Source organism: Trueperaceae bacterium, from assembly GCA_036381595.1.
Lineage (GTDB): Bacteria > Deinococcota > Deinococci > Deinococcales > Trueperaceae > DASVCN01.
The window spans coordinates 57672-112890 of sequence record DASVCN010000012.1; the positions used below are offsets into that span (position 1 = coordinate 57672).

Consider the following 55219-nt stretch of genomic DNA (forward strand, 5'->3'; position numbering starts at 1 on the left):
CGTCGATAGCCTGGTTCGGGTCGGGCAACCCGCGTTCGACCCATACGACTCGCGAGTGAGGGGTCGTCTCAGGAGGGGCCCGCAGACTTGTGCGCCCACTTCGGGCGCGCTCGCGTTTTGAGCGCCTTCAGGCGCCTATCCTCCGGCAGCAGCGGTAGTGTCGCCGCTCGCCCCGGAAGCCCTCCACCTCGTCACCTGACCGCTCGGAACATCCCGGCCAGGGCTTGCGCTACCTCGCGACAAACGAGTTCGCTCCCTTTACCTCCCTTCCCAAGGCTGCCCCACGACCAGGTAGGAGTGGAGGAGCCTTACCACCTGGCTGCGCCGGGGGCCAATGTCGCCCTGGCGCTCCAGGAGAGGATAGAGCAAGATATCACGCCCCTCACGCAGCACCCGTGAACCGGCCACCGCGTCTCCGACCGCTCCCGGGAGTTGCTGCGGGGGGTAGATGATCTGGCCGAGGGAGTTGCGTTCGATGGGCATCGAAACCGCGGTGCTGAGGACCAGCACGGCGCCCAGCAGCGCGCCGCCGATCCCTCCCAGCAGGGCGTAACGACCCGATTGCAGCCGCCGGCGCCGCCCCAGTCTCCGGGCCAGCAGCGAGATCACCAGGCCGGCGAGTAGCGCTACGGCCACCGACAACACGGGGCTCACCTCCCCGATCAACAGGAGCGGCCGCAGCAGCAGGACACCGCCTACACCGAGGAGGAGGCCGCTGAGGCGCCGTTCGGCGCCCAGGGCGACGAACACCGCGAACAGCAGGGCCAGTAGGAGATCCAACCAGGTCATCGGTCGCGGATATCGTAGCCGCGCTGCCTCAGCGTCTGGATGACATTCTGCATATAGTCGTCTACCTCTTCGTCACGCAGCGCCCGCTCCTCGTGCCTGAAACGTAGCCTCAGTGCGACGCTGCGCTGGCCCTCCGGTATCGAAGCCCCGCGGTAGACGTCGAACGGTTCGACCGATTCGAGCAGCTTACCGGCGGCGGCGCCCACGGCGGCCGCCAGATCTCCGTAGCTCACCTCCAGCGGAGCGACGACGGCTATATCGCGTTCGGCGTGCTGCTGACGCGGGATCTCCGCCACCTGCACAGGCCGCCTCTCGAGCGGGAGGTCGAGTTCAGCCAGGTAGGTGTCCCTCAACTCGAAACGGGCTGCCACTTCCGGATGGAGGCGACCGGAGTAGCCCACGGGCCTGCCGTTCCAGAGGACCTCGGCCGAGATGCCGGGGTGCAGGGGCGGAAAGAGGCAGGCCCGCATCTCGAGCCTCGAGTTGCGCCGTTCGGCCAACCTTTCCAGAAGCCCCTTGAAGAGGAAGAAGTCGAGCTCCCTGCCCTCCTCCCAGCCCGGTTCGATCCAGGGGCCGGTGGCCAGCAGCGCGACCCGCTCGATCTCTTCCTCCAGGAACACCCGGCCGATCTCGAAGAGGGCGAGCGAGGTGAGTGACCGGTTCAGGTTGGCTGCTGCCAGCAGGCCGGGGTAGAGAGCCGTGCGCAGCACGCTCCTCTCGACCCCCTGGGGATCGCTGAGCCTGACCTGGGCGGCGGGCGCCTGGGCCTTGGAGAGCTCGGCATCCGAAGTGAATACGTAGCCGATCGCCTCCTGGAACCCGAGTCCCGCGATCTCGTGACGCAACTCTCGGTGGGTGGGATCGGTCCGCGGGGGCACGAAGTGCATGGGCGGTACGGTCTCGCCTATGTGCTCGTAACCGTGGAGTCTCGCCACCTCCTCCACCAGGTCCTCTTCGATGGAGAGGTCGAAACGCCAGCTGGGCGGCACCACCCGCCAGGCGTCGTCCGCGTCCTGGCTCACCTCGCAGCCGAGCGCCTCCAGGTACCGGCGCTGCATCGGGCGCGGCACCTCGAAGTCCATCAGGAAGTGGACTCGCGACGGACGGTAGTGGATCGGGGCGGGTTCGAACGTCTTCCCCACCCAGCTGACACCGGGGTGGAGTTCGCCGTGGGCGAGTCGTGCGATCAGCGTGGCGGCTCGCGCCGAGGCGAGACGGGACAGGTTCGGGTCGACGCCACGCTCGAACCGGTAGTGGGCGTCGGTAGAGATGCCGTGGCGCTTGGCCGTGCGCCTGATACCCACCGGGTCGAAGAACGCGGCTTCGAGCGCGACAGAAGTGGTTGCTGCCTCGACACTCTCCGCCAGGCCGCCGATGACTCCCGCCAGGCCGATCGCCTTCGAGCCGTCCCCTGACGGCGTTGCGATGACCAGGTCGTGAGCCGAGAGCTCGAGCTCGTCGCCCGTGAGCGTGACGAGCTTCTCCCCTTCCCGCGCACGCCTCACCTGGATGGTGCCGTTCGAGAGTTCGGCTGCGTCGTAGGCGTGCGAAGGCTGGCCGAGCTCGAACGTGACGTAGTTGGTGACGTCGACTATGTTATTGCGGGGCCGCAGCCCGACGCTGGCGAGCCGGCGCTGCAGCCAGAGAGGGCTCGGCGCCACGGTGACCCCTTCGATGCGTCGCAGGCTGAAGGCAGGGCAGCCGTGAGCGTCGGCGACCTCGATCTCGAGCCCGTCGTCGAGCCGGGGATCGCCCGGGTCCAACCCTGCAGCCGGGTGCCGGTAGCCAACGCCCAGCTTGGCGGCGAGGTCGCGGGCGACCCCCAGGAGGCTGAAGGCGTCGGCGCGGTTGGCCGTGAGCTCGAGCTCCAGCACCTGGTCGGCGGGCCAGGCGCGAGCGAGGTCGGTGCCCGGTTCGAGATCGGCAGGCAGTTCGATGAGGCCACCGGCGTGGTCGAAGACGCCCAGCTCGCGGGGCGAGAGGAGAACGCCGTCGCTGTCGACGCCGGCCATCCGGCGCTTCTCGACGGTGCCGCCCAAGGCCGGGAGGAAGGTCCCCGGCGGGGCGTAGGCGGTCATCATCCCTTCGGAAGCGTTGGGCGCTCCGGTCACGACGGTGCGCCGGGCTATCCCGTCGAAGATCGTAGCGACCAGCAGGTGGTCGGATCCTTCGACCGGCGCCAGCGAATCGACCCGCACGGCCAGGGTTCCATTAGCCGCGCCCGCGTACGGGTGCACCGATTCCACCGCCAGGCCCAGCCCATCGAGCAGCCCGACGACCTCGTCGACCGGCGGCAGCTCCTCGATGAACTCCTGCAGCCAGCTGTAAGGCACCTTCATCGGTAGCTCCTCACACTTCCCCCTGGAACTGACGCAGCAACCTCATGTCACTCCCGTAGAAGGAGCGGATGTCGGGGATGCCGTAAGGGATCAGCGCCAGCCTCTCGATGCCGAAACCGAAGGCGAAGCCGGTAACGCCTTCGTACCCGACCGCCTCGAATACGTTCGGATGCACCATGCCGCACCCGCCCAGTTCCAGCCACTCCTCTCGGCCCGTACGGGGGTGACGCCACCAGATGGCGAACTCGCCGCCGGGCTCGACGAACGGGAAGAAGGCGGGCTGGAGCCGAGTCCTCGTTCCCGGCCCGAAGAGGGCGGTGGCCATCTCACGGATGGCGCCCTTGAGGTCGGCCATGGTGATCCGCTCCCCGACGACCAGTGCTTCGAGTTGGTGGAACTGCGCCTCGTGGGTCGCGTCGACCGCCTCGTTCCGGAAGACCTTCCCCGGTACCACGACCTTGAACGGCGGTTCGTGGCTCTCCATGTAACGCACCTGCATCGGGCTCGTGTGGGTTCTAAGGAGCCTGCCGTCCGTCGTCCAGAACGTGTCCTGGGCGTCGCGAGCCGGGTGCTCCTCGGGGAAGTTGAGGGCGCCGAAGTTGTAGTGGTCGGTCTCCAGCTCGGGACCGGTGACGACCTCGTAGCCCAGTGACGTGAAGACGTCGAGAAGCCGGTTCGTCACCTTGGTCATCAGGTGAAGACCACCGGGCTTGAAGCGGAGGCCGGGGAGTGTGACGTCCACGCTCTCTTCGGCGAGGCGGGCCTCGAGCTCCTCGCGCTCGAGCTCGGCGCGACGCGCCATGATCGCTGCCTCGAGCTCCCCCTTCAGGACGTTGAGCTCGCGGCCCGCTTCGCGCCGCTCCTCTGGCGGCAGCTCGCCCAACGCCTTGAGGCGCTCGGTGATCTCGCCCTTCTTGCCCAGGAGACGTACCCGCAACGCCTGCAGCTCGCGCTGGTCCAGGGCTGCGCGTATCTCCGTGAGTGCTTCTTCTCGCATGCTTCTCCTCCACGGACGGCTCGCTGGGCCCAAAAAAAACACTACCCGTCAAGGGCAGCGTCATGCGGGCGCGGATCGGCTCCGCGCTAGCCGATAAAGGGCGAAGCCGTCTCGCTTGCCATGGGATGGAGTGTAGCCCCGGTCACGAGGGGTGTCAACAGCGCTTCGACGCCGACGACCGGGCCGGCCAGCGCGGATGGCGGCGCGCCATCCGCGCTGCGAGTTCGTACCAGCCGCCTACCGGGCGACTTGTTCGAGAGACACAGACCAACTGCGGCCCAACCGATACGGTTGGTCACACAGACCCACGAGGACCCGGTCAGGAGTCGCCGGTACCTTCCACAAGGAGGAGCAGATGCAACGCTGGGCGATAGCGCTCGACGGAGATACTCGCCGACGGCTTACGGAGGAGCAGCTGGAACTCGGTACGGAGCTGCACGATCTCGACGGCAGGAAACTGCTCGTCTTCCGTGACAGGTTCGTGTGCCTGCGGGTCGCGCGCGCCGCCGGTACCGAAGTGATGCAGTATCAGGAGCCGGAAACGGCCCCTGCCGCCTAGCCGCTGCTGTCACTCGCGAACGCCGGGCTCCCGCCCGGCGTTCTTCCGGGTTCGGACGCCGTCTCGGGTCATACCTCGGCATCGGCCGCGCTGAACACGTCGCAGAACCAACCACCGGCATAGGGCACGGTGTCGTAGGTGGTTCCCGACACCGGCACCACTCGCTCCTGGCCCCACCGGCGGGCCGCGGCCTCGTCTTCGAACGGCCCCACCATCGTCGATGTCCCCTGCCACCCGTCGGGGGCAGTAGGCAGGCTAAGCTCCCTCGTGGTTCCGCGGCGATCTCGAACCACCCGGTAGTAGGCGTAGTCGGCCACGGCCGCTTCCACCGCCTGCCCCATGAGTTCGTCGAGCCGCTCGAGTTGATCGCGCCGTGGGCCGGGGAAGGCCAGCATCAGCAACTCCTCTCCCACCTCCGCCTCGAAAAGCCGCTGATCGTCGAGCACCGCCCCGAGAGGCTCGGCCGCAAGCGTCTTCAGGCGGCGGTCGACCCGCATGACCGGCAACGAGCAGAGCATCATGTAGCTCAACGGCTCTTCTCGCTTCAGGATGTCGAGGTCGAGTCCTGCCGCCTCGGCCCGGCTGCGGGCACCGGCATCCGGTTGGTGACTGTCCAGATCGATCATCGGCCCCTACCGTAACGGAGGCGAAGGCGGCGGTCAGGCAGCTGGCGCCAGCTTTTCCTCGAAACGTCCGGGGAGCGCAGGTTCACTCAGCAACTCGGCCAGGGCGCGCATCAGCCTGAGGTAGTGCTCGACACGGGCGTTCTCTCCCATCAGCCCCAGGCGCCAGATGCGACCGGCGAACTCGCCCAGCCCTCCCGCCACCGTTATCCGGAACCGATCACGCAGCTGGGCCCGCAGAGAGGCGTCATCGAGGCCCTGGGGGAGACGCAGGGTGAGCACCGTGGGTAGCCGCACCTCGGCCTCGACCAGCGGCTCGAACCCGTACTCCTCGAGGGCCGCCAGGAGGACTCTTCCGAGGTGCTCGGCGCGCGCACGACGGGCCGGCATCCCCTCCTCGAGAGCGGCTTCGATCGCTTCCCCGGTCGCCCAGTGAAGCTGCACCGGGATGGTGTGATGGTAACGGCGTCCCCCCGAAGGCTCCCAGTACTCCCTCATCCCCAGAGCGTCGCTGTACCAGCTCGCTACCGGCGTTTCGCGCGAGCCTATGCGCTCCATGGCCCTGCTGCTGAAGACCACGGGAGCGAGTCCCGGTGGAGCCGAGAGGCACTTCTGTGAGCCGGTGAAGGCGTAATCGATAGCCCACTCGGCCATCCGGAAGGGCAGCATGCCGACGGTGGTGACGGCGTCGACGGCGAACAGGGCTCCGACCTCGGCGGCTACCTGGCCAAGCTCGGGAACCGGGTTGAGTACGCCGCTGCTGGTCTCTCCGTGCACGACCGCCATCAGACGCGGCTCACAGGCCCGGGCCGCGCTGCGGACCACGTCCAGGTCGATGGCGGAACCTAGCGGGAATCTGACGGGGTGAACGCGGGCTCCGACCCGTCCGGCCATCTCCACCATCCGCTCGCCGAACACACCGTTGGAGACGACCAGGACGGGCTCGCCAGGCTCGACGAGGTTCATGAAACCGGCTTCCATCGCCAGCGAGCCCGTTCCCGAGAGCAGCGCCGCGAAGGAGTCGGGACCGCTTCCGTAGAGCTCCTTCGTAGCGGCGGCGATCTCGTCGTTGTAGGCGAGTACCTCGTCGTCGAGGTGACTCCTCATCGGCCAGGCCAGGGCTGCGAGGGCACGCGGATGGATAGGGGTCGGCCCGGGGGTGAGGAGCAGGACCTCCTCTTCGACCGCCTGTCGGTTGAAGCTCATCTGTCACCCGTCTCTCGAGCCCGCGGCTCGGCAGCTTCGGGGCCTTGCTCCCTGGGACTGGGTCGGCTTGCAGCCCAACGAAAAACGACCGCCCGGCTGGCGGTCATCCAAGGTGGCGGGCTGCCGCATCGCTGCGGACTCCGCCGCTCAGGTAGCTCGGCCCATCTTCATGCCCCGGAGTCTACAGGAGTCGTCCTGCTAGCGGAAGTCTAGCTGTTCACACCGGCTTGAGGCCGTGGTGATGGCGTTGCTATAATTCCTGTCGGTAATTTCCCGACCGACACCCTGTTGCGTCGCATCAGGAAGAGTCTCTTTTCGGGTGGGTGCCTGGGACCCATCTTTTTTTATTGGGCTTTCTCGCAGTCGGGATGAGGAGAAGATGCAGGAGGTAGCATGGATCTGGGGCGAGCGGCCGAAGAAGTCCTCACACCGCTGGGTTTCGAGGTGCTCGAGCTGACGATCAGTTCGAAGGGCAGCGAGAAGCGGTTGCTGTTACGCATCGACCGCCTCGATGAGGAGACCGTTTCCATAGACGACGTGGCGGTCGCCTCCGAAGCCTTCGGACTCGAGCTAGACAGGCTCGACCCGTTCGACCGCCCCTACGCCCTCGAGGTGGAGTCCCCGGGCCCCCAGAGACCGCTGACCCGGGCGCGACACTTCGAGCGCTTCCACGACCTCCTCGTCAAGGTGCGGGCCGGCGACCAGGCGTTCACCGGAAGGGTGGTCGGGGTCGGCGAAGAAGCCGTCACCTTCGAAGTGGGCAAGGAGGAGAAGGTGGTGAGGTTCAGCGACCTCGACAGCGCCAGGCTCGCCGAATGGCCCAAGGAGCCTCGCTAGGGGGAGGCAGGATCGCGGGTTCCTGGTGAAGCGCCGCCGCACGGAACCTGCACGGAGTTGCTCGAGAGTAAGTCTGAGCGGCGCCACAACCGAATAGGAGTTAGGTATGAACAAAGATTTCATGGATGCACTCAATCAACTCGCCGCAGAGCGGAACTTGGACCGCGACCAGCTGCTCACCTCGTTCGAGGAGTCGCTGGAGCAGGCCTTCGAGCGCAACGTCGAACCGGGCAAGCAGATCGAGGTGACCCTCGATCCCGAGACCGGTGAGATGGAGGTGCTCGTCGTCCGCCGGGTGGTCGAGGAGGTCGAGGACCCCGACAAGGAGATAAGCCTGGAGGAGGCCCTCGAACTCGACGAGTCGGTGGAAGTGGGGATGGAGATGGAGTTCCCCGTCGACCCCGACAAGTTCACTCGGATCGCCGTGCAGACTACCAAGCAGGTGATCACCCAGAAGATCCGCGAAGCCGAGCGGGCGATCGTCTTCGAGGAGTACAAGGACCGTGCCGGCGACGTGCTCACCGCGGTGGTCTCGCGCACCGACAACAAGCGCAACGTGTTCGTCGACCTTGGCCGAGGCGAGGCGATAATGCCGCCCAAGGAGCAGATCCAGGGCGAGCGCTACATGGTGGGCATGAGGGTGAAGGTCTACGTGGCCAAGGTGGAGCTGTCCAGCCGCGGGCCGTCGATCCTGGTCTCGCGCGCCGCGCCGCAACTGCTCGAGTACCTGATGCGCCAGGAGATCCCCGAGGTAGCGGACGGCACCGTCGAGATCAAGGCCGTAGCCCGCGAGGCGGGACAGCGCTCGAAGGTGGCCGTCACCAGCACCAACCCGAACGTCGACCCGATCGGCGCCTGCATCGGCCATCGCGGTTCCCGGATCCAGGCGGTTACCGCCGAGTTGCAGCGCGAGCGAGTCGACATCATCATGTGGGACTCGGTTCCCCGCGAGTTCATCCGTAATGCTCTTTCTCCCGCGAAGGTGGGTACCATCGAACTGGACGCCGACGCCGGAGAGGCGAAGGTCCTGGTAGGCAGCGACCAGCTCTCGCTGGCGATCGGCAAGGGCGGCCAGAACGTCCGGCTGGCCGCGAAGCTCACCGGTTTCAAGATCGACCTGGTGCCGTCCGAGACCGTCAGCGACCTCGACGCGGCTCTGCAGGCGGTAGCGTCGCGCGGCACCGAAACGGTAGCCACCAGCGACACCAAGCGGGCCGCCTTCGATGCGCTCTTCAGCGCCAGCCCCGACGCCGATTCTGGCGAGTCCGACGAGTCGGAAGAAGCGGTCGATGCCGCTGCCGAAAAGGTGAGCGCCGAGGGCGAGGAGGCGACCGCCGAGGGCGCCAGGGAGGAAGTGGCCAGCGATCCCGAGAAGACCCCGGAGGGCAAGTCCTGATCGTGCCCGCTACCCCGACCCGCCACGTTCCTATGCGCCGCTGCGTCGTCTGCCGCAGCTCCAGGCCGCAATCGGAACTCATCCGCTTCGCACGAGATGAGGCGGGCGACTGGCGTCTCGACCCGCGGAAGCGGGCCGGCGGCAGAGGCGCCTGGGTGTGTCACCGGGCGGAGTGCCACGAGCGCAAGGCACTCGGTCGGGCCTTCCGGGCGCAAGCACCGGAGGTAGCCGCACAACTGGCTGCACTCGATTCGGCGGCAGATCTGGAGAGCAAGAAAACGAGAACGTCCCAGAACGGAGGGAACGGTGGCTGAGAAGATACGCATCTACCAACTGGCCAAGGATTTGGGCCTGGAATCGAAGGCGTTGCTGGATATCCTCGACGAGATGGGGGTCGAGTACAAATCGCACTCGAGCACCCTGGAGGCCGACACGGCCGACACGATCCGCCAGCTCGTCGCCGACGAGGGTGGGGCTCCCGAGGCCGATGCTGCGTTGGAGAAGGCCAAGGACGCGCAAGCGCGGGCCGATACCGAGACCGAGAGTGGCGAGGCTGAGAAGACCGCCCCGCAACAGGGCGGAAAGCAGCCGGCGGCCAAGCCTTCGGCTGGCGGTACCGCCGCCGTTGCCGAGAAACCGGAGACCGCAGCCAAGGCCGAGCCGAAGGAACAGGCGCCAACCCGGGCGCCGGTCGTGACGGTGATGGGTCACGTCGACCACGGTAAGACCACCCTCCTCGATCACATCCGCAAGACCAAGGTCGCAGAGCGTGAAGCGGGCGGCATAACGCAGCACATCGGCGCCTACCAGGCCGAGACGGCGCAGGGGGTGATCACGTTCCTCGATACCCCGGGGCACGAGGCGTTCACCTCGATCCGTCAGCGCGGAGCGAGCGCCACCGATATCGTCGTGATCGTGGTGGCGGCAGACGACAGCATCATGCCGCAGACCCGCGAGGCGATCGCCCACGCGAAGGCTGCTGGAGTGCCCATCATCGTTGCGGTCAACAAGATCGACCTGCCGCAGGCGAACCCCGACAAGGTCAAACAGGACCTGATGCAGGTCGAGCTCGTGCCCGAGGAGTACGGTGGCGATACCATCGTGGTCCCGATCAGCGCCGTGCAAGGCACCGGGGTCGACGACCTGCTCGAGATGATCAGTCTCGTCGCAGAGGTCGAGGACCTGCGGGCCTCGGCCGAAGGACCCGCCAAGGGGGTAGTGATCGAGTCGATCCTCGACAAGAGGGCGGGCGTGCTGGCGACCGTGCTGATCCAGGAGGGCACCCTGCGGGTAGCGGACTACATAGTGTGCGGGGAGGCGTGGGCGAAGGTGCGCCGCCTCACCGATCACGCCGGAAAGACGGTCGAGTCGGCCGGACCCTCGGTACCGGTCCAGATCCTCGGTTTCTCCGAGCAGCCTCAGGCGGGCCAGAAGGTGGAAGCGGTTGCCGACGAGCAGACCGCCAAGCAACTCGCCACCGAGCGCAAGGGGCGACGCGAGGAGGAGGAACGTGACCTCATCGGCAAGAAGAACGTCACGCTGGCCGACCTCTTCGGCAAGAGCAAGGTCACGACGATCAACCTGATCCTCCGCGCCGATACCCAGGGTTCGCTGGAGGCGATCAAGGGAGTGCTGGCCAAGGAAGCCGAAGTCACCGACGAGGTCGACCTCGACGTCATGCTCGCCGACGTGGGCGCCCCCACCGAGTCCGACCTGCTGCTCGCCTCCACCGCCGACGCCACCGTCATCAGCTTCGGCGTCAACCCGCCCGGCTCGGTCATCAAGTCGGCCGAGCGCAAGGGGATCCCGCTCAAGAGCTACAAGATCATCTACGAGCTGATCGAGGACGTGCAGCGGATGATCCGGGGCCAGATCGAACCCGAGTACGAGGAGCGCGTCATCGGCCACGCCGAGGTGCGTCAGGTGATCCGCGTACCCCGGAGCGGCAACATCGCCGGCTCCTACGTTACCGACGGAGTGATCCGCCGTAATGCCAAGGCCAGGGTGAGCCGCGGGGGCCGCGAGGTCTACAAGGGCTCGATCTCTCAGCTGCGGCGCTTCAAGGACGACGTCCGCGAGGTCGCTCAGGGGTTCGAGTGCGGCATCAACCTGCAGAACTACGAGAACGTCCAGGAAGGCGACATCATCGAGGCGTACGAGATGGTCGAGGTTCCCGTCTGACGATGAGCACACCTGCCGTCAGGAACCTTCTGCCGGTCCTCTGCCTGCTCGCCGGCTCGCTGTGCCAGTGGGTCAGCTGGACGCTGACGAGCGAGCCGGCGAGGCTCGGCATGGGCGCTCCAGTTCCGCTGAGCTGGGAAGCCGGACAGTCGGGCGGGATCGCCGGCCTATCCGGCTATGGCGGGATCGATACGGAGAGGCCGCGGCTCTGGCAGAAGGCGCCGCGCCCCGTGTCATGGGTACTCCGAGCGACGCGTTGGGTGGTACCGGTGGGCGGGCAGGAGCGTCTCCTCATGTGGGGCCGGCTGCTGCTCGAAGGTGGTTGAGCGCCGGCGACGGCTCCCACTTCGCCGCTCCGCTGGCGGCGCTCCACCCCGCAGCACTCGGAAGCTGACTTAGGAGAATCGATGAACCGAAGAAACGTGACAGCTGTCGTCGTCCTGGCGGCGATCCTGCTGTCGATCCTCTACATCTGGCAACCGTGGGTCCCCGGCCAGTCGAGCCTGAAGCTGGGCCTCGACCTGCAGGGCGGACTGCGCGTGGTCCTGCAGTCCGACCAGCCGAATCCGGCGGCAGAAGACATGCAGACGGCTCGCAGCGTCATCGAGAACCGCGTGAACGAGTTCGGCGTCTCCGAACCGCTCATCCAGACCGCCGGCGGTGACCGCATCGTCGTCGAACTTCCCGGCCTCTCGGCCGACGAGCAGGATCGCGCTCTCGACCTGATAGGTCAGCAAGCGGTCCTCGAGTTCAGGCTGGTGGAACAGCAGGCGAACGACGTGCCGGTTCAGATGCTGACCCTCGAGGACCTCGAGGAAACGCGCTTCACCGGCGAGATCATCCGTTCCGCCCGGGCCGACTTCAGTCCTCCCGGAAGTGGAGTGATCGGGCCGATCGTCCTGTTCGAGATCAAACGTGAGTACGCGGCCGAGTTCGGGGAGTTCACCGCCGGCAATATCGGCCGGCGCATGGCGGTCGTCCTCGACGACAACATAATCACCGCGCCCGCTCTGCAGAGCCGCATCTCGGACTCGGGTCAGATCACCGGCATCGAGTCGCTCGATGAGGCGACAGATATCTCGCTGGTCCTGAGGAGCGGCGCTCTTCCGATCGATCTGCACGTCGAGGAGATACGACAGATCGGGCCTACCCTGGGCCAGGATTCGATAAACGCAGGTGTCACGGCCGGGATCGTTGGCGCCGCGGCCGTCGTCGTCCTCATCCTCCTCTACTACGGGCCGCTATTCGGCGGCGTCCTGACGGTAGGCATCATCCTCGCCATGCTCTTCGTTTTCGGCATCCTCGCCGGACTGGGCGCGGCCCTCACCCTCCCCGGCATCGCCGGCCTGGTGCTCACCCTGGGTGCGGCCGTCGACGGTAACGTGATCTCATTCGAGCGGATCAAGGAGGAGTTGGCGGCCGGCAAGAGCCTGCGACTCTCGATGAAGGCCGGCTTCAACAACTCGCTTTCGGCCATCATCGACGCCAATGTCACCACTCTGCTGGCGGCCGCCGCGCTCTACCAGTACACCACCGGTCCGGTACGCGGCTTCGCCACCACCCTCGCGATCGGTATCGTCGCATCGGTCTTCGTCAACGTCGTCGTCGTGCCTTTCCTGCTCGACGTCCTTACCTTACGAGTGAAACGGCCGATGCTGCCCAAAGGCTTCTACGCTCACGGCATCCGTTTCGTCCGTCAGGCGCCGGTTGTGGTGACCGTGAGCGGCCTGCTGGTACTCGCATCCCTGGGCGGACTCTTCCTCAAGGGTCTTCCGCTCTCCACCGACTTCACGGGTGGAACCAGCATCCTCCTGCGGGTGCCCGACGGCACGACAGTAGGTGACGTGCGAGCGGTGCTCGACGGGCCCGAACTGGAGCAGGTCTCGGCCGAGGGCGCCAACATCGTCGAGGTAACCGACCCGACCATCGAGGGCAACCTCATCTCGGTCCGAGTAGGTGTTTCGGGATCGGCCGAGGCGAGTGAAGAAGTCGCCGACACCCTGGCAACGGCGCTGCAGGCCGACGTACTGTCCGCGGACTTCGTGGGCCCGGCGGTGGGAGCCGATCTGCGCCAGGGAGCGCTCTACGCTGTCGGGGTAGCGTTGGCGCTGATACTGGTCTACGTCGCCTGGCGCTTCTGGCCCAACTGGATCGTGGCCGTCGCCTCCGTCCTCGCGGTCATGCACGACGCAGCCCTGGTGCTGGGCGGGCTCCAGCTGGCCGGGGCCGAGTTCAGCATCCCGGTGCTGGCCGCGCTCCTCTTCGTGGTCGGCTACTCGCTCAACGACTCGATAATCATCGCCGACCGGATCAGGGAGAACCTGCGGAAGGTGAAGGGCAAGGACCACGAGGAGATCGTCGACCTGTCCGTCAACCAGACCCTCTCCCGCACGGTCATGACCTCGGGTACGACTCTGCTTCCGATCCTGGCCCTGTTCTTCCTGGGCGGTTCGGTGTTGCGCGACTTCAGCCTGGCGCTCCTCATCGGCCTCTTCGTGGGAACCTACTCGAGCATCTACATCGTCGGCTGGATCGTCGCCGCCTACCGCAGCCGGAGGACCAGGACGAGGACGGTACGAGGCGCAGCCTGAGAGACAGCTCGTAAGTCCGTTCGAACGATCCGGAGATCCGCCCGACACCTCGAGTGTTGGGCGGATCTCCTTTCGCTGGCCGGTCGACCTTCCTCGGAAGGCGCCTGGAATCCTCCTCGGCGCCTTGGCGGATCTCCTCTTCCCTGCCGGGGAGGAGTTCCCTCGTCAGGGCCGCCATGTGTCTTCGTTCAGGGCACCTCGATGCTCACCTGGCGCAAGACCCTGCCCGAGGCCGAGAGCACCGCCCGCCAGCGCCCCGGCACGACCTCGACGTCGGCGGGCAGCAGCAGAGTGAGTACCGTTCCCTCGTCGGCTTGGGTCACCCAAACGCTCTCCGAGGCGACCTCATCGTTGGCCGGCGAGAACCATTGCACCGCCAACCAGACCGGCTCGACCACGTTGACGAGTTCGACCTCCAGTCGAGGTGTACCTGCATCGACGACCCCGCCAGCGTCCACCTCGAGCCTTTCCGGCAACTCCAGCGGTGCGGGTACCGGCGGGATGTAGAGGGGCCGGCAGGCGCAGAGCAGGAACAGCAGGGACGTTGCCAGGCAGAGGGGAGCGGACCGCGCGACCATCAGAGCGCCTTGGGCACGAGCAGCGCAGCGACGAGAGCCACCGGCGCGGTTTCGGCGCGGAGCACCCTGGCGCCGAGCCCGATGACGGAAGCTCCGCGTGCTTCGAGGGAAGCCACCTCTTCGTCGCTGAAGCCTCCCTCTGGACCGGTGATCACGGTCGCTTCGCCGGTCAGCTCGAGATCGGCGAGCCGCCGCTGCGAACCAGGGTGGGCGACGACGGCCGTTCCGCTCCAGTGGAGCGAGCCGAGGGGAACAGGTTCGTGCACCTGCGGAACGAACGCCCTGCCGCTCTGCTTCGCCGCCTCCTGGGCAACTCGCCTCAGTCGGGCGAGCTTGTTGGCGGAGAGTTCCGGTACGTCCCTGCGGGAGGCGAGTAGCGGTCGGAAACCGCGTGCCCCCAGCTCGGTGCACTGCCGCACCACGTCGGAGAGCTTATCGCCCTTGAGGAGGGAGACGGCTACGCCGATCTCGAGCTCGGGTTCGACGTCGGTGGGGTGCGGTTGACCTAGTTCGACGACCACGCGGCCGGTTTCGACCACTCGCACTACTCCGGGCGCCTCCATACCCCTGCCATCGAACGCTCTGATCTCGCTGCCGGGCGAGACGCGCAGTACCTGGCTGAGGTGAGCGGCCTCTCTGCCGGTGACGGTGCTGATCCCCGACTCGAGCCGGGGCAGGTGGATCCTGTGCCGACGCACCTAGCGCCCCTCGGCCCCACTCCTGCGCGCATGGAGCAGCCGCCACTCGCCCGCTTCGGACCAGCCGTGCAGTTCGAAACTGTCCCGCAGCGCCTCCTCTACCATCGCGGTACGATCGCCGAGGATCCCGGTGAGGAGCAGATGGCCGTTCGGAAGGGTCGCTCTCGCATAGGCCGCCGCCAGTTCGACGTGGAGTTCGGCGTGCAGATTGGCGACGACGACATCGGCAGAGTGCGCCTCATCCAGCGTTCCCGGCTCGAACTGCGCGCGAGAACGATTCAGAGCGGCGTTCGCCCTGGCGATCGGCACGGTCTCCGGATCGATGTCGATGCCCCGGCTCTCGCGCGCCCCCAGGAGGTCGGCGGCGATGGCGAGGATCCCCGACCCGGCGCCGACGTCGAGAACCGCCCGCCGCTCGAGGTCGAGCTCGCAGAGTGCCTCGAGTGCAAGCCTGGTGGTCTCGTGATGGCCCGTTCCGAACGCCATCCCCGGATCGATCCAGAGCGGCTTCTGACCTGCCGAGAGGGTGGCCTGCCGGTGGGTGGGGGCGACTACGAGCGTGCCTGCCAGTACCGGCTCGAGCTCGCGGTAGTAGCGTTCGAGGTAGTCCTCGTCGGCGAGTTCGAGCCAGCGCCCACGCAGAGGGAGTTCGATGGGGTGGTCGAAGTAGCCGATCACCTCTCGCCCCTCCTCCGCCACTCCCCGGCATCCGTACTCCCACAGCGTCGCCGCTTCGGGGCCCTCGAGGCCGAGCTCGGCGTGGGTGCGGAAGGCGAACCTTCCTCCCTGACTCACGCGGTCACCTGAGGTTCGCTCACCCGCTCGTCGCGCGTGATCACCTCGAACCCCAGGCGTTCCCCCTCCCTCAGATAGAAGTCGATGTCGGCGCTGCGGGTGGTCGGTCCCAACGAGGCCCGGTCGAACGCCCTCGTCGCCGTCATGATCATCGTCTCCGCCATGCAGGCGGGGACTAGCCCGTCTCCGAACTGTATGTCTATCTTGCTGCGCATCTCTCCCGGCGGTCGCACCACTCCGCCTGGGATGACGTGGACGCCGGGAACCTCACGAACGTTCTCGTCTACGTCGACCGGCCGGCCGAGGTCGTAGATCCAGGCACCCGGCTTGACGAACTCCTTGCTGATCACCGGGTTGGGGTCGGAGGTGGCGGTGAACACGAGGTCGGCAGCGGCGATGGCCGATATGTGGACGCTCGTTTCGATGCGGGTAAGAGGGAACTTCCGGCGCAGACTCTGTGCGCTGCGCTCGAGTCGCTGCTCGTCGCGGCCGATGAGGATCAGATGACCTACCTCGGGAGCTATGAGCCGGGCGACGCCGAAAGCGACCACGCCATTGGCGCCCACCACTGCCGCCGTGGCACTCCGGAGCGACCCCCCCTCGCGCTGGAAGCGCCTGAGCAGCCCGGGTACGGCAGCCCTCACCGTCGCCGCCGTGTAGGCTCCGCCGTTGGTGATCGCCAGATCCGGCACCGCCTCCTGTACGTCAAGCCCCTTGTTCCCTACGGTGGACCAGAAGGCGCCAAGTCCGAACGCTTCGGCACCGAGGTCGCGCGCCAGCCTGGCGCCCTGGATGGCCATCTTCGTGGCGAGGTCTGGCCGGCTCCTGATCTGCTCCGGGATCATCCCGCCGCCGATCAGCAGAACCCGCAGTTCACGGCCGTCGGACAGGTGGATTCCGGTGATCTCCTCGTATAGCTGGGGCCTGGTGTAGGGCAGGATGCGCAGGACGAGGGCCTCGTCTATGATCCCGCGCTTCACCAACCTCCCGATCCACCCCTGCGAACGGGCCTGCCACAGGTCGCTGAGCCTCATCGGGTGAACCATGAAGGCCGCGCGCACGACGTTGGGATCGAGGCCGCGCACGGGGGGCGGGTCCCCCAGCCTCACCTCGGTACCGTCGAGCATCCGGTTGATGCTCGTCTTGTGGCGCCAGAGCGCCACCACCGAGAGGCCGAGAGCAGCACCGACGTATTGCGGTCCGAGGCCCAGCAGCACGGTTAGCAGGTCGAGGGCGAGGAGCGCGACGAGCGTGGCGAGGGCCACGTAACTGCTTGCCGCCAGGAGGGCGGCGAACACGGCTACCGGGAGGAAGCCGGCGAGGAACGGCAGATCGCCGAACACGACGAGGCCGGCCACTGCCCCCAGGAGAACTCCGTTGCCGCGACCGCGGGGAGTCTTCTCCCGCCAGCCGGGGATCGGCGGGTGGAGGTGCCCGGCGAAGGCCCCGAGCGCACCCCACGGATTGCCCGCGGTGAGCCCCACGGCGGCGAAACCCTTCGAGATGTCCAGGATGAAGGCGGTCACGGCCGCGGTCGGCCCGAGCAGGCGCACCATGTTCTCGACCCCCAGGTTGTGGGCCGAGAACGCGCTGGGATCCTTGCCGGTGAGCCACCGGATCGCCATGCTCCCCAGCGGTAGGGCGCCGATGAGCCAGCCGACCGCCAGAGCCGCGACAGCGAATGTGAGTTCCGAGGACATCTGTGCTCATTGTAATCCGGTGACGGTTTCGGCGCGGGAGCGGATGCCGGTGTCGCCGGCGGGGCCGGCGTCGCCGATCGCCTCGGGGGCCGCGCTTTAGCCGCAACTAATCCCTGGCCCCGACTGGCTGGTTAATTGCCGTACACCTTCGCGCGGCGGAGCCATGGACCGGTCATGCTTACGTACAATGGGGCGAGTGGAAAGCAGGATGCCCCCGCAAAACCTCGAGGCCGAGCAGAGTGTGCTCGGCAGCGTGCTGTTGGACAACGAGGTCTTCTCCCGCATCGAGGGAACGCTGCGGACCGAACACTTCTACAAGGAGGGCCACCGGAAGATCTTCCGGGCGATGGAGCGTCTCTTCCGTCGCGGCGACCCGATCGACCTCGTCACCATCACAGAGGAGCTTCGCCAGAGCGGCGACCTGGAGGGCGTAGGCAGCGTCCCCTATCTGATCGGCCTCGCGGACAGCGTTCCCACGGCCGCCTACGCCGAGAACTACGCCCGCATCGTCGTCGAGAAGGCGATCCTCCGCGAACTGATCTCGACCAGCGGGGCGATCATGCAGAGCGCCTTTGACCAGGCGATGCCGCTCGAGCAGATCCTCGACAAGGCCGAGGCGTCGATCTTCGACATGTCTTCGGCGAAGCGGACCCAGGATTTCCAGGGGATGGGCGAACTGGTCACGGACACCTTCGCCTACATCAACGAGCTGTTCGCCAACCCCGATCCGGTGTCGGGCTTGCGTACCGGCTTCAAGGAACTCGATCAGCTCACGGCCGGGTTGCAACCGTCCAGTCTGAACGTGTTGGCGGCTCGGCCGTCCATGGGAAAGTGCCTGACGAAGGACACACTGTTGGTTGTGCCGGGCAGCGGTGAACGCATCACGATCGAGGAGTTCGTAAGGCGCCGCCTGAGGTGCGTCTACGGGATCTCGAGTACCGGGGCGATACGTCCCACCCGGGTTTCCGACTGGATCGACAGTGGAATCAAGCCGTGCTTCCGCGTCATTACCCGGACCGGTCGCTCGGTCGAGGTGACCGGCCATCACCCGTTCCTGACCCATCGGGGCTGGACGCCCCTTCACGACCTTGGAGTGGGCGACAAAGTAGCCGTCCCACGGCGACTCGCCAGCTTCGGTCAGGTCTCCGACCTGCCCCTGGGAAAAGTTCGTCTCCTAGCCTATTTCATCGCCGGGGGTGGCCTGACCCGCTCTTCCCCGGTCTTTACGAACACCGACCCGGTCATCGTGAACGACTTCACGAGCTTGATCGGCGAGTACTTTCCGGAGCTGCGTTGTCGTGCCAATGGCATCGACATCACCGTCGCCAGAGAGTATCGCCCGGGACAACGCAAGGATCTCCCCAATCCACTGACACTCTGGCTCAGAGAGCACAGGCTCATGGGTAAAGGGGCAGCCGATAAGCGGTTCCCGGATGTCGTCTGGCAGTGGGACCGGGAGCGCATGGTCGAGTTCCTGCGCGTCCTCTTCTCCTGTGAAGGCACCATCTATGCTCTATCCGAGGCTCGTCGGCCGCGCATAGAATTCACCGTTGCTTCTCAAGAGTTGGCCAGGGACGTTCATCACGCACTGGTCCGCTTCGGGATCGTCTCGAAACTGTGGCGCAAGACCGAGCGTTCCTGGCGGGTCGAGATCACCGAACCCGAATCGGTGGATGTCTACGGAACAGAGATCGGATGGCTGGGAGAGAAGGCGAGTCGCTCGTTCAGGCCGCACCCCCTTCGCTTCAGTAACTCGGGACATCTGCCCAACGACGCTTGGCGTGCCGTTCGCGAGGCTGCCGCGGAAGCAGGTCTGTCCCTGTCGGAACTCGCTCGGCGTAGCGGCGAGAACGTGGGTTCGGGCTACAACCCTCACACGGGTCGAGGACTGCCCCAGAAGCGACTCGCGGGATACGCCCAAGTACTCGAGCGAGATGACCTGAGGCAGATATCCCACCCCGACCTCTACTGGGATGACATCGTTTCGATCGAAGCTATCGGTGAGCACCAGGTCTATGACCTCACCGTTCCTGACGGAGCGAATTTCGTAGCGGCCGACTTCTGCGTTCACAACACCTCACTGGCACTCAGCCTCGCGCAGCACGTCGCCCTGCGCGAGGCCAAACCGGTCGGGATCTTCTCGCTCGAGATGTCGGGCCTGCAGCTCGTCACCCGCATGCTCTGCTCCGAAGCACGCGTAGACATGAGCCGGGTGCGCAACGGCCAGCTCTCCGACCGCGACTTCCAGCGACTGGCGGACACAGCTGGGCGGATGTCGGAAGCGAAGATCTATATCGACGACAACGCCGACATGACCGTTATGGAGTTGCGCTCCAGGGCTCGTCGGCTGGTGGCCGAGCACGGCCCTGGCCTCATCGTCATCGACTACCTCCAGTTGATGTCGGGTGGCACGAACAACGAGAACCGGCAGCAGGAGATCTCCAATATCTCGCGCGGCCTCAAGGCGCTGGCGCGTGAGCTCGATGTGCCGGTTCTGGTGCTATCCCAGCTCTCCAGGGCCGTGGAAAGCCGGCCCAACAAGAGGCCCATGCTCTCCGACCTTCGTGAGTGCGTTACGGGAGACACCCTCGTGGTCCTGGCTGACGGCCGAAGGGTACCTATACGTGATCTGGTCGGCAAGACACCGGAGGTCGTTGCACTCGGGACCGACGGGAGACTCACCGTTGCCAAGAGCGACAAGGTTTGGGAGGTCGGCACTCGGGAAGTTTTCGAGGTTCGGCTGGCGAGCGGGCGCAAGATTCGGGCGACGTCGAAGCACAGGCTGGTCACGCAGGATGGCTGGAAGCGGATCGCCAATATTTCTGAAGGGGACCGAGTTGCTTTGGCACGGCATTTACCTGAGCCTGAAGCTCCGGTCCGCTGGCCGGATTCAGAGGTGGCACTCCTCGGACAGCTTATAGGCGGTGGCACCTACCTCTCCGGTCAGCCGCTCAGGTACACCACTGCATCTGAGGAGAACAGTCAGACGGTCCTCGAGGGTGCGCAGGCGCTGGGATCGACCGTCAAGCGCTACGCCGGTCGAGGCTGTCACCAGCTGCTGATAGGTAACAACGGTAGCCGTTGGAAGCCGGCAGGAGTCGGGGGTTGGCTCAAGCAGCTAGGAATTTTCGGACAGCGTTCGCACCAGAAGCGGATTCCCGGGGAGGCATTTCGTCTTGGCAACGACCAGATCGCGTTGCTGCTGCGCCACCTTTGGGCGACCGATGGCTGCATCCTCGCGGGCAAGGCCGGAAGCAACGGAAGCCATACCGCTTGCTACGCAAGCAACAGTCGAGGTCTGGCCTTCGACGTTGCTGCCCTGTTGCTCAGGCTCGGAATAGTTGCTCGCGTCAAGAGCACAGTGAAGGGCGATCACAGGCCCGGTTACCAAGTCTTCGTTTCGGGTACCCGCGATCAGAGGAGATTTCTCGAAATCGTGGCTACTCACGGACCGCGAGTCGATCCGGGCCGGAAGCTCCTGGAGGCACTCGCGCCGGAGGTAGGCGTTCAGACCAACGTCGATACCTTACCGAAGGAAGCGTTCAGGGCCGTCCGCTCTGCTATGGCTCAGAGAGAGGTGAGCCAGCGGAAAGTGGCCGACTTGCGCGGCCGAAGCTACGGGGGCATGGGGAACTTCGTTTTCAACCCTTCACGAGAAACGATGCTCGAACACGCCGACCTGTTGCAGGACGCCGGCCTGCATGAGTGGGCGACGAGTGACCTCTTCTGGGACAAGGTCGTCGAGGTGGTCCCGGCTGGCGAGGAGGTTGTCTACGACCTCACCGTCCCGGGTCCGAGCAGTTGGATAGCAGATAGCATAATAAGTCACAACTCTGGCGCTATCGAGCAAGACGCAGACCTAGTTATGTTCATATATAGAGACGAATATTACGACCCACACTCTGAAAAGCAGGGCATCGCCGAGGTGATCATCGGCAAGCAGCGCAACGGCCCCGTGGGGACGGTCGAGCTCCAGTTCCACAACGCCCACGTGCGCTTCAACGACCTGGCGCGGTCGACAGGCTAGGGACCCAGCGACGAGGCAGCTGCGATCGCGGAACTCGACAACTACCTGTCCTTGACGAGGACTCGACCGATCGCCAGGTCATCAGCCGGTTGTAGAGTCGGCCGGCCACCGCTGGGAGCCAGCAGCCAACCCTCTCCTGCTCCTTTTCTGAACGAACGCTGAATCCAGAAAGCGCCTAAGGCATCAAACTCTTCTCACTGACGCCGCTTAGAGTGGCTTATGGGGAAAGTGCCAGTGCGCGGGCTGGTCGTGGCAGCAGTGATCATCGCTCTCGTCGCTTTCATCGCTAGCCAGAGCGGGCAGCGCGCGAGTGGCGAGGTGCAACCCTACTCATATCTCGAACGACAGATCGAAGCCGGCAACGTCGAGAGCATCACGGTCGAGCAGAACGAGTTGAGAGTCACGCCGGTCGAAGGCGAGCCTTTCACCACGTTCCTGGCCTCTCCGCCTGCCGACCTCTCGCGCTTCTCGGAACGAGGTATCGAGGTGGAAGCAGTGCCCGAGGGTCAGAACTGGAGCAGCATCCTCATCTACCTGCTCCCCGTACTCCTCATGGTCGGTTTCCTCTTCTATCTGATGCGTGGCGCACGGGGCGGCGGCGACGGGGCCGTGTCGTTCGGCAAGAGCAAGGCCCGTTTGGTGACCGAGGAGAACAGCACGACTCTGTTCAAGGACGTGGCCGGCGTCGACGAGGCCAAGTCTGACCTCACCGAGGTAGTCGAGTTCCTGAAGAATCCGGGCAAGTTCCACGCGCTCGGCGCCCGGATCCCCCACGGCGTGCTGATGGTGGGGCCGCCGGGATCGGGCAAGACGCACCTCGCCAAGGCCGTGGCAGGAGAAGCCAAGGTGCCCTTCTACAGCATCTCCGGCTCGGATTTCGTGGAGATGTTCGTAGGAGTGGGCGCGGCCCGCGTTCGCGACCTGTTCGAGACCGCCAAGAAGAACGCCCCCTGCATCGTCTTCATCGATGAGATCGACGCCGTGGGTCGTCGCCGCGGCCTCTCGCTCAACGGTGGCAACGACGAACGGGAGCAGACGCTCAACGCCCTGCTCGTCGAAATGGACGGTTTCGAGTCGCAGCACGACATCATCCTCATCGCTGCCACCAACCGTCCCGACGTCCTCGACCCCGCCCTACTGCGCCCCGGGCGCTTCGACCGCCAGGTGGTGGTGGACGCCCCCGACGTTCGTGGCCGCGAGGCGATCCTCAAGATCCACGGCCGGGGGAAACCGCTCTCGCGGGCCGTCGACCTGCACCGGGTGGCGAGGCGGACGCCTGGGTTCGTGGGCGCCGACCTCGAGAACCTGCTGAACGAGGCCGCGCTGGTTGCGGCCCGGAACAACCGTCGTGAGATCATCCCGGACGACATCGACGAAGCGGCCGATCGGGTGGTGATGGGACCGGAACGGCGCTCGCGGGTCATCAGCGAACGCGAGAAGCGGATCACCGCCTATCACGAAGCCGGTCATGCCCTCACCGCCCACCTGCTCGAGCACACCGACCCGGTTCACAAGATCACCATCGTGCCCAGGGGCCGAGCCATGGGGTACGTCATGCAGTTCCCCGAAGAGGACCGGCTCTCGATCACCCGCCTGGCTCTCCTGGATCGCATCGCCGTCGCTCTCGCCGGTCGTGCTACCGAGGAACTGATCTTCGGCGACGTGACCACGGGCGCACAGAACGATTTCCAGCAGGCGACCGATATCGCCAGGCGGATGGTGACCCGCTGGGGCATGAGCGACGTCCTCGGGAAGATCTCCCTCTCGAGCTCGTCTGAGTCGTACCTGGGCGAGTACGAGGGTGCTCGCGCCTACAGCGAGGAGACGGCGCGGACGGTCGACGTCGAGGTCAAGACGATAATCGACGAGCAGTACAACCGTGTCGCCAAGCTACTGAGCGAACATCGCAGCGACCTGGACCGGATAGTCGAGGTCCTCCTCGAACGTGAAACGCTCCACGCCGACGAGTTCGACCTCGTGATCCGCGGCGAGCAGTTGCCGGACCCGCCCGAATCGGGGCCGCCACCACCGACCCCTGAACCTCGGGCGCGCGGAGCGGTGGCAGGCGAGGACAAATCACAGAATCCGCGACTACCGCCGGGCATGCTGCCGCGACCGGGCTGAGCCGCCCGAGAACGGCGTCGCGAGAAAGCTCTCACTTACCCCACGGTTGGCCGAAAGCGCGTGCCAGCCGTGGGAAACTTTACCTCCGGGCAACTGGGTGCGCTGCTAGACTCACCTCGGCTGTCAAGGAGGAAACGTTATGGCGTCATTGCGCGAGTCATTTTCGCGCCTGCTCAATCCCCGAATAGAAGCGGCCGGACTGGAGGTAGGCACGAGCGCGCTGAAAGTCGTCGAGTTGCGTCCGGGCGGAGTCCCGGGGCTTTCGGCGGTTGGCATGCGCCAGATGCCTCCCGGCCTCATCCAGGACGACCAGGTGGTGGATCCCGAAGGGTTGGCCGAAGAGATCCGCGCCCTCTTCGAGGAGACAGGCATTAGCCGCGATTACGTGGTTACTGCCGTGAGCAACAGGCAAGCGATAACCAGGAACATCCAGGTTCCCCGGATGAGTCTTCAGGAACTGGACGAGGCGATCAAGTGGGAGGCGGAGCGCTACATCCCCTTCCCCATCGATGAGGTCGTTCTCGACTACTACGTCCTCGACAATCCGGACGACATCGAAGAGGGCGGGCAACTGGAAGTGGTGATCGCCGCTGCCCGTATCGACCTCGTGAGCCAACAGGTCGACTACCTCAAGCTCGCCGGACTCGAACCGCTCGTCATCGACATCAAGCCGTTCACGCTGCTGCGCTCACTGCGCGGCTCGCTGTTGGGCGAGCACTTCAGCAAGACGACGATGACCGGCACCCACTACACCGAGGGGGACGAGATCGGGACCGTTCTCGAGATCGCCGCCTCGAACACGACGATCACACTGGTCCGTGGCCACCGGGTCCTGATGAACCGCAACATCGGCGTTTCCGGGGACGACTTCACCGCCGCCGTTCAGCGTGCTTTCGGCCTCGACTTCGACGCGGCCGAAGAGGTGAAGCTCGACTACGGGACAGCCTCGATCAGGACCGATGACGACGAGGAGCTCCTCAACTTCGACGCCAAGCGCGAGGAGTACAGCCCTTCCCGCGTATACGAGTCGCTCAGACCGGTGCTGGTCGATCTCACTACCGAGATCCGCCGGTCGCTCGAGTTCTTCAGGGTTCAGGCGGGAGACGCCGACATCAACCGGATGGTCCTCGCCGGGGGCGGCGCCAAGTTGCGCGGCCTGCCCGAGGCGATCGGCGACGCGCTCGGATTCCGTGTCGACCTCGCCAACCCCTGGCTCACCGTTGCAGTGGACGAGAACCGCTTCGACCCCGACTATCTACGCAAGATCGGTCCGGAGTTCGCGGTGCCACTCGGTCTGGCACTCCGGGGGGTGAAGGGCATTGATTAACGTCAACCTGCTGCCGAAGAACCTGCGCCGGGTTCAGGAGCCGGGCTACTGGAAGTTGCTCGCCGTGCTCTTCCCGCTGCTCGCCTTCGGCATTGTCTTCACGCTCCAGTTCAGCGCCAATCAGACGGTGCGGAACCTTGAGAACGAAGTACAGCAGCTGGAGGACCGGCTCGCCCTGCTGCAACCGGCGCTCCGCGAGCAGCAGGCGCTGCAGCAGCGCCAGGCCCAGTTGCGCGAGCTGATCCAGGTCTACGAAGAGGTCCAGCAGAACCGCATCGAGTGGACGGGCGCGATCACTGGCATGCTCGAGAACCTCCCGGCCCTCAGCGCCTCCGGTGAGCGGCAGATAGACTTCAGCGCGCTCAACCTCACCTCCATAGTCCCGCCCCGCACCGACCCCAACCGGTACGAGGGGCAGACCGTCATCGCCGAGATGACGATCTCCGGCGACGTCGTCAACACCGACGTCCTGGCCGACTTCATCCGTAACATAGAGGACTCACCCGACTACGGGGTGGCCTTCCAGCGAGCCAACCGGCAGGGCGAGGAGAGCACCATCTACACCTACAACCTGACGGTGGGCATGTTCCCGGAGGAGACGGAATGAAGATCGGCAGCTTCGACCTCCGCAACCTCCGGCAACGCGACATCGCGATCGTCTGCATCGCTCTGACGGTGCTGGCCGCTGTCCTCTGGTACTTCTACATGTACCGGCCCACCCTGCTCGAAGCACAGGACCTGGAGACGGAGATCACCACCCTGACGGCCCAGGTGGCCCGCGGAGAAGCCGCGAGACGCAACCTGCCGACCCTGCGCCTCGAGGTCGCCCGCCTCGAGCGCGAGCGGGAGATCTTCCTCTCCCAGCTACCGCTCGAGAGCGAGGTCGCTTCGCTACTCGATCAGCTGAGGGTGAGCGCGACCGACGCCGACGTCGAGGTGCTGAGCATCGCCCAGGGCAACGCCAGCGAACCGATACAGGATGTTCGACCCCTCGGCTTCCAGTTGAACACCAACGGAACCTTCAGCGAAACCATGGCTTTCCTGATGGAGCTCGAGGAGTTGCAACGCTTCACCAAGATCCGCCAGGTCGGTCTCAACGTGACCGATGGCGGCGGTGTCGACCCAGAGCTGTCGGCCAACTACGCCTTCACCGTATACGTGTTCACCGGTAACGACCCGGGAGACCCAGTGCAATGACCCTCTCCCGGACATCTCGCATCCTGCTCGGCTTCCTCCTGCTCATCCTCGCTGCATTCCTCTGGGTGAACTTCCTCTACCGTGATTCCGGTTTCGGTCTTCCGTTCCTGAGCGCCGCACCCGCGCCCTCGCCAGATGGCGCCGTGAGCTCTCCGCAGGCACCTGCGGTCGCGCCCGTCCCCGATGCGGAGGCGGCCGACGAGGTCGAGATCCTCGACCTTCCCTTCCTCCTCGACGAGCCGCCGCCGGCCCAGCCGGCCGAACCCGAGCCGGCTCCCGAGGGCGAGAGCGCCGTTCCGCAAGAAGAGGCGCGGCGAGCGACCGTCAACCCCTTCTCCCCGATCATCCCTCGGGGTGGCGCCCAGGCCGGCCGGCCGGTCCAGCCGCCCGCCAGGCAGCAGCCTCAGGTGATAACCGAGGTGCCCATACCGGCGGGACCGGCAGGACAACCTCGGCCAGCCGGAGCAGCTCAGGCTCAGGCTCCCCTTGCTCCCGCACCCGCACCGGTCACCCCCGATGCGAGTGCCAGCAGCACCCTTCCTCGTGCTCTTCCCGGCGGTACTCTGGGCGGCACCCCGGATCTCCTCCGCTCGGCCATCGGGGCCACCGAACCGCCCACCGAGCGCCTCGGTGAACTCGCGGCGATTCGCGAGCCGGAGGAAACGCCGGCAGATCTCGAACAGGCCGGTGAGCGGTCCGCGGAGCTGTCACGTCCGCAGCCGATCGGTCCGGGCGAAGACGGCCAGCGCCAAGCGCCGATGCCGGATCAGCCCCCGCTGGCAGCAGGCACCTCCGACCTGAGCCGCTACCTGCGGAACAACAACGTCCGCTTCACGGGTTCGGTCATCGGTCCGGTCAGCGTGGGCGTCTTCCGCTCCGCCGAAACACCCGCCCCGATCGTCATTTCCTTGGGTCAAACCCTCCCCGACACCTCGATCGTCCTGACCGACCTACGTGGACAGCAGGCCGAATTGACGCTCGGAGACAACACGCAGATCCTCACACTGGAGCTCAGGCGGTGATCATGAACAAGTATCGCGTCCTCATAGTCCTTCTCGCCACCGCCGTCATCGGCGTGGGCCTGGCACAACCGGCGCCACTGCCGGAAGACGAGCAGTTCGACCAGCTGGTGGAGGTCAGGACCGAATTCGACGGTGTACCGCTCAGCTCGATGGTAGCGACGCTCGCCCGCTCAGTCGGCCTCACCCCGATCGTCGAACAGGTACCTGACAATCCGGTCATCTACGACATCGGCGACCCCAAGCCGTTTCGGCAGGTGTGGAACATCGTCCTCACGCTCAACGGGCTCGACTACCGCCTGCTCGAGAACGACGTGATAGTCGTGGGTCCCACCGCCGCTATCGCCGGTCTGGGTCAGGGGCAGGTAGCCGAGGCTGCCGCAGATGGCGAGCCGCGTGAGCAGCGCTTCTACCGCGTCAACAACAACCCCAACGATCTCGCAACTATCATCAGCCGGGCCGTTCCCGGCGTCGCGATCGAAGCGCTCGAGAGCGTGAGCACCCTCTCCGTCACCGCAACGGCCGAGCAGCACGAGCAGGTGCAGCGCACCCTCGACCAGTTCGACACGACCGCCGAAGTGGTGCCGATCGAACTGCGCACCTACCGCCTCAATCACGCCGACGCTGAGGATCTGGCCGCTGTTCTCGAAGCCACCAGCGGTTCCATCATCAGTGAGGTGAGCGGAGCCGAGGGCGGCGAGCCTGCTGCCGAGGGCCGCAACTTCCGGGTGACGGCGGAGCCGCGCACCAACAGCCTCATCGTCGCGGCCACCGGGCCGGTTCAGGCCCGGGTCGCCGAGCTCATCCCTCAGCTCGACGTGCCGCAGCAGCAGGTCAACGTCCAGGTCCGCATCCAGGAGATCAACCGCAGTTCGGCGATGAACCTCGGCATCAACCTCAACGCCGGCGTCGGGATGTTCACCGCCAACATCCTCGAAACGGGTCTCCGCTTCGTCTTCGACTCGGCCACCGCCCTCACCAGCCTCAACCTGAACGCGGTGCTCGACGCCCTCGAGACGCAGGGCCTGTCGAAACGCGTCGACGACACGACCATCACCGTCCTCGACAACGTCACCGGCACGGTCCAGTCGGGCGGCACGATCTACATCACCATCCCCGGTGCCAACGAGAACATCCAGCGCACCATCCCCTACGGCGTCCAGGTCGACGTGACCCCCCGCATCGCGGCCGACGGCAGCGTCACCCTCGACGTCGTGGCTCGGGTCGAGGATGTACTCTCGACCACCAACGACCCCTCATTCCTCGAACTCTCCACCAGGGCTGTTACCTCGACCGTGACCCTCGAGCCCGGTCAGACGGTGCTCCTCTCGGGCCTGATGCAGAACCAGTTCGTTGAGACGAAGAACCGCGTCCCGATACTGGGAGCGATCCCCGTGATCGGCGGTCTCTTCGGCACGACCGTCACCGAACAGAACGACACCGAGCTGCTGGTGATCGTCAGCGCCAACGTGCTCGAATAGTCCCTCCCCTTCCGCCTGGAGCAGGGCCCGGACCTTCGTCCGGGCCCTTCGTCATCCGCCCAGCGAGGATCTGGAACGCCAGGCGCTCGTGCTAGGCTTGTCTGATGACGGAGGCTGTAGCGGAGCCGCGGCGATACGTGCCCGAGGACCGCTTGGTCACCTGGGTGGCGCTGGCGGGCTTCATGGGTACCGGCAAGAGCCGCATAGGCTGGGAACTCTCCCGCCGGCTCAGCCTCACCTTCATAGACACCGACCGGGTCATCGAACGCGTCTCGTGCATGAGGATCACCGACATCTTCGAGGTGTACGGCGAGCAGGTGTTCCGTGACTACGAGACCGAAGTGGTGAGGCGCTGCCTGCGGTTGGAGAACGTGGTCGTCTCGACGGGCGGAGGCACGGTGGTCCGGAAGGTGAACCGGGATCTGCTCAAGAGCCGGGGGCCGGTCGTCGTGCTTGAGGCGGGGCCCGACACGATCTTCCGGCGCACCCGCCGAACGAGGCGGCCTCTCCTGGAGATAGGCGATCCGGTCGAGCGTATCAGGCTGCTGATGGAGGAGCGTCGACCCTATTACGACGACGTGGCCTCGGTTCGGGTGTCGACCGACGGCCGAGACTCGAGCGACGTGGTCGAGGAGATCGTAGAGAAGCTGGGAGAGTGGGTATCCGAATGAGCGACACGGTGGCCGGCGAGAAGAGGGTCGCCGTCGAGACGGGTCGCCCCTACGAGGTGATCGTGGGCGCCGGTCTCCTGGACAGGGTCGGCCAGTTCGTAACGGAACCGGCCGTTGCCCTGGTGAGCGACAGCGATGTGGCGCCCCTTCATGCCGTCGGTGTGCGAGAGGCGCTCGAGGCCGGGGGTGCCGGAGTTCTGGCCGTCACCCTGCCTGCCGGCGAGGCCAGCAAATCGCTGAGCGAATTCGAAACGCTCGTTCGGGAGATGGCGAGCGCCGGCTTGAAGCGAGACTGCGCGATCGTGGCGGTCGGCGGTGGCGTCGTCAGCGACCTCGCAGGCTTCGCGGCCGCGAGCTACCTGCGCGGTGTCGCCTTCTACGCCTGCCCCACCAGTCTGCTGGCCATGGTCGATGCCAGTGTGGGTGGCAAGACGGGCGTCAACCTGCCCGAAGGGAAGAATCTGGTCGGCGCCTTCTGGCAACCGCGGGCCGTGCTTGCCGATGTGAACGCGCTCGCCACGCTGCCCGAGCCCGTCTTCCGCGAAGGAGCCGTCGAACTGTTCAAGCACGGACTCCTCGCCGACGAATGGCTGCTGGGTGCGATCGACGAAACCGGGTTCGGACCGGCCGGCGACGCCGAGGTCCTGGCGGAATACATCTACCGATCGGTCCTGGTGAAGGCCAGGATCGTGAGCGGGGACGAGCGGGAGAGCGGAAAGCGAGCGCACCTGAACCTGGGGCATAACCTGGCTCATGCGCTGGAGGCCGCGAGCTCACACCGCTTGCGTCACGGAGAAGCGGTGGCCTACGGCCTGCTCTTCTCCGCGCTCCTGGCCCAGGCGCGAGGCTGGTACGACTTCGTCTCTCCAGCCCGGAACCTCCTCGAGTGGCTGCAGCCAGCGCCGCTGCCGAACCGGGAACTCACGGACCTGCAGCCTTACCTGGAGCGAGACAAGAAGAACCTTGGCGAGCGGCAGCGATTCGTGCTCATGCGCGCGAAGGAGACCCCGGTGGTAGTGGACGACGTCCAGCCCGGCGAGTTGGAGAGCGCCTGGCGGCGGCTTCTGGAGGTAGTGTCATGATCCTCGTTCTCAACGGCCCCAACCTGAACCTCCTCGGCAAGCGCGAACCCCGCCTCTACGGCCGCACCTCCCTGGCAGATCTTAACGAGCTCTGCTCACGCTGGGCCCGGGAGCTCAAGACCGAAGCCCGCTGCCGGCAGAGCAATCACGAGGGGGAGATCATCGAATGGCTGCACGGGGCGGCCGCCGAGGGAGCGGGCGGAGTCGTCCTCAACCCCGGCGGTTACTCCCACACCTCGGTAGCGATCAGAGACGCGATCTCGGCCGTGGAACTTCCGGTCATCGAAGTGCACCTGTCGAACATCTTCGCTAGGGAGGCTTTCCGGCACGTCAGCCTCATCTCCGCTGTGTGCCGGGGCTCCATCGCCGGTCTAGGACCGCTCTCGTACAAAGCCGCCCTGACCGCGATGGTGGCGCTCCTCGCCGAGGAGTAGGGGGCAAGCGACATTACGAGTCGAGGCGAAGCCGCGCACGTGAAACGGTCGAACACCCGGCCGCTTCGCACCGGGGCCAACGTTCAGTGGTCGTCAGCCGCGGAGGAACTCTGCCGGCTGGTCGTCAGCCGCGGAGGAACTCTGCCGGGTGGTCGTCGAGTGGAGGAAGGTCCTCCAGCGAACGGAGTCCGAACTCGATCAGGAAGCGCTCGGTGGTGGCGTAGAGCAGAGGCTTGCCCACCACGTCCTTGCGGCCGACGCTCTTGATGAGCTCACGCTCCTGCAGCGTCTCGATGGTGGAACTGCAGGAAGCCCCGCGGGCGACCTCGAGCTCGCCCCTGGTTACCGGCTGGCGGTAGGCGATTATGGCGAGCGTCTCGAGGGCTGCCGTGGAGAGGCGAGGGAGCGGTGGCGGGGAGAGCAGTTCGGCGAGTGAGGGCACCAACCCGGGCGCCACCACCAGTCGGTAACCGCCAGCGACCTCCTCGACTACCAGGCCCAGGTCGGCCTTCTCCAGTGAGCTGCGCAGCGAGTGGATCGCTTCACGCACCCCTTCCGCACCGACTCCCAGGACCTTGCCTATCTCACGTTCGCCCAGGGGCCGGCCGGCGGCCAGGAGGGCGGCGCAGAGGAGGGCGTCGGTAAGCACGAGCCTCAGTTTACCCGTTCAGCGCCGCTCCACGATGTGGACTCTCCAGCCTCCACCGGTCTTCCTGAGCTCGAGCCGGGCGGCGGTGACATACCTCGCTCTCCCCTCCCGACCTTCGACGCGAACTACTGCCGTCGTACCGTCGAGCCGGAGGTATTCGACCAACCCGGGAGCCGCCGGGGCCGACTCGGGCAACTTTCCCTCGGCCGAGAGAGACTCGAGCCGCAGGAGCGCCAGGTTCAGGAGGCTGGTCGCCTCTGCTCTCGCGAGCGCCGCTTCCTGACGGTTCACGACGAGCCTCAGGTCGAAGCTCAGCAGCAGCGTCGTCGCCAACGCCAGGGTGAACAGTGAGGCGAGCGTCAGGAGCGCTGCGACCAGGGCGACACCCGAAACTACCCGACCAACTCTCATGTTTCCACCATCAGCGTCTCCCGTGGCAGGGGGATGGTCAGCTCGCGACTCTCACCCCAGGTGAACTCGAGCCTCACCTGGAGCGCGACGACCTCTGCCGGCAGCGCAGCATCGGCCCCCCAGACGCTCCCATCTGCCAGCACCACGCCTGTCAGATGGAGCCCTCGAACCTGCTGGACCGCCGGCTGGCGCGTCGCTCCCTCCTCCCGCAGGTAGAGGTTCCAGCGCCCCTCGCCGTCCCGCCGAACGTCGATTCGGAGCGCTCTGAGGGTCGGCTCCTCGTACCACCTCTCCTCCACGTAACGAACCGTCAGAGCATCGGAAGCGCCGCCGGCACCCCGCGTGATGGCGAGCGCCGGGCCGCCCAGATCCCGCAGCTCGTTGAGACCGCGGTGGCCTGCCATGCCGAGGTGGTACCCCAAGAGTTCGCTCGCGAGCTCGGCGATCTGACCGCGATGACCCGCCTCCTCGTTGACCTCGTTCGCCTGCCGGCCGTACAGCTGCGCCTGCGCCGCGGCCAGCAGGAGCATCCCCAACAGCGTGCAGGCGAGGAGCATCTCCAGCAGGCTCGAACCTGCCTCGCCGCTCCCGCGCGCCCTGGCGCCCGGTCTCACCGCCCGAACCTCACGTGAACCGCCGACAGCGCGAACGACCTGCCCTCGTCCTCGGCCTCGACGCTCACCAGGGTGGCGCGGGCGGAACGGCTCGCGTAGCAGACAGGATCCGACGACAGCCGGCACGACTCGGTCTCGATCGAGCAGCTCGTGAGTTGAGCGGCCGCACTCCCGGCGCACTCTCCGCCCGAAGGCTCCGGGAGGCTCAGCGCCCGGTACAGCTCTGCCTCCGTGACCGCCACGAGCCGCCTCACCACAGCCACTCCCCGTTGAGCCCGGAGCGCCTGCGCCTGCAGCATGGTCACAGACAACACTCCGACCGCCAGGAGGCCGCCCGCTATCACTACCTCGAGGAGGGTGAATCCGCCCCCCCTCTTCATCGACTCACCTCGGAACGGATCCGGCCAGCGCGGGACACTATCACTCGCGCCTCAACGCGCCCCTCGTGCAGCTCCATCGTCGTGTTGAAGGCTCCCGAGCCGCTGCAGGTGCGGCCGCTGCCGCTGGGGAGCCAGACGAGGCCCTCGGCCGGTACGCGCGCGACAGCGACGCCGGGGAACCGGGAGAGTTCGAGGCGCGCGACTTCCTCGCCGGACTCGCAGACGTCGACGTTCCCCGACCGGCCGGCCAGGGTAACGAAGGAGGCGTCCGCGGGCCTGTAGAGAACCGCAACGGGCAGGCTGCGTGCGATCGCTTCGTGGCGAGCCTGAGCCGTCTGCGAGCGCAGGGCGAGGATAGCTTCATCTACATGCCGGCGGCCCTGCGAGCCTACGTACCAGGTCGTGAGCAGTCCGGCGATGGCCAGCACCACCAGCAGTTCGACGAGTGTGTAACCGGCAACCGGCACGGGCGAGCGGTAGGGCATGGAGGCAGCCTAGATGGCGACGGGATCAGTCCGGCGAAGAGCTTCGGCAGAAGCCGTGGGGTTCCGGGCAGAACCGGGCCAAGCCAGAAGGGAACGAAACCGTCGGGATCAGGCGAGTCCCAGCTCGCGGGCGCGTTGCGCCGCGGCTAGCCGATCTCTCACCTCAAGCTTGCGATAGACGCCGTTCAGGTAGTCCTTCACAGTCTCCGGGCTCAGGTCGAGCTCGCGCGCCATCTGCTTGTTGCTGAGCCCCTGCACCAGGAGAGCGAGCACGTCACGCTCTCGCGGAGTGAGCTCGGGAAGTTTCACCGCCGGCAACCAGCCTCGCTCGGGCTCCTCCACGATAGCTCTGAGCAGCCTGGCGAGTTCGGCGGGACTCGTCTCCTTGGAGAGGTACATCGTGGCTCCCGCGTCCCGAGCGGCCTGGATTATGCCAGGCTCCTCGAAGGTGGTGAGCATCACCACCAGCGGAGGGTCCTCCATCCGGCGGATCTCCCGGCAAGCTTCGATTCCGTTCATCCCCGGCATGCGGATGTCCATCAGGACCACGTCGAACCGCTCCCGCCGGCAGGCCGCCACCGCCTCGCGCCCATCCTCGGCCTCCGCTGCCACCTCGAACCCCTGGGCGCCCAAGGCGTAGCCCAGGCCCACGCGGAAGAGCGGGTGGTCGTCGGCCACGAGGACTCGCAGCTCGCTCACCTCCTGTCCGAACCCAGGTAAGCGAGCAGGGCAGTGCCGCGGGGTCCCGTCGACTCGGTGACCAGTCTGCCGCCGTGGGATTCCAGTATGCGGCGCGCGATGAACAGGCCCAGGCCGGCGCTTCCGGCGCTGTAGCGGGTGCCGGAGATCTCGACCGGCTGCTCGTTGAACGGTTGAGCGAGACGCTCCAGGGGAGCGGGTAGCCCGGGGCCGTCGTCGGCGATGCGCACCAAGCCGGCGAAGACTTCGACGGTGATGCTCGAGCGAGCGTAGCGGACGGCGTTGGAGATGAGGTTGTAGAGTGCCCGCTCGAGTTCCGCGGGGTCTGCGTAGGCGTTGGCGCCGCCCTCCACGTGCAGTTCCACTCCACGCTCGGCGGCGAGCGGCGCGAGTCGGGCGATGACGCGCTTCGCGACCGTCTCCACCTTCAGCTGCTCCCGTGAGAGCGGTACCTCCTCACGATCGAACTTGTGCGCATCGACCAGTTTCTGCATGAGCGTCACGAGGGCGTGGTTCTCGCGCAGGAGCCGGTCGGCGAGATCGACTCGCTCGTCGCGTCCCAGGTCGTCCCGATCACGGATCACTTCGAGCAGGTGGGAGGTGGCGATCAGCGGGGTCTTGAGGTCGTGCATGAGGGTCGCGATGAAGGCCGACCGGTGGCTGTGCTCCAGCTCGATCCTGCCCAGGAGCCGGTTGAAGGCGTCCCTCACGGCCCGCACCTCTGCGGGTTCGGCCTCCCCTGGCGCGAGCCTGGCGGTGGCCAGGCGGTCTGCGGTCGAGGGAAGCGAGGCGACGTCGCGGGAGAGTCGAGTGAGCGGCGCGAGCAGCTCGCGCGAGGCGAAGTAGCCGACGAGGGCAGAGAGTCCGACGACCGCTACCGCCCAAACGAGGGCGGCGAGCCACAGCTCGTTGGCGACTCCTCCGCCCAAACTAGGTAGTAGCGTCCCCACCGCCAGTAGAGCGTTGGGCAGCGCGGCGAGCGCTGCTATGGCCAGGGCGATACGGGCCCGGAGGCTGAGACTGAAGCGCACCGGCTTCGTCCTCTCCAGCGCCCTGTTCACCCCGAGCTCCTCACCTCAGCGCCTCACTTCTCACCGGACAGCACCGCGAGGAACGCCTCCTGAGGCACCTCCACCGTCCCGAGCTGCTTCATCCGGGCCTTGCCCTTCTTCTGCTTCTCGAGAAGCTTCTTCTTGCGCGTGATGTCGCCGCCGTAGCATTTGGCGGTGACGTCCTTGCGGAAAGCCCGCACCGTCGATCGGGCCAGGATCTTGCCGCCGATGGCGGCCTGGATGGGCACCGCGAACATCTGCCGGGGGATCACCTCGGCCATCTTGTCGACTATCTTGCGGCCCATCTCGTACGCCTTGTCGCGGTGAGCGATGATCGATAGGGCGTCCACCCGCTCCTCGTTGACGAGGATGTCGATCTTCACCAAGTCGCCCTCGCGGTAGCCGATCGTCTCGTAATCCATCGAGGCGTAGCCGCGGGTGAGGCTCTTGAGCCGGTCGTGGAAGTCGTAGAGGATCTCGCCGAACGGCACCTCGTAGCGCAGCTCGACGCGCCGGCCGTGGTAGAGCATGTCCTTCATCTCGCCGCGCTTCTCCTGCAGCAGTCCCATCGCGCTGCCCACGTACTCCTCCGGCAGGTAGACGGAGAGTCGCACGTACGGCTCACGGATGAGGTCGACCTTGTCGGGACTCGGCAGCTCCGAGGGGTTCTGGATGAGCCTCGTTGCGCCGTCGGTGGTAGTGACCTCGTAGACGACGGCGGGGGCGGTGGCGATGAGGCCCAGATCGAACTCCCTCTCGAGTCGGGCCTGGACGATGTCGGCATGGAGCAGGCCGAGGAAGCCGCATCGGAAACCGAAACCCAGGGCCTCGGAGGTCTCCGGCTCGAAGGTGAAGGCCGCATCGTTGAGCGACAGCTTCTCGAGCGCCTCGCGCAGCTTGGGGTAATCCTCGCCGTCGGTGGGATAGAGGCCCGAGAAGACCACCGGCTGGGCCGGTTTGAAGCCCGGGATGGGCCGGTCGGTCGGTCTCTCTGCCCCGGTGATGGTGTCGCCGATCTGGGTATCGCCGATGTCGCGGATCGCCGCGGTGAGCCAGCCCACCTCGCCGGCGCGCAACACTTCGCTTACGGCGGGATCCGGGTTGAAGAACCCGACCTTGTCGACCTCGAACTCCTTGCCGGTGGAGGCGATACGGATCCGGTCGCCGGCGCGGATCGAGCCGTCGAACACCCGGATGAAGGGGATGACGCCCTGGTACGAGTCGTAGATGGCGTCGAAGATCAGGCAGCGCAGAGGCGCCTCATCGTGCCCTTCCGGCGGTGGCAGGTGCCGAACTATCGCCTCCAGCACCGCGGCCACGTTCTCGCCGGTCTTGGCCGAGACGGCCACGGCATCCTCGCCCGAGATGCCGATGACCTCCTCCAGCTCCGCCAGCGCCGCCTGGGGGTCGGCGTTCGGCAGGTCGATCTTGTTGACAACGGGCAGGATATCGAGGCCGTTGTCCGCCGCCAGATAGGCGTTCTGGATCGTCTGCGCCTCCACACCCTGGCTGGCGTCGATGACCAGCAGAACTCCCTCGCACGCCCTGAGGGCCCTCGAGACCTCGTAGTTGAAGTCGACGTGGCCGGGGGTATCGATGAGGTTGAACATGTACTTCTCGCCATCCTCTGCGAGGTAGTAGAGGCGCATGGGCGAGGCCTTGATGGTGATGCCGCGCTCACGTTCGAGTTCGAGGGTGTCGAGCATCTGCGCCCGCCGGTTCCGCTCCGAAACGCTCTGCGTGAGCTCTAGGATGCGGTCGGCGAGTGTCGACTTGCCGTGGTCGACGTGCGCGATGATCGAGAAGTTCCTGATCTTCACCGGCTCATTCTACCTGTGCCGCCCGAACTTCCCGAGTCGCGAACGGGGCCCGTGGCGCGTGCGGTGCGAGCCTGCTTGCTGTCCCCCAATCGGTACCGGTGCAAGCTCGAAACATGGTGAGGCCTTATCGATCGCCCAACCATCGCTCGTTCCGGTTGGGACGCTCCCGGCGCCGCGCGCTGCTCATACACGGATTCCCGGGCACCCCGTGGGAACTGCGGGCGGTCGGCGCCCACCTGGTCAGGCTCGGCTTCGAGGTTCACTGCCCACTCCTTCCCGGCTTCGGCCCCCACATAGAGAGCCTGGGCGAGCGCAGCTGGCACGATTGGGAAGAGGCGGTCGAAGAGGCATGCCGGCTAACGAGGCAGGAGGCGGAGGAACTCCTGGTGGTCGGCTACTCGATGGGTGGTGCCCTGGCTATGAGGCTTGCTCTGAGGGAGGAGGTGGACCGGCTGGTGCTGATCAATCCGTTCAGCGGGCTCGGCTTCCCGCTCGGCATCCTGCTGCCCCTGGTGGCGCCCTTCCTGAGGAGTTACCGGCCGTTCGGGAGCGCCGACTTCTCCGATCCCTGGACCCGAGAGGTGGTGGGGCGAGTGCTGCCCGATCTCGACGTCGACGACCTCACCTGGCAGCAGCGCCTGCGCAACGAGGTGAAGCTGCCGGTCCGGGCGATCGAGCAGGTGAGGCGCTTGGGCGTGGCCGCCTGGCGCGCGGCACCGCAGATCGACGTACCCGCCCTCGTCGTCCAGGGGGAAGCGGACGCGGTGGTTCCTGCGTCCCGAACCCGCCGGCTCGCCGACCGGCTGGGCGGACCGGTCGTGCTGCGCGAGGCTCCCGCCGCAGGCCACGTCCTCATCTGGCCCGAGAAGCCGGGTCACTCCCGGCTCATCCGTGAGATCGAACGCTTCACAGCGAACGGCGCTCTGCGAAGAACCGGCTGAGGAGCGCCGCGGCCTCTTCCTCGAGCACTCCGCCAGTGACCTCCAGACGTCGCTTCCAGGGAGCCGTCCTGAGGTCGGCGACCGTGCCGAGAGCACCGTCGCGGTTGTTCGGCGCAGCGAAAACCAGCCGTCCGAGGTGGGAGATGAGAGCGGCGCCGGCGCACATGGGGCACGGTTCGAGCGTGACGTACAGGGTGCAGTCGCTTAGCCGCCAGTCACCCAGCCTCTCGGCGGCACGGCGCATCGCCACCACCTCGGCGTGGGCCGACGGATCCCCGCTGCTTTCCGTCTCGTTGTGCCCTTCGGCCAATATCTCACCGCCCCTGGTAAGCACCGCACCGACGGGCAGCTCCCCTTGGCTCTGGGCCCGCCGGGCGATCTCCAGTGCCCGCCCCATGAAGCGGTCATCCTCGGAAGGTAGCGCTCGACCGTCGGCGTAACCGGCCGCGGCCCCTATCCCTTCGGCCCATAGCACCTGGTCACCGGCCGCGAGAACGAGCAGGCCATCTCGCTCCTCGCGCGGGATCTTGCGGTCGATCATCAGCCTGGCGAGGCTCTTGCTGCCTCCCGGCAGACGCATCCGGTCGCCGGGCTGGCGCGACCTCAGAACCAGGTCGGGGTGTTCGAGGGCGCGTGGCGATACCCCATCGGGCAGGCCGGCGCTGCTGCTCACCCTCCTCGGCTCGCGCGCCTCCGCCTGGCTGGCCAGCTCGAGCCGGCCGTAGGCCAGGCGCAATCTGACGTTCGGCCCCAGTGAGACGCGGAACGGCTCCTTCCGCCCCAGGTTACTCACGACGGTCTCGATCAGCTCGAAGTCGGGCGCGACGCCGGCCCTGACCATGAGGCTGCGGACCGCCTCATGCTGAACGGCAGGGTGCGCCTCGATCAACTCCGCCACCTCGAAGCCGCCCGAGCGTTCAAGCGCGAGGGTGGCCTGCCGGAGGTGATCCGACGCGCGTCGCTGGACGCGGGCGTGGCGGCCCAGACGGCGAGTCGTGGACGGGAACCGGTCCTCGAGCAAGGGTATGACCTCATGGCGCAACCAGGCCCGGAAGAACCGCCTCTCCGCATTGCTGAGGTCCTCGCGCCAGTCCTGGCCCACATCACGCAGATAAGCGACCAGTTCGCGGTGAGTGACGTCCAGCAGCGGGCGCACGACCTGCCTGCTCACCGGGGCCATCCCCCTCAGATAGGCGGCGCCGCGAAGAAGCTGCATCAGCACGGTTTCCGCCTGATCGTCGAGGGTGTGTCCGGTGAGGATCGCGTCGGCCCCGGCAATCTTGGCGGCGCGGGCGAGGAAGGCGTAGCGCACCCTCCTGCCGGCGTCCTCCACATTCCAGTTGCGCCGGCTCGCTACCGCACCGACGTCCACCCGCTCACAGAAGAACCGCAGGTCCCACTCCCGGGCGAGCCCCTCGACGAACCGCGCATCCTCCGCCGATCCGGGTCGCAGCGCGTGGTCGAGATGAGCGACCGACACGTCGACGCCGAGCTCGACCAGCCCGCGCAGAAGGGCTACCGAGTCGGCCCCTCCTGATACCGCGACCAGGAACCGATCGGCTTCCGGAGCCAGCTCCGAGATACTCGTGCGCAGGTGCTCGGCTACGTCCACAACGACATTATGACGGGCCAGGGGTGGTGATCTGTGCCGTGGTTGGTGCGCCGGCTCGTCAGGTAGGGCCGCTTGCCCGTTGGAACCGCTCCTAGAGTGGGGCCGATAGGTGGGCGGGGCGCTTCGCGGCGGCCCCGCCTGTCGACGGGCGCCGGCGCAGACCGGCGCGACGGGCGTTGGCCCGGGTAGGCGGAACGACCGGGCTTGCTGGCTATACTCGCGCATGACCGTTACCGTCATCGTCCTCGACTCTGTAGGCGTGGGCTCGCTACCCGACGCGGAGCTGTTCGGCGACGCGGGCGCTCACACTCTCGATCACACCCTCGCTCGGGCACCTGTCTCTCTACCGAACCTGCAGCGTCTGGGGCTGGGGAATATCGAGGGCGTGTCATCACTCTCCGCCTCCATCGAACCGGCGGCCGCTTTCGGCCGGATGTTGGAACTCTCCTCCGGGAAGGACACCACTACTGGGCACTGGGAGTTCATGGGGGTCGAACTCGAGCAACCGTTCCGAACCTACGAGCGCTTCCCCGATGAGGTGATGGAGGCATTCGACCGGCTCACCGGCCGTGGCCACCTTGGCAACCGGCCCGCTTCGGGGACCGATATAATCGCCGAGCTGGGGGAGCAGCACCTCGTGAGCGGCGAACCGATCGTCTACACCAGCACCGACAGCGTGTTCCAGGTGGCGGCCCACGTCGACGTGGTGCCCCTGAGTAACCTCTACGAGTGGTGCCAGGGAGCACGGGAACTGCTGACCGGCGAGCACTCGGTCGCCCGGGTCATAGCCCGCCCCTTCACCGGCCGGCCTGGAGCCTTCGAGCGGTTGGGAGCCAAGCGGCGCGATTACTCGCTCTCTCCGCCACGACGAACCGTGCTCGAGGCGCTGAAGGAAGCCGACCGCGAGGTAGTGGCGATCGGCAAGATCGCCGACATCTACAACCGGGTGGGCATCAGCGAGGAGGTGAAGACGAGCGACAACGCCGACGGTGTGGAGAAGACGATCGAGGCGATGAGTGCCCGGCCGGAAGGGTTCGTCTTCTGCAACCTGGTCGAGTTCGACTCTCTCTACGGTCACCGTCGTGACCCGCACGGCTACTCGCGGGCGCTTGCCGAGTTCGACGAGCGGCTTCCCCGACTCACTGCAGCACTGAGCCCCAACGACGTACTGATACTCGTGAGCGACCACGGCAACGATCCGACCTGGAACGGCACCGACCATACCCGTGAGTACGGCCTGCTGCTGGCCTGCGGACCCGGTGTCCAGGCTGTTTCGCTCGGCACCCGTGGCAGCTTCGCCGACCTGGGAGCGACCGTCGCGGACCTGCTGGGTGTCGACTGGGACGGGTTGGGCGAGAGCTTCGCCGCCTCACTCAGACCCATGTAGTAGCCGGCTCGAGTCCCTGGCGTCGGCCTACTCGGCGGAAGAGTCGGGGCGGCCGTCGAGGAAGCAACCCGTCTCGAGCAGCCGGCTGTCGTGGCGGTCCGTGCCGGCACACCTCGATCGGGTGTCGGCCGGGTAGATGCGTTCGAGCCGGCGACGTCATGGGATGCGGCGCCAGGCTGGTATGAGGCGACCGCTGCGCTCCTCGACCGATGGCGAAGCCCCGGCTCTTGCGAGCCGGGGCGAGCTGGGTCCGATGCTGGTGGAGCTCAGGCGTCCTGGTAGGTCACCAGTTCGATGAGGGCCTCGCGGGTGGCGTCGCCACGCCGGGTGCCCAGCTGATAGATGCGGGTGTAGCCGCCCGGCCGCTCGGCGAAGGCCGGTGCGATCTCGTCCATCAGCCTGCTCACGACCTCGCGGTCGTGTATCTCGCGGGCCACCAGGCGCCGGGCGTGGAGGTCGCCTCCACGGGCGGTGGTGATCAGCTTCTCTACGTAGGGTTGAAGGTTCTTCGCTTTCGCGAGAGTGGTCTTTATGCGGCCGTGGCGCAACAGCGAAGTAGCCTGGTTACGGGCCAATGCCGTCCTATGGCTGCTGTGCCGGTTGAGCTTGCGGCCCCGTGACATGTGCCTCATCGATTACTCCTTGAGTGCCAAGCCGCGGGCGGCCAGCCTTTCCTTGATCTCTTCCAGTGACTTCTCCCCCACCCCGCCGACCTTCTTGAGGTCGCGTTCGGAGAGCGCCAGCAGAGCGTTCACCGAGTCGATCCCCTCCTCCTGGAGCGAGTGGAGGACGCGCGAGGAGAGCTCGAGGCTCTCGAGGCCCATCTGCTGAACCTGGTCGGCGCCAGCTCCGGTGTCCTCGGGCTCCCGGCTGGGGATGGTCATGACCGGCACCTTCTCCTCGGCGTCGGCGAGCGACTCCCCGGAGAAGACGGCCAGCTGCCCGCGGAGGATCTCCACGGCGTGGTCGAGGGCCGCCCGCGGCTCGACGGAGCCGTCGGTCCACACCCGCAGCACCAGCCGGTCGAGGTCGGTCTTCTGACCCACGCGAGTGTCTTCGACCCGGTAGGCGACCCTGCGGATAGGAGTGAACACGGCGTCGACCGGTATCGAGTTGATCCGGTCCTTGGTGCCGTGTATCTCGGCGGGCACGTAGCCCACTCCGGGTTCCACCCGGACTTCCATCACCAGGCGACCGCCCTTGGTGAGGGTCGCGATAGGCAGTTCGGGGTTGATCACCTCGACGTTGGCCGGCACGTCGAAGTCGGCGGCCGTGACCGGCCCCTCCTTCTCGGCACGCAACGTGAGGGTGATCGGGTCGTCGTCGTGGAGTTTGACCACCAGCTCCTTGAGGTTGAGGATGATCTGCATGACATCCTCCTTCACCCCTTCGATGGTGGAGAACTCGTGGAGGACGTCCTCGATGTAAACGCTGGTTACGGCTGTGCCGGGTACCGAGGAGAGCAGGATCCGCCTCAGCGGGTTGCCCAGCGTCACCCCGTATCCGCGGGCCAGCGGCTCCACCACGAACTCACCGTACTTGTCGGTGGTCTTGGCCTTGAATTCCGGAATTATCTGCATCGTCTGTTCCACCCGCCTGTTCCCTGTTCGTTCCGTTCTCTGATGTGACTCGGTCCGTTACTCACCGCGCCGAAGCGCAGGTGGATTACCTCGAGTAGTACTCGATGACCTGGAGTTCGTTGACCGGAACGACGATGTCTTCCCGCGCGGGTCGGTTCTTGAACCGTCCCTTGAGGTTCTCGGCGTCGAACTCGAGCCACGGCAGGGTCTTGCCCCGCTTCCGCTCCTCGACGTTCGCCTTGATGTGCTCGTTCTGTCGCGCCTTGGGAGCTACCGAGATCTCGTCGCCGGGGTTGACCCGGTAGGACGGGATGTCGACACGCTTGCCGTTGACATGGATGTGCCCGTGGGCGACGAACTGGCGCGCCTGCCGGCGGGTGTGGGCGATGCCCAGACGGAAGACGACGTTGTCGAGCCGCGACTCGAGCAGCTGCAGGAACACGGCGCCCGTCGAACCCTCTGCCTTGGTGGCTTCGTCGAACAGGTTGGCGAACTGCTTCTCGCTCATGTTGTAGAAGAAGCGCAGCTTCTGCTTCTCCCGCAACCGCACGCCGTAGTCGCTGATCCGGCGACGGCGACGCTGGCCGTGCTGGCCTGGCGGGTAGGGGTGTCTCTCCATGTATCGCTGCGCCTTGGGGGTCTCGACGAGGTTCACCCCTTCGCGCCTGCAGATCTTGACTATCGGTCCTCTGTATCGGCCCATTATCTCTCCTGAATACTCACTCTGCTCGAGTCGAGGTCGCAACCCGGGCGCCAGAGCACCCGGTCGTGCGGATGGCCGAAGGCCCATCCGCGGCCCTCATCTACATGCGCTTCCGCTTGCGGGGACGGCAGCCGTTGTGCGGCGTAGGGGTGTCGTCGACGATCGAGCGGACATTGACGCCGGTAGCCTGGATCGACCGGATCGCCTGCTCGCGGCCCGAACCGGTGCCGCGGATGACGATGTCGAGCTGGCTGAGGCCCATGTTCTGGGCCTTGCGGGTCGCGTCGGCGGCGGCCAGCTGGGCGGCGTAGGGCGTGCCCTTCTTGGAGCCCTTGTAGCCGATGGAACCGGAGCTCGACCAGGCCACCGTATTCCCGTCCGGATCGGTGATAGTGACGATGGTGTTGTTGTACGAAGCGTGGATGAACGCCTTGCCTTCGGCGAGGCTGCGCTTCGTGCGTTTCTTGGTCTTGGGACTCGGTTTGGCCACGTTCTTACCTCAGTTCCTACTTCTTCGGCGCCTTCTTCTTGCCGGCTACGGTACGACGCGGCCCCTTGCGGGTCCGGGCGTTGGTCTTGGTCGACTGACCGCGAACGGGCAGACCGCGGCGGTGGCGGAGTCCCCGGTAGCAGCCGATGTCCATCAGCCGCTTGATGTTGAGCTGGATCTCGCGCCGGAGGTCGCCCTCGACTTTGAACTCGCTCTCGACGATTCCGCGCAGCCGCGCGATCTCATTCTCGGCCAGGTCCTTCACGCGGGTATCGGGATCGACTTCGGCCTTCTCGAGGATCACTCGTGAGCGCGACAGCCCGATGCCGTAGATGTACGGCAGCGCATGCTCTACCCGTTTCTCCCTGGGAAGGTCTACCCCTGCGATTCGCGCCATATCAGCCCTGCCTTTGCTTGTGCTTCGGGTTCACCGAGCAGATCACGAACACCTTGCCGTGCCGCCGAACGATCTTGCACTTGTCACACATCGGTTTCACTGATGCCCGAACTTTCATCTCACATTCCTACTTTCGGTACACGATCCGACCCTTTTCCGGGTCGTAGGTGCTGATTTCGACGACGACGCGGTCACCCGGGAGGATCCGGATGTAGTGCCGCCTCATCTTGCCGCCCACATGGGCGAGGATCTCCGGACCCGCGTCGAGCTGGACCAGGAACGTGGTATTCGGCCGAGCCTCGAGAACCACACCCTCTGTGCGGATGGTGTCCTGCGTGGTTTCCTCGGCGCGATTTGTCCGTGGCCTCGGCGGACCAGATCTCCTACGCGCCATGCTTGCCTCCTCCTGCCGCGCCCGCCGGAGCTGCTGATTCTCCCTTGAGCGCGAACGTATCGCTTGCAGTCAACACCCGCGGTCCCTCATCGGTGACCGCAACGGTGTGCTCGAAGTGCGCGGCAAGACTCCCGTCAGCGGTGGGTGCTGTCCAGCCATCTTCCAGGATCCGAACCCGGGTGCGCCTCTCGGTCACCATCGGTTCCATCGCCAGGACGAGGCCGGGCCGTAGCACGGGACCGGTACCTGCGCGTCCGTAGTTGGGCAGCTCCGGCGCCTCGTGGAACTCACGACCGATGCCGTGCCCCACGAACTCCCTCACCACCCAGAAACCTTCGGCTTCGACGACGCTCTGTATAGCCGCGGAGATGTCGCCGAGCCTGTTGCCTGCCACCGCAGCCGCGATGCCCGCATGGAGCGAGCGTTCGGTGGCATCGAGCAACTTCTGCGCTTCTGCCGAGATCTCGCCGACCGCGTAGGTCTTCGCCATGTCGGCAGCGAAGCCTCCGTAGAAGGTGCCGATATCGACGGAAACGATGTCGCCTTCGGCAAGCGGACGCCGGTCCGGAAAACCGTGGACCACGACGTCGTTCACCGATGTGCAGAGCGTAGCCGGAAAGCCACGATAGCCCTTGAAGGCGGGCTTTCCGCCACGCGAGAGGATAGCATCTTCGGCAACCTGGTTCAACTCGGCGGTTGACACTCCCGGGGCGATCAGCTTCTCGACCGCTTCGAGGGCCTCACGGTTGATAACCGCGGCCTCTGCCATCTGGTCGATCTCGGCTGGACGCTTGAGGATCAATGCAGTACCTCGTTGATCCGTCCGGTCACGTCGTCCATCGAGCCCATACCGTCCACTACCACCAGCTTGCCCTGACCACGGTAGTAGTCGAGCAGCGGTTGGGTGTCGTTCCGGTAGACCTCCATCCGTTTGCGGATGGTGGCTTCATTGTCGTCGAACCGCCCCTCGTCCCGAGAACGCCGCATGAGCCTCCTGACCAACTCCTCCTGGTCCACCTCGAGGGCTACAGCGGCGGTCACCGAGGTATCCAGCTCGGCCAGGAGCGCATCGAGCGCGGCGGCCTGGGCCGAGGTGCGGGGGAAACCGTCGAGCAGCACCCTGACGTTCTGCTCGTCTTCGAGTTCATCTCGCACCATGGCGATGATGAGGTCGTCGGGCACGAGATCGCCCGCTTCCATGATCCCCTTGGCTCGCTGCCCGAGCTCGGTGCCACGCTCCACGTGCTCGCGGAGCATGTCGCCGGTCGACAGCTTCACCAGCCCTCGGCCGTGAGCCAGGCGGTTCGCCTGAGTACCCTTGCCGGCTCCAGGCGGTCCCATGAGCAGGAGGACTTCGGAGTCGGGCCGGGCGTCCACTAGAAGCGCCTCCCGCGGCCACGGATCCGGCCCTTGCTCACGAAGCCCTCGTAGTGCCGCATCATCAGCTGCGATTCGAGCTGCCGCAGGGTGTCGAGCGCGACGCCTACGACGATCAGCAGTCCGATGCCGGAGAAAACGAAGGAGAGCTGGCCGGTGCCGGTGATCCATGCAAGGGTTTGCGGCAGTGCGTTCACCGCGCCCAGGAAGAGAGCCCCCCAGAGTGTGATGCGACTGGTGATGCGGGTCAGGTGATCGGTGGTCGGCTGACCCGGTCGTACCCCGGGTACGAAGCCGCCGTACTCACGCAGGTTCTCTGAGATCCTGCGGGGATCGAATGAGATCTGCGTATAGAAGTAGGTGAACGCCATGATAAGCAGCGTGCTGGTCAGAAGGCCCTGCCACTGCGAGGTGTTGAACCAGACGCCGATGGCCTGCAGCCAGCCGACCGTAGGGAACGCTCCGATGATGGTCGTGGGCAGGATCAGGATCGACACCGCGAAGATGATCGGGATGACGCCCGCTGCGTTGAGCCGGAGCGGGATGTAGGTACTCTGGCCCCCCATCACCTTGCGCCCGACGACCTTGCGAGCGTACTGGACCGGGATCCTCCGCTCCGCCTGCTGCACTAGCACCATGCCGGCGATGGCGACGATCAGGAGGATGAAGAAGAACACCAGGCCGAAGACGTTGCCCTCGCCCTGGCTGATCAACGCGAACTGCTGAGAGAGGGCGTTCGGATAGGCGGCAACGATGCCCGCGTAGATGATCAGTGAGATGCCGTTGCCGATGCCGTACTCGCTGATCTTCTCGCCCAGCCACATCACGACGCTGATGCCGGCAACCTGGGTGACCATCACCACGAACCAGAAGAACGGCCCGTTCGACCAGCCCACTCTGAGCGCCCCGGAGGGGCCCAGCAGCGCGATTGCGAGGAAGAGCGACTGGATCGCCCCCAGCGCGGTCGCGCCGTAGCGCGTGTACTGGGTGATCTTGCGGCGGCCCTCCTCGCCCTGCTTGGCGAGGTCCTCCAGCGGTTTGTAGGTCGAAGTGAGGAGCTGGATGATGATGCTGGCGGTGATGTAGGGGATCACCCCGAGGGCAGCGATCGAGAAGACCTCGAAGTTGCCGCCCGAGATGAAGTTGAGCAGGGTGAACACGTCACCCTGTCCGAAGTTCCCCGATTGCAACGCCTGGATGTCGATCCCCGGCGTGGGGATGAATACCATCAGCCGGTACACGGCAAGCAGGCCGATCGTGACCAGCAGCTTCGCACGCAGGTCGGGAATGACCAGGGCGTTGCGAAAGGCAGCAAGCATTACTGCTGCTCCTCTCCGCTACCATCCTCCGACGCACCCTGGGTCTCTTCCTCGGCAGGCTTCTTCGCGGCCTTGGCCTTGGACTCCTTCTTGGCGCCGCTCGCCTTGGTGCCGTCGGCGCCGCTCGCCTTCGCCGCGCTGTTAGAGCCGGCTTCGCCTTCGGCCGCGGCCGATCCGCTGTTCTGCTTGCGGGCGCTCCCGGGCTTCTCGTCCGCCGACTGGGCCTTGGCCTGCTTTCCCTTCTTCGGTGCGGCCTCACCGGCCCCGAGTTCGTCGGCGCCACGCACCGTGCCGCCGCTTGCGATGACGGCCTGGGCGGCGCTGCGGCTGAACGCGTCGACGTCCACCTGAAGCTTCGAGACCTCCAGTTCACCGCGGCCGAGAAGCTTGACGGGCTTGTTGGCGTAGCGGACCAGGCCCCGCTGCTCGAGCGTCTCGGCAGTCACCGTGGCGCCCTCCTCGAAGACGCTCAGGTCTTCGAGGTTGACCAGCTGGAACTCTTCCCGCTCACGGGTGAAGCCGCGCTTCGGGAGCCGCATCACGAGTCGGGAGCGGCCGCCCTCCCAGCCGGCTCCCTGGCTGAAGCCGCTGCGGCTCGACTGGCCTTTCTGGCCACGGCCGGCGGTCTTGCCGCGGCCGCTGCCCAGGCCGCGCCCTACCCGGCGGCGCGATTTCTTCGAACCGGGCGCGGGTTTGAGGTCGTTGATCTTCATTTGCCCTGCCCTTCAACGGTGGAAGCTTCGATGGTTAGTAGGTAGGCGACCTTCCTGACCATGCCCTGGACGTCGGGGGTGTCGGCCACTTCGCGAGTGTCGCCGATCTTCTTCAGGCCGAGGCCCCGCAAGGTCGCCCGCTGATCTTTCGGCACGCCGATCTGAGAGCGAGTGAGAGTCACCTTCACTGGGCCATCTCCCGCTCGCGCTTGGCGTCCTCGAACGTCTTGAGCTGCTTCAGTCCGTCGATCACCGCGTAGGAGACGTTGGTCATGTTGCGCGAACCGAGCTCCTTGGTGAGGAGGTTGCGGTAGCCCGCGAGTTCGACGATCGCACGGGGAACGGTGCCTGCGATCACGCCGGTACCGGGACCGGCGGGCTTGAGCATGACCCGAGAGGTGCCGTGGGAACCCAGCACCTCGTGAGGGATGGTGCCGGCGCCTTCGATCGGAACCTCGATCAGATTGCGGCGGGCGACGTACTGGCCCTTCTGGACGGCCAGCGGTACTTCCTTGGCCTTGCCCAGACCGATGCCGACCCTGCCGTTGCGGTCGCCGATGACCACCATGGCGCCGAAGCGGAAGCGACGGCCACCCTTGTAGGTCTTGGCGGTACGGCGGATGAAGATTACCTTGTCTTCGAAATCGGTGTCAGCCATCAGAACTCCAGGCCTCCCTCGCGTGCGCCTTCGGCCAGAGCCTGGACGCGGCCGTGATAACGATAGGCGCCGCGATCGAATACAACGCGCTTCACGCCCTTCTCGATCGCCCGTTCTGCCAGCGCCTTGCCGACCGCGCGGGCCTGATCGATCTTGGTGCCTCTGGTCGCCAGGCTCTTGGAGTTCGCCTCGGCAACGGTCATCCCCTTCTCATCGTCGATGAGCTGGGCGTAGATGTACTTGGCGCTGCGGAACACGCTGAGGCGCAGGCGTCCGGTCGCGACCGGGCGCTCGAGCCGACTCCGCGTGCGGAAGGCGCGGCGCTCTTTGGTAGTGAGTGTTCTCATTCCTTACTCCTCGATTACCGCGCGGCGGCCTTGCCGGGCTTGAGACGGACCTCTTCGCCCTGGTAGCGGACGCCCTTGCCGTGGTAGCTGTCGGGCGGCCTCACGGCGCGGATGTTCGCCGCCACCTGTCCGACGAGCTGCTTGTCGATGCCGCTGACCACGATCCGGGTAGGTTCGGGAGCGGCGATCGTCACGCCTTCGGGCGGCTCTATGGTGACGGTGTGCGAGTAGCCGACGTTGAGTTCGAGCTGCTTGCCCTTCATCTGGCAGCGGAAGCCCACGCCGCGGATCTCGAGGTGACGCTCGAAGCCTTCGGTCACGCCGGTCACGGCGTTTGCGACCAGCGCGCGGGCGAGGCCGTGATGGGCGCGGTCGTTGCGATGATCGCTGGGGCGCTCGACGGTGACGACGCCATCCTCCTGCTTGACGGTGAGGCGCTCGCTCACAGGCACCTGCAACTGGCCCTTCGGACCCTTCACCGACACCAGGCCGTCGTCGACCTTGACTTCGACGCCCTTGGGAAGCTGGATCGGGGAGTTGCCGACTCGAGACATCACCAGACCTCGCAGATGACTTCGCCGCCGACGTTCTTGCGGCGCGCCTCGCGGTCGACCATGAGACCTTGCGAGGTGCTCAGGACGGCTACGCCCAGACCACCGCGCACCACCGGCACGTGCTTGGCATTGGCGTACGCCCGCCGTCCAGGACGCGATACGCGGGTAAGGGAGTTGATGAGCGGTGCACGCTTGGGGCCGTACTTGAGGCCCACGCGGATGACCGGGTGGCCGTCCACATCGACCTGCTCGACCGACTTGAGGTAGCCTTCGCGAACGAGGAGTTCGGCGAGAGCCCGCTTGAACTTGCTTGCGGGTATGTCTACGCTCTCGGAGCCTATCGCCCCGGCGGTACGGATCCTGTTGAGCATGTCCGCGATCGGATCACTATGCATCTTCGCCTACTTTCGCGAGACCGGTATCAGCGGACTCCCGCTGACCTTTGCCTCTGGTTTTCGACATCTCTCTTGTGTTCACGCTTTCCTCTGTTTTGTGTCCGAGGCGATAGCTGCTTACCAGCTCGACTTGGTCACTCCCGGCAGGTATCCCTCATGGGCGAGCTCACGCATGCAGATGCGGCAGAGGCCGAAGTCGCGGAGATAGCCGCGGGCACGGCCGCAGCGCTGGCAGCGGTTGACGGAGCGCGTGGAGAACTTGGCTTCACGCTTACTCTTTGCGATCTGGGCCTTGGTAGCCAATTCGATCCCTTTCCTTATTTCCTGAACGGCATGCCGAGCAGCTCGAGCAGGCTTCGTGCCTCTTCGTCCGTCCGGGCGGTCGTCACGATAGTGATGTCCATGCCGCGCACGGCGTCGGACTGATCGTACGAGACCTCGGGGAACACCAGCTGCTCGCGGATGCCGAGGCTGTAGTTGCCTCGACCGTCGAACGAGCCGCTAGGCACGCCACGGAAGTCACGCACCCTGGGAAGGGCGATGTTGACGAGCTTGTCGAGGAACGCCCACATGCGCACGCCGCGCAGGGTCACCTTGAGCCCGATCGGCATTCCGGTCCGGACCTTGAAGTTCGAGACGCTCTTCTTCGCCTTGGTGATGACGGGGCGCTGAAGGGCGATCTGGGCGAGCTCCTTCTGCGCCTTCTCCAGGACCTTCGAGTCGTCGCGGGCTTCGCCCAGGCCCATGTTGATGACGATCTTCTCGAGCTTCGGCACGGCCATCGGGTTCTGGTAGCCGTGGCGCTCCGAGAGCTGTTCGATGCTCTGCTGGTAGCGCTCCTTGATGGGTAGGTTCACCTGTTCCATGCTCACACTCACTCGTCGAGCTGCGCGCCGCTCTTGCGGGCGACCCTGACCTTGCGGCCGTCGTTCAGGAACTTCATGCCGATGCGGGTGGGCTCGCCGCTCTGCGGGTCGAGGACCATCACGTTCGAAGCGTGGATGGGCACCTCCTGCTCGCGGTAACCGCCGCGCGGGTTCTCCTGGGTGGGCCGCTGCGCCTTGCGGATCACGTTGACGTTCTCCACGAGCACCCGGTTCTTCTCCGGGAACACGGCCAGGACCTTCCCCTCGGACCCCTTGTGAGGACCCGATATGACCCGCACCTGGTCGTTGCGCTTTATGCGCATCTTCGTTCTGGCTCTAGGCATCAGAGCACCTCCGGGGCCAGCGAGACGATGCGCATGAACTTCTTCTCGCGCAGTTCACGCGCCACCGGGCCGAACACGCGCGTGCCGCGCGGCTCGTTCTGGTTGTTGATGATCACCGCGGCGTTCGAGTCGAAGCGGATGGCGGAGCCGTCCTTGCGGTTGATCTCCTTCTTGGTGCGGACGATGACGGCCTTGACCACGTCGCCCTTCTTCACGTCGGCCCGCGGGATGGCGTCCTTGACGGCCGCCACTATCACGTCGCCGACGCTGCCGACGAACTGCTGGCCGGTACCCAGCACGCGGATGCACTGGATCCGCCGGGCGCCGGAGTTGTCGGCCACATCGAGGTATGTCTCTTGCTGGATCACCTCGGACTAGCCTCTCGCCTTCTCCACAAGACGCGTAACGGTGAACCGCTTGCGCTTGCTGATGGGCCTGGCGGCGGTGATCTCGACGATGTCGCCGACGCCGTACTGGTTCTCTTCGTCGTGCGCCAGGTACTTCTTCGACACGCTCACGACCTTGCCGTAGAGCGGGTGCTTGAAGCGCCGTTCGACGCGCACGCTCACTGTCTTGTCGGCCGCATCCGAAACCACGCGGCCCTGCAGGATCCTCTTCATCGGGCTTCTTTCTCCTTGGCGATCGTCAGCAGTTGCGCGATCTCACGCTTCGCAACGCGGATACGACGGGGGTTCGACGCCTGCCCGACGGCAGCCTGGAAGCGCAGGTCGAGGAGTTCTTCGCGTCTCTTCTCGACCTCGGCCCGGATCTCGTCGGGAGCGAGGTTCCGGATCTCATTGGGCTTCATCGTAGACCTCGCGCTTGACCATCTTGACCTTGATGGGGAGCTTGTGGCTGGCGAGGCGGAACGCCTCCTTGGCCTGCTCCTCGGTGACGTTGGCTACCTCGAACAGCACCCGGCCCGGCTTGACCACCGAGACCCAATACTCGACGGCGCCCTTGCCCTTACCCATCCGGACTTCCTGCGGCTTCTTGGTCACCGGCTTATCGGGGAAGATACGGATGTAGATCTTGCCTCCACGGCGGAAGTGCCGGCTCATCGTGATGCGGCACGCCTCGATCTGGTTCGACTTGATCCAGGCGGGCTCCATGGCGACGAGACCGTAGTCACCGAAGGCGAGGTAATCCCCGCCCTTGGTGTCGCCGGTCATCCGGCCCCGCATCTGCTTGCGGTATTTGACCCTCTTGGGAAGCAGCATGCTTACTTCTCCCTCTTGACCCTGGTACGACCCGGCCGACGGTCGCCGCCTTCACGGCTGTCGCGTCGGCGCGCCTGGGGGCGGCGGCGCTTGCGGCGCTCGTCGTCCTTGGGCGGACGGGGCAGGACGGCAGCACGGCGCTGGCGGTCCCCGACGATCTCGCCGTGGAACACCCACGCCTTGACTCCGATGACACCGTAGGTGGTGTTGGCCTCAGCCGTGCCGTAGTCGATGTCCGCGCGCAGAGTCTGCAGCGGAACGCGCCCGTCAGAATACCACTCGGGGCGTGCCTGCTCCGATCCTCCGAGACGTCCCGAGCAGCGGATCTTCACGCCCTTGGCGCCCGATTCCATGGTGCGCTGCACCGCCTGCTTCATCGCCCGCCGGAAGGCGAAGCGGCGCTCGAGCTGCTCGGCGATCCGCTGCGCTACCAGCACCGCGTTGACGTTGGCGTTGGGAACTTCCTGGACGTTGACCGCCACGGTGCCGTCGATCTCGCTGTCGAGCTTGGCACGAAGCGCCTTGATCGACTCGCCGCCACGACCTATGACCACGCCGGGCTTCGCGGTGTGGATGGTCACGTTGATGTTGTGAGCCGCGCGGTCGATGTCGATCCGGGCGATTCCGGCCCGGCCCACGTCCTTGAGAACGGCGTTGCGGATCTTCTCGTCCTCCCCCAGCAGCTTGGGGTAGGTCTTCGGATCGGCGTACCAGTTGGCCGACGGACTCTTGTTCACACCGAGGCGGAAGCCCCGGGGGTTGATCTTGTTACCCACGTCGTTCCTCCAATGTGATCGTGATGTGGCAGGTGCGCTTCCTCATGAGATCCGCACGGCCGCGCGCACGATGGAGGATCCGCTTCAGAGTGGGACCATCGTCGACCATGATCTTCGAGACGAAGAGGCTGTCCTCGAACATGTCGTGGTTGTTCACCGCGTTCGCCTTGGCGCTCTGCAGCAGCTTGAGGATCGGCTTGGCGGCACGCTTGTCGGTGTAGCGGAGGATGTTCTCGGCCTCGAGCACCTCCTTGCCGCGGATCAGGTCCGCCACCAGTCGCGTCTTTCGCGGGGTGGAGCGGAGCATCTTCAGGGTGGCCTTCGCTTCCACGCCTACTCCTTCCGTGAACCGCTGTGACCGCGGAAGTTGCGGGTGGGCGCGAACTCGCCCAGTTTGTGGCCCACCATGTTCTCCTGCACGAAGACAGGGACGTGCTGGCGCCCGTTGTAAACGCCGATGGTGTGGCCCACCATCTCGGGGACGATCGTGCTGCGGCGGCTCCAGGTACGGATGACCCGGCGATCGCCGGCCTGATTGGCGGCGTCGATCTTGTCGAGCAGGTGATCGTCCACGAAGGGGCCCTTCTTGAGGCTACGACCCATTCTCTACTTCCCCTTCCGGCGCCGCACTATGAACCGTGAGCTGGTCTTGCGGCGGTTGCGCGTCTTGTATCCCTTGGCCTGCTGGCCCCAGGGGCTGACCGGTGGACGACCGCTGGTGGAGCGGCCCTCGCCGCCACCGTGCGGGTGATCGACCGGGTTCATGGCGCGGCCGCGCTGGTGAGGCTTGCGCCCGAGCCAGCGGGTCCTGCCCGCCTTGCCGATGACCACGTTCTTGTGCTCGGCGTTGCCCACCGAACCGACGGTCGCGTAGCACTCGCCGTGCACGCGGCGAAGCTCACCCGAAGGGAGCCGCAGCGTGACGTAGTTCCCGTCGCGACCCTGTATCTGGATCGAGGTGCCGGCGCTCCTGGCCAACTGCGCGCCGCGTCCGGGGACCAGTTCGACCGAGTGCACGACCGCGCCGATCGGGATGAAGCGAAGCGGCATGGCGTTGCCGACGACCGGCTCGGCCTCGGGACCGGAGACGATGCGGCTGCCTACCTCGAGCTTCTCGGGCGCCACGATGTAGCGCTTCTCCCCATCGAGGTAGTGCAGGAGAGCGATGTTGGCGCTGCGGTTCGGGTCGTACTCGATCCCGGCGACCTTGGCGGGCACGCCCTCCTTGTCGCGACGCTTGAAATCGATCACCCGGTAGCGTCGCTTGTGACCGCCACCCCGGAACCTCGAGGTGACCCGTCCACGGTTGTTGCGGCCACCCTTCTTCTTCATCGGGGCGAGCAGAGACTTCTCCGGCTCGGTCTTGGTGACCTCGCCGAAGTCCGACGTCGTCATGAAGCGCCGGGAGGGCGTATAGGGGCGGTATTTCCTGGTAGGCATCTTCCCTCCCTCAGGTAAGGCCTTCGAGCTGCTGGATACGCTGCCCGGGCTTGAGCGTGACGATCGCCTTCTTGCGGTTCTTCTCGCGGCCTTCGAAGCGACCCATGCGCTTCGTCTTGCCCTTCACGTTCACGAGGTTGATCTTCACCACGTCGACGTCGAAGACCTGCTGAACGGCTTCCTTGACCTGCGTCCTGTTGGCGTGCGGGTGCACGAAGAAGGTGTAGCGGCTGTTCTCGATGCCCGACACGGCCTTCTCCGAGAGCACCGGAGCGATGATGATGTCGAACGCGTTCACTGCTCGTCTCCCTGTCCGAACACGGAGGCGTCGGCGATCACGTGCTGGTGACGCAGGATGTCGTAGACGTTGAGGCCGGCGGGCTGCAACACGCTCACCCACGGCAGGTTGCGTGCGGCGCGGCGCGCCAGCTCGTCGTCGGAGACGAGGAGCACCCGTTCACTGCCGTCGAACCCGTGCTCCTTGGCCCAGGCGACGAACTGCTTCGTCTTGCCTTCGATTCCGAACGACTCGACGAGGGTCAGCTTGCCGCTGTTCGCCCGGTCGGCGAGGGCCATGTGGAGGCCCAGCCGCCGAACCCGTTTCGGCAGGGCGTAGCTGTAGTCCCTCGGCTGCGGACCGAAGGTGGTTCCTCCGCCCACGAAGATGGGTGCCTTGCGGCTGCCGTGACGAGCCCGGCCGGTGCCCTTCTGCGGGTAGATCTTGGCGGTGGAGCCCCTGACCATGCCCCGCGTCTTGGTTGCAGCGGTACCACGGCGCCGCTTGGAGAGCTGCCAGGCGACGACTTCGTGAAGAACCGACTCCTTCGGCTCGGGCAGGTCGAGCGTCACCTTGCGGCCACTGCCGATGACGTCCAGTGTTACGGTCATCCGCCCACCTTCCTCTTGCGCGACTCCTTGATGACGATGGTGGAGCCGTTCGGTCCG

The 55219-nt window shown here is 66.1% G+C and carries 65 protein-coding genes and 1 pseudogene (1 of these 66 running past the window's edge); 18 read left to right on the forward strand and 48 right to left on the reverse strand.

From position 1 onward, the window contains the following. Positions 1 to 258: 258 nt before the first annotated feature. The 3 genes from VF168_03075 to pheS are packed head-to-tail and all read right to left on the reverse strand — an operon-like array spanning position 259 to position 4125. A complete protein-coding gene (locus VF168_03075; protein HEX7003149.1) occupies positions 259 to 789 on the reverse strand; it encodes a hypothetical protein in 531 nt (176 codons plus the stop codon). After that, positions 786 to 3128: a phenylalanine--tRNA ligase subunit beta gene (gene pheT / locus VF168_03080; protein ID HEX7003150.1), complete on the reverse strand. Its 2343-nt coding sequence runs from the start codon at positions 3126 to 3128 to the stop codon at positions 786 to 788. The genes VF168_03075 and pheT overlap by 4 nt, the downstream gene beginning before the upstream one ends. Positions 3129 to 3138: 10 nt before the next feature. After that, positions 3139 to 4125: a phenylalanine--tRNA ligase subunit alpha gene (pheS, locus tag VF168_03085; protein HEX7003151.1), complete on the reverse strand. Its 987-nt coding sequence runs from the start codon at positions 4123 to 4125 to the stop codon at positions 3139 to 3141. A 355-nt stretch (positions 4126 to 4480) separates the two neighbouring features. Here pheS and VF168_03090 point away from each other — a divergent pair, with 355 nt between their 5' ends. Beyond that, positions 4481 to 4684 carry a hypothetical protein gene (locus tag VF168_03090; GenBank protein ID HEX7003152.1) on the forward strand — a complete coding sequence of 68 codons (204 nt, stop codon included), beginning with the start codon at positions 4481 to 4483 and terminating at the stop codon, positions 4682 to 4684. Between the two features lie 68 nt (positions 4685 to 4752). Here VF168_03090 and VF168_03095 read toward each other — a convergent pair whose 3' ends face one another. Then, complete coding sequence (locus VF168_03095) at positions 4753 to 5310, reverse strand: hypothetical protein (GenBank protein HEX7003153.1); 558 nt, start codon at positions 5308 to 5310, stop codon at positions 4753 to 4755. A 33-nt stretch (positions 5311 to 5343) separates the two neighbouring features. Next, positions 5344 to 6513, reverse strand: coding sequence for an aminotransferase class V-fold PLP-dependent enzyme (locus VF168_03100; protein HEX7003154.1), 1170 nt, complete (start codon positions 6511 to 6513; stop codon positions 5344 to 5346). Between the two features lie 393 nt (positions 6514 to 6906). Here VF168_03100 and rimP point away from each other — a divergent pair, with 393 nt between their 5' ends. From rimP to secD, 5 genes are all read left to right on the forward strand, one after another. Continuing rightward, positions 6907 to 7350, forward strand: coding sequence for a ribosome maturation factor RimP (rimP, locus tag VF168_03105; protein HEX7003155.1), 444 nt, complete (start codon positions 6907 to 6909; stop codon positions 7348 to 7350). Between the two features lie 106 nt (positions 7351 to 7456). Further along, positions 7457 to 8746 carry a transcription termination factor NusA gene (gene nusA / locus VF168_03110; protein ID HEX7003156.1) on the forward strand — a complete coding sequence of 430 codons (1290 nt, stop codon included), beginning with the start codon at positions 7457 to 7459 and terminating at the stop codon, positions 8744 to 8746. A 306-nt stretch (positions 8747 to 9052) separates the two neighbouring features. Beyond that, positions 9053 to 10927, forward strand: coding sequence for a translation initiation factor IF-2 (infB, locus tag VF168_03115; GenBank protein ID HEX7003157.1), 1875 nt, complete (start codon positions 9053 to 9055; stop codon positions 10925 to 10927). Between the two features lie 2 nt (positions 10928 to 10929). Further along, a complete protein-coding gene (locus VF168_03120) occupies positions 10930 to 11253 on the forward strand; it encodes a hypothetical protein (protein HEX7003158.1) in 324 nt (107 codons plus the stop codon). Between the two features lie 81 nt (positions 11254 to 11334). Next, positions 11335 to 13518: a protein translocase subunit SecD gene (gene secD / locus VF168_03125; protein ID HEX7003159.1), complete on the forward strand. Its 2184-nt coding sequence runs from the start codon at positions 11335 to 11337 to the stop codon at positions 13516 to 13518. A 188-nt stretch (positions 13519 to 13706) separates the two neighbouring features. Here secD and VF168_03130 read toward each other — a convergent pair whose 3' ends face one another. Genes VF168_03130 through VF168_03145 form a run of 4 tightly spaced genes read right to left on the reverse strand, consistent with a single transcriptional unit; the run spans position 13707 to position 17289 of the window. Then, positions 13707 to 14096: a hypothetical protein gene (locus tag VF168_03130; protein HEX7003160.1), complete on the reverse strand. Its 390-nt coding sequence runs from the start codon at positions 14094 to 14096 to the stop codon at positions 13707 to 13709. Beyond that, positions 14096 to 14794, reverse strand: coding sequence for an RsmE family RNA methyltransferase (locus VF168_03135; protein ID HEX7003161.1), 699 nt, complete (start codon positions 14792 to 14794; stop codon positions 14096 to 14098). Before VF168_03135 ends, VF168_03130 begins: the two co-directional genes overlap by 1 nt. Further along, positions 14795 to 15589 carry a 50S ribosomal protein L11 methyltransferase gene (locus tag VF168_03140; GenBank protein HEX7003162.1) on the reverse strand — a complete coding sequence of 265 codons (795 nt, stop codon included), beginning with the start codon at positions 15587 to 15589 and terminating at the stop codon, positions 14795 to 14797. It abuts the gene before it with no gap. Beyond that, positions 15586 to 17289: a glycerol-3-phosphate acyltransferase gene (locus tag VF168_03145; GenBank protein HEX7003163.1), complete on the reverse strand. Its 1704-nt coding sequence runs from the start codon at positions 17287 to 17289 to the stop codon at positions 15586 to 15588. The genes VF168_03140 and VF168_03145 overlap by 4 nt, the downstream gene beginning before the upstream one ends. Before the next feature lie 196 nt (positions 17290 to 17485). Between VF168_03145 and dnaB the strand changes: the two genes are divergently transcribed. From dnaB to aroQ, 10 genes are all read left to right on the forward strand, one after another. Continuing rightward, on the forward strand, positions 17486 to 21316 hold the full coding sequence (gene dnaB / locus VF168_03150; GenBank protein ID HEX7003164.1) for a replicative DNA helicase: 3831 nt from the start codon (positions 17486 to 17488) through the stop codon (positions 21314 to 21316). Between the two features lie 219 nt (positions 21317 to 21535). Further along, on the forward strand, positions 21536 to 23440 hold the full coding sequence (gene ftsH / locus VF168_03155) for an ATP-dependent zinc metalloprotease FtsH (protein HEX7003165.1): 1905 nt from the start codon (positions 21536 to 21538) through the stop codon (positions 23438 to 23440). Between the two features lie 139 nt (positions 23441 to 23579). Continuing rightward, entirely contained in the window at positions 23580 to 24767 is a 1188-nt protein-coding gene (pilM, locus tag VF168_03160) for a type IV pilus assembly protein PilM (protein ID HEX7003166.1), read from the forward strand. Then, positions 24760 to 25374 carry a hypothetical protein gene (locus tag VF168_03165; protein HEX7003167.1) on the forward strand — a complete coding sequence of 205 codons (615 nt, stop codon included), beginning with the start codon at positions 24760 to 24762 and terminating at the stop codon, positions 25372 to 25374. The genes pilM and VF168_03165 overlap by 8 nt, the downstream gene beginning before the upstream one ends. Next, a complete protein-coding gene (gene pilO / locus VF168_03170) occupies positions 25371 to 25964 on the forward strand; it encodes a type 4a pilus biogenesis protein PilO (GenBank protein HEX7003168.1) in 594 nt (197 codons plus the stop codon). The genes VF168_03165 and pilO overlap by 4 nt, the downstream gene beginning before the upstream one ends. Then, the gene (locus tag VF168_03175) at positions 25961 to 26986 is read left to right on the forward strand and encodes a hypothetical protein (GenBank protein HEX7003169.1); all 1026 of its coding nucleotides are present in this window, start codon (positions 25961 to 25963) and stop codon (positions 26984 to 26986) included. The genes pilO and VF168_03175 overlap by 4 nt, the downstream gene beginning before the upstream one ends. A gap of 2 nt (positions 26987 to 26988) precedes the next feature. Continuing rightward, on the forward strand, positions 26989 to 28464 hold the full coding sequence (locus VF168_03180) for a secretin N-terminal domain-containing protein (protein ID HEX7003170.1): 1476 nt from the start codon (positions 26989 to 26991) through the stop codon (positions 28462 to 28464). A 104-nt stretch (positions 28465 to 28568) separates the two neighbouring features. Then, complete coding sequence (locus VF168_03185) at positions 28569 to 29135, forward strand: shikimate kinase (GenBank protein HEX7003171.1); 567 nt, start codon at positions 28569 to 28571, stop codon at positions 29133 to 29135. After that, positions 29132 to 30217, forward strand: a complete 1086-nt coding sequence (gene aroB, locus VF168_03190; protein HEX7003172.1) for a 3-dehydroquinate synthase — start codon at positions 29132 to 29134, stop codon at positions 30215 to 30217. Before VF168_03185 ends, aroB begins: the two co-directional genes overlap by 4 nt. Beyond that, complete coding sequence (aroQ, locus tag VF168_03195) at positions 30214 to 30651, forward strand: type II 3-dehydroquinate dehydratase (protein ID HEX7003173.1); 438 nt, start codon at positions 30214 to 30216, stop codon at positions 30649 to 30651. Before aroB ends, aroQ begins: the two co-directional genes overlap by 4 nt. A gap of 124 nt (positions 30652 to 30775) precedes the next feature. Here aroQ and scpB read toward each other — a convergent pair whose 3' ends face one another. The 8 genes from scpB to lepA all read right to left on the reverse strand — a co-directional run bounded on the left by scpB (position 30776) and on the right by lepA (position 36761). Beyond that, entirely contained in the window at positions 30776 to 31300 is a 525-nt protein-coding gene (scpB, locus tag VF168_03200) for an SMC-Scp complex subunit ScpB (GenBank protein HEX7003174.1), read from the reverse strand. Between the two features lie 18 nt (positions 31301 to 31318). Next, positions 31319 to 31711 (reverse strand): hypothetical protein, encoded by a 393-nt coding sequence (locus VF168_03205; GenBank protein HEX7003175.1) that lies wholly within the window; start codon positions 31709 to 31711, stop codon positions 31319 to 31321. Continuing rightward, entirely contained in the window at positions 31708 to 32325 is a 618-nt protein-coding gene (locus VF168_03210) for a hypothetical protein (protein HEX7003176.1), read from the reverse strand. The genes VF168_03205 and VF168_03210 overlap by 4 nt, the downstream gene beginning before the upstream one ends. Then, positions 32322 to 32705, reverse strand: a complete 384-nt coding sequence (locus VF168_03215; GenBank protein HEX7003177.1) for a hypothetical protein — start codon at positions 32703 to 32705, stop codon at positions 32322 to 32324. Before VF168_03215 ends, VF168_03210 begins: the two co-directional genes overlap by 4 nt. Further along, the gene (locus VF168_03220) at positions 32702 to 33190 is read right to left on the reverse strand and encodes a GspH/FimT family pseudopilin (protein ID HEX7003178.1); all 489 of its coding nucleotides are present in this window, start codon (positions 33188 to 33190) and stop codon (positions 32702 to 32704) included. Before VF168_03220 ends, VF168_03215 begins: the two co-directional genes overlap by 4 nt. Before the next feature lie 108 nt (positions 33191 to 33298). Further along, positions 33299 to 33889, reverse strand: coding sequence for a response regulator transcription factor (locus VF168_03225; protein ID HEX7003179.1), 591 nt, complete (start codon positions 33887 to 33889; stop codon positions 33299 to 33301). Then, positions 33886 to 34950 (reverse strand): HAMP domain-containing sensor histidine kinase, encoded by a 1065-nt coding sequence (locus VF168_03230; GenBank protein HEX7003180.1) that lies wholly within the window; start codon positions 34948 to 34950, stop codon positions 33886 to 33888. Before VF168_03230 ends, VF168_03225 begins: the two co-directional genes overlap by 4 nt. 23 nt (positions 34951 to 34973) lie before the next feature. Next, entirely contained in the window at positions 34974 to 36761 is a 1788-nt protein-coding gene (gene lepA, locus VF168_03235) for a translation elongation factor 4 (GenBank protein ID HEX7003181.1), read from the reverse strand. A 113-nt stretch (positions 36762 to 36874) separates the two neighbouring features. Here lepA and VF168_03240 point away from each other — a divergent pair, with 113 nt between their 5' ends. Continuing rightward, positions 36875 to 37702 carry an alpha/beta fold hydrolase gene (locus tag VF168_03240; protein HEX7003182.1) on the forward strand — a complete coding sequence of 276 codons (828 nt, stop codon included), beginning with the start codon at positions 36875 to 36877 and terminating at the stop codon, positions 37700 to 37702. On the opposite strand, the gene tilS is transcribed toward VF168_03240, so the two are convergent. Beyond that, on the reverse strand, positions 37668 to 39314 hold the full coding sequence (gene tilS / locus VF168_03245; GenBank protein ID HEX7003183.1) for a tRNA lysidine(34) synthetase TilS: 1647 nt from the start codon (positions 39312 to 39314) through the stop codon (positions 37668 to 37670). The genes VF168_03240 and tilS overlap by 35 nt on opposite strands. Before the next feature lie 223 nt (positions 39315 to 39537). Between tilS and VF168_03250 the strand changes: the two genes are divergently transcribed. Further along, positions 39538 to 40701 (forward strand): phosphopentomutase, encoded by a 1164-nt coding sequence (locus tag VF168_03250; GenBank protein ID HEX7003184.1) that lies wholly within the window; start codon positions 39538 to 39540, stop codon positions 40699 to 40701. A gap of 266 nt (positions 40702 to 40967) precedes the next feature. On the opposite strand, the gene rplQ is transcribed toward VF168_03250, so the two are convergent. The 30 genes and pseudogenes from rplQ to rplC form a co-directional block, all read right to left on the reverse strand. Beyond that, positions 40968 to 41333 carry a 50S ribosomal protein L17 gene (rplQ, locus tag VF168_03255; GenBank protein HEX7003185.1) on the reverse strand — a complete coding sequence of 122 codons (366 nt, stop codon included), beginning with the start codon at positions 41331 to 41333 and terminating at the stop codon, positions 40968 to 40970. A gap of 3 nt (positions 41334 to 41336) precedes the next feature. Next, positions 41337 to 42281, reverse strand: coding sequence for a DNA-directed RNA polymerase subunit alpha (locus tag VF168_03260; GenBank protein ID HEX7003186.1), 945 nt, complete (start codon positions 42279 to 42281; stop codon positions 41337 to 41339). Positions 42282 to 42366: 85 nt separating this feature from the next. After that, positions 42367 to 42984 (reverse strand): 30S ribosomal protein S4, encoded by a 618-nt coding sequence (rpsD, locus tag VF168_03265; protein ID HEX7003187.1) that lies wholly within the window; start codon positions 42982 to 42984, stop codon positions 42367 to 42369. A gap of 100 nt (positions 42985 to 43084) precedes the next feature. Continuing rightward, complete coding sequence (gene rpsK, locus VF168_03270; protein HEX7003188.1) at positions 43085 to 43474, reverse strand: 30S ribosomal protein S11; 390 nt, start codon at positions 43472 to 43474, stop codon at positions 43085 to 43087. A 16-nt stretch (positions 43475 to 43490) separates the two neighbouring features. Next, positions 43491 to 43871: a 30S ribosomal protein S13 gene (gene rpsM, locus VF168_03275; protein ID HEX7003189.1), complete on the reverse strand. Its 381-nt coding sequence runs from the start codon at positions 43869 to 43871 to the stop codon at positions 43491 to 43493. A 1-nt stretch (position 43872) separates the two neighbouring features. Then, on the reverse strand, positions 43873 to 43989 hold the full coding sequence (rpmJ, locus tag VF168_03280) for a 50S ribosomal protein L36 (GenBank protein ID HEX7003190.1): 117 nt from the start codon (positions 43987 to 43989) through the stop codon (positions 43873 to 43875). 9 nt (positions 43990 to 43998) lie between these two features. Beyond that, positions 43999 to 44265 (reverse strand): translation initiation factor IF-1, encoded by a 267-nt coding sequence (infA, locus tag VF168_03285; protein HEX7003191.1) that lies wholly within the window; start codon positions 44263 to 44265, stop codon positions 43999 to 44001. After that, positions 44255 to 45067: a type I methionyl aminopeptidase gene (gene map, locus VF168_03290; GenBank protein HEX7003192.1), complete on the reverse strand. Its 813-nt coding sequence runs from the start codon at positions 45065 to 45067 to the stop codon at positions 44255 to 44257. The genes infA and map overlap by 11 nt, the downstream gene beginning before the upstream one ends. Beyond that, on the reverse strand, positions 45064 to 45642 hold the full coding sequence (locus tag VF168_03295) for an adenylate kinase (protein ID HEX7003193.1): 579 nt from the start codon (positions 45640 to 45642) through the stop codon (positions 45064 to 45066). The genes map and VF168_03295 overlap by 4 nt, the downstream gene beginning before the upstream one ends. Further along, positions 45642 to 46961 (reverse strand): preprotein translocase subunit SecY, encoded by a 1320-nt coding sequence (secY, locus tag VF168_03300; GenBank protein HEX7003194.1) that lies wholly within the window; start codon positions 46959 to 46961, stop codon positions 45642 to 45644. Before secY ends, VF168_03295 begins: the two co-directional genes overlap by 1 nt. Further along, on the reverse strand, positions 46961 to 47674 hold the full coding sequence (gene rplO / locus VF168_03305) for a 50S ribosomal protein L15 (GenBank protein ID HEX7003195.1): 714 nt from the start codon (positions 47672 to 47674) through the stop codon (positions 46961 to 46963). The genes secY and rplO overlap by 1 nt, the downstream gene beginning before the upstream one ends. Continuing rightward, positions 47671 to 47856: a 50S ribosomal protein L30 gene (gene rpmD / locus VF168_03310; protein HEX7003196.1), complete on the reverse strand. Its 186-nt coding sequence runs from the start codon at positions 47854 to 47856 to the stop codon at positions 47671 to 47673. The genes rplO and rpmD overlap by 4 nt, the downstream gene beginning before the upstream one ends. Positions 47857 to 47858: 2 nt before the next feature. Further along, positions 47859 to 48332, reverse strand: coding sequence for a 30S ribosomal protein S5 (rpsE, locus tag VF168_03315; protein ID HEX7003197.1), 474 nt, complete (start codon positions 48330 to 48332; stop codon positions 47859 to 47861). Continuing rightward, positions 48332 to 48679, reverse strand: coding sequence for a 50S ribosomal protein L18 (gene rplR, locus VF168_03320; protein ID HEX7003198.1), 348 nt, complete (start codon positions 48677 to 48679; stop codon positions 48332 to 48334). Before rplR ends, rpsE begins: the two co-directional genes overlap by 1 nt. Before the next feature lie 14 nt (positions 48680 to 48693). Next, on the reverse strand, positions 48694 to 49233 hold the full coding sequence (gene rplF / locus VF168_03325) for a 50S ribosomal protein L6 (GenBank protein ID HEX7003199.1): 540 nt from the start codon (positions 49231 to 49233) through the stop codon (positions 48694 to 48696). Then, positions 49233 to 49628 (reverse strand): 30S ribosomal protein S8, encoded by a 396-nt coding sequence (gene rpsH, locus VF168_03330; protein HEX7003200.1) that lies wholly within the window; start codon positions 49626 to 49628, stop codon positions 49233 to 49235. The genes rplF and rpsH overlap by 1 nt, the downstream gene beginning before the upstream one ends. 117 nt (positions 49629 to 49745) lie before the next feature. Continuing rightward, entirely contained in the window at positions 49746 to 49931 is a 186-nt protein-coding gene (locus tag VF168_03335) for a type Z 30S ribosomal protein S14 (protein ID HEX7003201.1), read from the reverse strand. Between the two features lie 14 nt (positions 49932 to 49945). Beyond that, complete coding sequence (rplE, locus tag VF168_03340; GenBank protein ID HEX7003202.1) at positions 49946 to 50485, reverse strand: 50S ribosomal protein L5; 540 nt, start codon at positions 50483 to 50485, stop codon at positions 49946 to 49948. Between the two features lie 17 nt (positions 50486 to 50502). Then, positions 50503 to 50817, reverse strand: coding sequence for a 50S ribosomal protein L24 (gene rplX / locus VF168_03345; protein ID HEX7003203.1), 315 nt, complete (start codon positions 50815 to 50817; stop codon positions 50503 to 50505). Positions 50818 to 50837: 20 nt separating this feature from the next. Then, a complete protein-coding gene (rplN, locus tag VF168_03350; protein ID HEX7003204.1) occupies positions 50838 to 51206 on the reverse strand; it encodes a 50S ribosomal protein L14 in 369 nt (122 codons plus the stop codon). Between the two features lie 6 nt (positions 51207 to 51212). After that, positions 51213 to 51458 (reverse strand): 30S ribosomal protein S17, encoded by a 246-nt coding sequence (gene rpsQ / locus VF168_03355; GenBank protein HEX7003205.1) that lies wholly within the window; start codon positions 51456 to 51458, stop codon positions 51213 to 51215. Next, a complete protein-coding gene (rpmC, locus tag VF168_03360; protein ID HEX7003206.1) occupies positions 51455 to 51646 on the reverse strand; it encodes a 50S ribosomal protein L29 in 192 nt (63 codons plus the stop codon). The genes rpsQ and rpmC overlap by 4 nt, the downstream gene beginning before the upstream one ends. Then, positions 51633 to 52058 carry a 50S ribosomal protein L16 gene (gene rplP / locus VF168_03365; GenBank protein ID HEX7003207.1) on the reverse strand — a complete coding sequence of 142 codons (426 nt, stop codon included), beginning with the start codon at positions 52056 to 52058 and terminating at the stop codon, positions 51633 to 51635. Before rplP ends, rpmC begins: the two co-directional genes overlap by 14 nt. Before the next feature lie 140 nt (positions 52059 to 52198). After that, positions 52199 to 52834 (reverse strand): annotated as a pseudogene (gene rpsC, locus VF168_03370) (30S ribosomal protein S3). Next, a complete protein-coding gene (rplV, locus tag VF168_03375; protein ID HEX7003208.1) occupies positions 52827 to 53141 on the reverse strand; it encodes a 50S ribosomal protein L22 in 315 nt (104 codons plus the stop codon). Before rplV ends, rpsC begins: the two are co-directional and overlap by 8 nt. Positions 53142 to 53167: 26 nt before the next feature. After that, a complete protein-coding gene (gene rpsS / locus VF168_03380; protein HEX7003209.1) occupies positions 53168 to 53437 on the reverse strand; it encodes a 30S ribosomal protein S19 in 270 nt (89 codons plus the stop codon). A gap of 3 nt (positions 53438 to 53440) precedes the next feature. Further along, positions 53441 to 54274 carry a 50S ribosomal protein L2 gene (gene rplB / locus VF168_03385; protein HEX7003210.1) on the reverse strand — a complete coding sequence of 278 codons (834 nt, stop codon included), beginning with the start codon at positions 54272 to 54274 and terminating at the stop codon, positions 53441 to 53443. A 10-nt stretch (positions 54275 to 54284) separates the two neighbouring features. Next, positions 54285 to 54572, reverse strand: a complete 288-nt coding sequence (locus VF168_03390) for a 50S ribosomal protein L23 (protein HEX7003211.1) — start codon at positions 54570 to 54572, stop codon at positions 54285 to 54287. Beyond that, complete coding sequence (gene rplD / locus VF168_03395) at positions 54569 to 55162, reverse strand: 50S ribosomal protein L4 (GenBank protein HEX7003212.1); 594 nt, start codon at positions 55160 to 55162, stop codon at positions 54569 to 54571. The genes VF168_03390 and rplD overlap by 4 nt, the downstream gene beginning before the upstream one ends. Further along, on the reverse strand, positions 55159 to 55219 hold the 3' portion of the coding sequence (gene rplC, locus VF168_03400) for a 50S ribosomal protein L3 (GenBank protein ID HEX7003213.1). Its footprint extends 566 nt past the window's final position; 61 of the gene's 627 nt are visible here — the last part of the coding sequence; its start codon lies off the right edge, out of view — the gene reads right to left on this strand; the stop codon is at positions 55159 to 55161. Before rplC ends, rplD begins: the two co-directional genes overlap by 4 nt.

Coding starts and splice junctions, on each gene's coding strand:
- rpmJ (HEX7003190.1), bottom strand. CDS start 43,989: ATGAAAGTTCGGGCATCAGTGAAACCGATGTGTGACAAGTGCAAGATC.
- VF168_03175 (HEX7003169.1), top strand. CDS start 25,961: ATGACCCTCTCCCGGACATCTCGCATCCTGCTCGGCTTCCTCCTGCTC.
- rpsM (HEX7003189.1), bottom strand. CDS start 43,871: ATGGCGCGAATCGCAGGGGTAGACCTTCCCAGGGAGAAACGGGTAGAG.
- rimP (HEX7003155.1), top strand. CDS start 6,907: ATGGATCTGGGGCGAGCGGCCGAAGAAGTCCTCACACCGCTGGGTTTC.
- rpsQ (HEX7003205.1), bottom strand. CDS start 51,458: ATGAAGAGGATCCTGCAGGGCCGCGTGGTTTCGGATGCGGCCGACAAG.
- rplD (HEX7003212.1), bottom strand. CDS start 55,162: ATGACCGTAACACTGGACGTCATCGGCAGTGGCCGCAAGGTGACGCTC.
- rpsS (HEX7003209.1), bottom strand. CDS start 53,437: ATGGGTCGTAGCCTCAAGAAGGGCCCCTTCGTGGACGATCACCTGCTC.
- VF168_03260 (HEX7003186.1), bottom strand. CDS start 42,281: ATGCAGATAATTCCGGAATTCAAGGCCAAGACCACCGACAAGTACGGT.
- VF168_03205 (HEX7003175.1), bottom strand. CDS start 31,711: ATGAGAGTTGGTCGGGTAGTTTCGGGTGTCGCCCTGGTCGCAGCGCTC.
- nusA (HEX7003156.1), top strand. CDS start 7,457: ATGAACAAAGATTTCATGGATGCACTCAATCAACTCGCCGCAGAGCGG.
- secD (HEX7003159.1), top strand. CDS start 11,335: ATGAACCGAAGAAACGTGACAGCTGTCGTCGTCCTGGCGGCGATCCTG.
- rplP (HEX7003207.1), bottom strand. CDS start 52,058: ATGCTGCTTCCCAAGAGGGTCAAATACCGCAAGCAGATGCGGGGCCGG.
- VF168_03220 (HEX7003178.1), bottom strand. CDS start 33,190: ATGCCCTACCGCTCGCCCGTGCCGGTTGCCGGTTACACACTCGTCGAA.
- VF168_03130 (HEX7003160.1), bottom strand. CDS start 14,096: ATGGTCGCGCGGTCCGCTCCCCTCTGCCTGGCAACGTCCCTGCTGTTC.
- VF168_03145 (HEX7003163.1), bottom strand. CDS start 17,289: ATGTCCTCGGAACTCACATTCGCTGTCGCGGCTCTGGCGGTCGGCTGG.
- infA (HEX7003191.1), bottom strand. CDS start 44,265: ATGGCGCGTAGGAGATCTGGTCCGCCGAGGCCACGGACAAATCGCGCC.
- VF168_03180 (HEX7003170.1), top strand. CDS start 26,989: ATGAACAAGTATCGCGTCCTCATAGTCCTTCTCGCCACCGCCGTCATC.
- pheT (HEX7003150.1), bottom strand. CDS start 3,128: ATGAAGGTGCCTTACAGCTGGCTGCAGGAGTTCATCGAGGAGCTGCCG.
- rplQ (HEX7003185.1), bottom strand. CDS start 41,333: ATGAGGCACATGTCACGGGGCCGCAAGCTCAACCGGCACAGCAGCCAT.
- VF168_03240 (HEX7003182.1), top strand. CDS start 36,875: ATGGTGAGGCCTTATCGATCGCCCAACCATCGCTCGTTCCGGTTGGGA.
- rpsD (HEX7003187.1), bottom strand. CDS start 42,984: ATGGGCCGATACAGAGGACCGATAGTCAAGATCTGCAGGCGCGAAGGG.
- rplR (HEX7003198.1), bottom strand. CDS start 48,679: ATGAGAACACTCACTACCAAAGAGCGCCGCGCCTTCCGCACGCGGAGT.
- VF168_03095 (HEX7003153.1), bottom strand. CDS start 5,310: ATGATCGATCTGGACAGTCACCAACCGGATGCCGGTGCCCGCAGCCGG.
- rplB (HEX7003210.1), bottom strand. CDS start 54,274: ATGCCTACCAGGAAATACCGCCCCTATACGCCCTCCCGGCGCTTCATG.
- pilM (HEX7003166.1), top strand. CDS start 23,580: ATGGCGTCATTGCGCGAGTCATTTTCGCGCCTGCTCAATCCCCGAATA.
- VF168_03250 (HEX7003184.1), top strand. CDS start 39,538: ATGACCGTTACCGTCATCGTCCTCGACTCTGTAGGCGTGGGCTCGCTA.
- VF168_03090 (HEX7003152.1), top strand. CDS start 4,481: ATGCAACGCTGGGCGATAGCGCTCGACGGAGATACTCGCCGACGGCTT.
- VF168_03120 (HEX7003158.1), top strand. CDS start 10,930: ATGAGCACACCTGCCGTCAGGAACCTTCTGCCGGTCCTCTGCCTGCTC.
- rpmC (HEX7003206.1), bottom strand. CDS start 51,646: ATGAAGCCCAATGAGATCCGGAACCTCGCTCCCGACGAGATCCGGGCC.
- ftsH (HEX7003165.1), top strand. CDS start 21,536: ATGGGGAAAGTGCCAGTGCGCGGGCTGGTCGTGGCAGCAGTGATCATC.
- aroB (HEX7003172.1), top strand. CDS start 29,132: ATGAGCGACACGGTGGCCGGCGAGAAGAGGGTCGCCGTCGAGACGGGT.
- VF168_03215 (HEX7003177.1), bottom strand. CDS start 32,705: ATGAAGAGGGGGGGCGGATTCACCCTCCTCGAGGTAGTGATAGCGGGC.
- pilO (HEX7003168.1), top strand. CDS start 25,371: ATGAAGATCGGCAGCTTCGACCTCCGCAACCTCCGGCAACGCGACATC.
- aroQ (HEX7003173.1), top strand. CDS start 30,214: ATGATCCTCGTTCTCAACGGCCCCAACCTGAACCTCCTCGGCAAGCGC.
- rplF (HEX7003199.1), bottom strand. CDS start 49,233: ATGTCTCGAGTCGGCAACTCCCCGATCCAGCTTCCCAAGGGCGTCGAA.
- pheS (HEX7003151.1), bottom strand. CDS start 4,125: ATGCGAGAAGAAGCACTCACGGAGATACGCGCAGCCCTGGACCAGCGC.
- rpsE (HEX7003197.1), bottom strand. CDS start 48,332: ATGGCTGACACCGATTTCGAAGACAAGGTAATCTTCATCCGCCGTACC.
- VF168_03100 (HEX7003154.1), bottom strand. CDS start 6,513: ATGAGCTTCAACCGACAGGCGGTCGAAGAGGAGGTCCTGCTCCTCACC.
- VF168_03075 (HEX7003149.1), bottom strand. CDS start 789: ATGACCTGGTTGGATCTCCTACTGGCCCTGCTGTTCGCGGTGTTCGTC.
- secY (HEX7003194.1), bottom strand. CDS start 46,961: ATGCTTGCTGCCTTTCGCAACGCCCTGGTCATTCCCGACCTGCGTGCG.
- rplX (HEX7003203.1), bottom strand. CDS start 50,817: ATGCGCATAAAGCGCAACGACCAGGTGCGGGTCATATCGGGTCCTCAC.
- VF168_03185 (HEX7003171.1), top strand. CDS start 28,569: ATGACGGAGGCTGTAGCGGAGCCGCGGCGATACGTGCCCGAGGACCGC.
- rplV (HEX7003208.1), bottom strand. CDS start 53,141: ATGCTCCGCTCCACCCCGCGAAAGACGCGACTGGTGGCGGACCTGATC.
- rpsH (HEX7003200.1), bottom strand. CDS start 49,628: ATGCATAGTGATCCGATCGCGGACATGCTCAACAGGATCCGTACCGCC.
- rplO (HEX7003195.1), bottom strand. CDS start 47,674: ATGAAGATCAACGACCTCAAACCCGCGCCCGGTTCGAAGAAATCGCGC.